The sequence below is a fragment of the Nocardioides kribbensis genome, from assembly GCF_015070375.1.
GTDB lineage: Bacteria > Actinomycetota > Actinomycetes > Propionibacteriales > Nocardioidaceae > Nocardioides > Nocardioides kribbensis.
In genome coordinates this window covers 106,368-162,646 of record NZ_JADCLL010000007.1, presented here as the reverse complement: position 1 = coordinate 162,646, position 56,279 = coordinate 106,368, and the positions used below count along the sequence as shown (strand labels likewise).

The 56,279-nt window shown below is 74.7% G+C and carries 52 protein-coding genes (1 of these 52 only partly in view); 37 read left to right on the top strand and 15 right to left on the bottom strand.

The genetic code is table 11. The features are described 5' to 3' along the window. Positions 1-27 precede the first annotated feature (27 nt). Together IR170_RS15745 and IR170_RS15740 are read left to right on the top strand one after the other, a co-directional pair. Positions 28-1,260 (top strand): hypothetical protein, encoded by a 1,233-nt coding sequence (locus IR170_RS15745; protein WP_193665610.1) that lies wholly within the window; start codon positions 28-30, stop codon positions 1,258-1,260. A gap of 73 nt (positions 1,261-1,333) precedes the next feature. After that, entirely contained in the window at positions 1,334-2,083 is a 750-nt protein-coding gene (locus IR170_RS15740; RefSeq protein WP_193665608.1) for an ABC transporter permease, read from the top strand. A gap of 30 nt (positions 2,084-2,113) precedes the next feature. Here IR170_RS15740 and IR170_RS15735 read toward each other — a convergent pair whose 3' ends face one another. Then, on the bottom strand, positions 2,114-3,283 hold the full coding sequence (locus IR170_RS15735) for a pyridoxal phosphate-dependent aminotransferase (protein WP_193665606.1): 1,170 nt from the start codon (positions 3,281-3,283) through the stop codon (positions 2,114-2,116). Between the two features lie 43 nt (positions 3,284-3,326). Between IR170_RS15735 and pyrE the strand changes: the two genes are divergently transcribed. Together pyrE and IR170_RS15725 are read left to right on the top strand one after the other, a co-directional pair. After that, positions 3,327-3,872 carry an orotate phosphoribosyltransferase gene (pyrE, locus tag IR170_RS15730; RefSeq protein WP_228943131.1) on the top strand — a complete coding sequence of 182 codons (546 nt, stop codon included), beginning with the start codon at positions 3,327-3,329 and terminating at the stop codon, positions 3,870-3,872. 60 nt (positions 3,873-3,932) lie between these two features. Further along, on the top strand, positions 3,933-4,604 hold the full coding sequence (locus tag IR170_RS15725; protein ID WP_193665602.1) for a DedA family protein: 672 nt from the start codon (positions 3,933-3,935) through the stop codon (positions 4,602-4,604). Here IR170_RS15725 and IR170_RS15720 read toward each other — a convergent pair. Further along, positions 4,591-5,355, bottom strand: coding sequence for a DedA family protein (locus IR170_RS15720; RefSeq protein ID WP_251535156.1), 765 nt, complete (start codon positions 5,353-5,355; stop codon positions 4,591-4,593). The genes IR170_RS15725 and IR170_RS15720 overlap by 14 nt on opposite strands. A gap of 170 nt (positions 5,356-5,525) precedes the next feature. On the opposite strand from IR170_RS15720, the gene IR170_RS15715 reads away from it, so the two are divergent. Then, positions 5,526-6,182, top strand: coding sequence for a TrmH family RNA methyltransferase (locus tag IR170_RS15715; protein ID WP_193665738.1), 657 nt, complete (start codon positions 5,526-5,528; stop codon positions 6,180-6,182). On the opposite strand, the gene IR170_RS15710 is transcribed toward IR170_RS15715, so the two are convergent. After that, positions 6,179-6,490, bottom strand: coding sequence for a hypothetical protein (locus IR170_RS15710; RefSeq protein WP_227489398.1), 312 nt, complete (start codon positions 6,488-6,490; stop codon positions 6,179-6,181). The genes IR170_RS15715 and IR170_RS15710 overlap by 4 nt on opposite strands. Positions 6,491-6,526: 36 nt before the next feature. Continuing rightward, positions 6,527-7,042, bottom strand: a complete 516-nt coding sequence (locus IR170_RS15705; RefSeq protein ID WP_193665600.1) for a DUF2867 domain-containing protein — start codon at positions 7,040-7,042, stop codon at positions 6,527-6,529. 77 nt (positions 7,043-7,119) lie between these two features. Between IR170_RS15705 and fbaA the strand changes: the two genes are divergently transcribed. From fbaA to IR170_RS15690, 3 genes are all read left to right on the top strand, one after another. After that, positions 7,120-8,151: a class II fructose-bisphosphate aldolase gene (gene fbaA / locus IR170_RS15700; RefSeq protein ID WP_056863316.1), complete on the top strand. Its 1,032-nt coding sequence runs from the start codon at positions 7,120-7,122 to the stop codon at positions 8,149-8,151. Positions 8,152-8,284: 133 nt separating this feature from the next. After that, positions 8,285-8,713 (top strand): DUF3151 domain-containing protein, encoded by a 429-nt coding sequence (locus IR170_RS15695; protein ID WP_082500095.1) that lies wholly within the window; start codon positions 8,285-8,287, stop codon positions 8,711-8,713. 150 nt (positions 8,714-8,863) lie between these two features. Beyond that, on the top strand, positions 8,864-9,883 hold the full coding sequence (locus IR170_RS15690; RefSeq protein WP_193665598.1) for a type IV toxin-antitoxin system AbiEi family antitoxin domain-containing protein: 1,020 nt from the start codon (positions 8,864-8,866) through the stop codon (positions 9,881-9,883). Between the two features lie 127 nt (positions 9,884-10,010). On the opposite strand, the gene lysS is transcribed toward IR170_RS15690, so the two are convergent. Continuing rightward, entirely contained in the window at positions 10,011-11,768 is a 1,758-nt protein-coding gene (lysS, locus tag IR170_RS15685; RefSeq protein WP_193665596.1) for a lysine--tRNA ligase, read from the bottom strand. Positions 11,769-11,954: 186 nt separating this feature from the next. Between lysS and IR170_RS15680 the strand changes: the two genes are divergently transcribed. After that, positions 11,955-12,950 carry a helix-turn-helix transcriptional regulator gene (locus IR170_RS15680; protein ID WP_193665593.1) on the top strand — a complete coding sequence of 332 codons (996 nt, stop codon included), beginning with the start codon at positions 11,955-11,957 and terminating at the stop codon, positions 12,948-12,950. A gap of 7 nt (positions 12,951-12,957) precedes the next feature. On the opposite strand, the gene IR170_RS15675 is transcribed toward IR170_RS15680, so the two are convergent. Beyond that, a complete protein-coding gene (locus tag IR170_RS15675) occupies positions 12,958-13,875 on the bottom strand; it encodes a diacylglycerol/lipid kinase family protein (RefSeq protein ID WP_193665591.1) in 918 nt (305 codons plus the stop codon). A 155-nt stretch (positions 13,876-14,030) separates the two neighbouring features. Between IR170_RS15675 and IR170_RS15670 the strand changes: the two genes are divergently transcribed. Next, positions 14,031-15,341: an adenylosuccinate synthase gene (locus IR170_RS15670; protein ID WP_251535168.1), complete on the top strand. Its 1,311-nt coding sequence runs from the start codon at positions 14,031-14,033 to the stop codon at positions 15,339-15,341. A 51-nt stretch (positions 15,342-15,392) separates the two neighbouring features. Here the strand turns inward: IR170_RS15670 and IR170_RS15665 are convergent, their stop codons facing one another. Beyond that, positions 15,393-17,492, bottom strand: a complete 2,100-nt coding sequence (locus IR170_RS15665; protein ID WP_193665589.1) for a serine/threonine-protein kinase — start codon at positions 17,490-17,492, stop codon at positions 15,393-15,395. Next, entirely contained in the window at positions 17,489-19,762 is a 2,274-nt protein-coding gene (locus IR170_RS15660) for a serine/threonine-protein kinase (protein ID WP_193665586.1), read from the bottom strand. The genes IR170_RS15665 and IR170_RS15660 overlap by 4 nt, the downstream gene beginning before the upstream one ends. 229 nt (positions 19,763-19,991) lie before the next feature. Here IR170_RS15660 and purD point away from each other — a divergent pair, with 229 nt between their 5' ends. From purD to IR170_RS15640, 4 genes are all read left to right on the top strand, one after another. Beyond that, positions 19,992-21,245: a phosphoribosylamine--glycine ligase gene (gene purD / locus IR170_RS15655; RefSeq protein WP_193665734.1), complete on the top strand. Its 1,254-nt coding sequence runs from the start codon at positions 19,992-19,994 to the stop codon at positions 21,243-21,245. Positions 21,246-21,459: 214 nt separating this feature from the next. Further along, entirely contained in the window at positions 21,460-22,878 is a 1,419-nt protein-coding gene (purB, locus tag IR170_RS15650) for an adenylosuccinate lyase (protein WP_056903328.1), read from the top strand. A gap of 79 nt (positions 22,879-22,957) precedes the next feature. Beyond that, complete coding sequence (locus IR170_RS15645) at positions 22,958-23,608, top strand: RNA polymerase sigma factor (protein ID WP_193665584.1); 651 nt, start codon at positions 22,958-22,960, stop codon at positions 23,606-23,608. Beyond that, positions 23,605-24,642, top strand: coding sequence for a hypothetical protein (locus tag IR170_RS15640; protein ID WP_193665582.1), 1,038 nt, complete (start codon positions 23,605-23,607; stop codon positions 24,640-24,642). Before IR170_RS15645 ends, IR170_RS15640 begins: the two co-directional genes overlap by 4 nt. Before the next feature lie 24 nt (positions 24,643-24,666). On the opposite strand, the gene IR170_RS15635 is transcribed toward IR170_RS15640, so the two are convergent. After that, positions 24,667-26,142, bottom strand: coding sequence for an MFS transporter (locus tag IR170_RS15635; RefSeq protein WP_251535177.1), 1,476 nt, complete (start codon positions 26,140-26,142; stop codon positions 24,667-24,669). A gap of 107 nt (positions 26,143-26,249) precedes the next feature. Between IR170_RS15635 and IR170_RS15630 the strand changes: the two genes are divergently transcribed. From IR170_RS15630 to IR170_RS15600, 7 genes are all read left to right on the top strand, one after another. After that, positions 26,250-26,846 carry an antibiotic biosynthesis monooxygenase gene (locus IR170_RS15630; RefSeq protein WP_193665580.1) on the top strand — a complete coding sequence of 199 codons (597 nt, stop codon included), beginning with the start codon at positions 26,250-26,252 and terminating at the stop codon, positions 26,844-26,846. 107 nt (positions 26,847-26,953) lie between these two features. Next, positions 26,954-28,861, top strand: a complete 1,908-nt coding sequence (gene malQ, locus IR170_RS15625) for a 4-alpha-glucanotransferase (protein ID WP_193665578.1) — start codon at positions 26,954-26,956, stop codon at positions 28,859-28,861. A gap of 58 nt (positions 28,862-28,919) precedes the next feature. Continuing rightward, the gene (locus IR170_RS15620) at positions 28,920-29,444 is read left to right on the top strand and encodes a hypothetical protein (RefSeq protein WP_193665576.1); all 525 of its coding nucleotides are present in this window, start codon (positions 28,920-28,922) and stop codon (positions 29,442-29,444) included. Between the two features lie 42 nt (positions 29,445-29,486). Continuing rightward, positions 29,487-30,389 carry a phosphoribosylaminoimidazolesuccinocarboxamide synthase gene (locus IR170_RS15615; protein WP_319805116.1) on the top strand — a complete coding sequence of 301 codons (903 nt, stop codon included), beginning with the start codon at positions 29,487-29,489 and terminating at the stop codon, positions 30,387-30,389. A gap of 1 nt (position 30,390) precedes the next feature. Further along, the gene (locus tag IR170_RS15610; protein WP_193665574.1) at positions 30,391-30,816 is read left to right on the top strand and encodes an SRPBCC family protein; all 426 of its coding nucleotides are present in this window, start codon (positions 30,391-30,393) and stop codon (positions 30,814-30,816) included. Positions 30,817-30,863: 47 nt separating this feature from the next. After that, positions 30,864-32,420, top strand: a complete 1,557-nt coding sequence (locus tag IR170_RS15605; RefSeq protein WP_193665571.1) for a long-chain-fatty-acid--CoA ligase — start codon at positions 30,864-30,866, stop codon at positions 32,418-32,420. Between the two features lie 38 nt (positions 32,421-32,458). Next, positions 32,459-32,611: a hypothetical protein gene (locus tag IR170_RS15600; RefSeq protein WP_165699030.1), complete on the top strand. Its 153-nt coding sequence runs from the start codon at positions 32,459-32,461 to the stop codon at positions 32,609-32,611. A gap of 32 nt (positions 32,612-32,643) precedes the next feature. Here the strand turns inward: IR170_RS15600 and IR170_RS15595 are convergent, their stop codons facing one another. Continuing rightward, entirely contained in the window at positions 32,644-33,159 is a 516-nt protein-coding gene (locus tag IR170_RS15595) for a general stress protein (RefSeq protein ID WP_200918983.1), read from the bottom strand. 134 nt (positions 33,160-33,293) lie between these two features. Between IR170_RS15595 and IR170_RS15590 the strand changes: the two genes are divergently transcribed. From IR170_RS15590 to IR170_RS15575, 4 genes are read left to right on the top strand one after another with little or no spacing between them, the layout of a single operon-like run. Next, a complete protein-coding gene (locus tag IR170_RS15590) occupies positions 33,294-33,602 on the top strand; it encodes a hypothetical protein (protein ID WP_193665569.1) in 309 nt (102 codons plus the stop codon). A gap of 9 nt (positions 33,603-33,611) precedes the next feature. Further along, a complete protein-coding gene (purS, locus tag IR170_RS15585; RefSeq protein ID WP_056863336.1) occupies positions 33,612-33,866 on the top strand; it encodes a phosphoribosylformylglycinamidine synthase subunit PurS in 255 nt (84 codons plus the stop codon). Then, positions 33,863-34,540, top strand: coding sequence for a phosphoribosylformylglycinamidine synthase subunit PurQ (gene purQ, locus IR170_RS15580; protein WP_056903333.1), 678 nt, complete (start codon positions 33,863-33,865; stop codon positions 34,538-34,540). The genes purS and purQ overlap by 4 nt, the downstream gene beginning before the upstream one ends. Continuing rightward, positions 34,537-34,980 (top strand): DUF3817 domain-containing protein, encoded by a 444-nt coding sequence (locus IR170_RS15575; protein WP_193665567.1) that lies wholly within the window; start codon positions 34,537-34,539, stop codon positions 34,978-34,980. The genes purQ and IR170_RS15575 overlap by 4 nt, the downstream gene beginning before the upstream one ends. Before the next feature lie 181 nt (positions 34,981-35,161). On the opposite strand, the gene IR170_RS15570 is transcribed toward IR170_RS15575, so the two are convergent. Continuing rightward, positions 35,162-36,715, bottom strand: a complete 1,554-nt coding sequence (locus IR170_RS15570) for a glycoside hydrolase domain-containing protein (RefSeq protein ID WP_193665565.1) — start codon at positions 36,713-36,715, stop codon at positions 35,162-35,164. Between the two features lie 228 nt (positions 36,716-36,943). On the opposite strand from IR170_RS15570, the gene purL reads away from it, so the two are divergent. The 4 genes from purL (at position 36,944) to IR170_RS15550 (ending at position 41,357) form a co-directional block, all read left to right on the top strand. Next, positions 36,944-39,253, top strand: a complete 2,310-nt coding sequence (purL, locus tag IR170_RS15565; protein ID WP_193665563.1) for a phosphoribosylformylglycinamidine synthase subunit PurL — start codon at positions 36,944-36,946, stop codon at positions 39,251-39,253. A gap of 131 nt (positions 39,254-39,384) precedes the next feature. After that, a complete protein-coding gene (locus tag IR170_RS15560; protein ID WP_193665561.1) occupies positions 39,385-39,945 on the top strand; it encodes a dihydrofolate reductase family protein in 561 nt (186 codons plus the stop codon). Between the two features lie 30 nt (positions 39,946-39,975). Then, positions 39,976-40,398: an alternative ribosome rescue aminoacyl-tRNA hydrolase ArfB gene (gene arfB / locus IR170_RS15555; RefSeq protein ID WP_193665558.1), complete on the top strand. Its 423-nt coding sequence runs from the start codon at positions 39,976-39,978 to the stop codon at positions 40,396-40,398. Between the two features lie 47 nt (positions 40,399-40,445). Then, positions 40,446-41,357, top strand: coding sequence for an alpha/beta hydrolase family protein (locus IR170_RS15550; protein WP_319805115.1), 912 nt, complete (start codon positions 40,446-40,448; stop codon positions 41,355-41,357). A 96-nt stretch (positions 41,358-41,453) separates the two neighbouring features. On the opposite strand, the gene IR170_RS15545 is transcribed toward IR170_RS15550, so the two are convergent. Next, complete coding sequence (locus IR170_RS15545) at positions 41,454-42,050, bottom strand: TetR/AcrR family transcriptional regulator (RefSeq protein ID WP_056863343.1); 597 nt, start codon at positions 42,048-42,050, stop codon at positions 41,454-41,456. Positions 42,051-42,103: 53 nt separating this feature from the next. Between IR170_RS15545 and IR170_RS15540 the strand changes: the two genes are divergently transcribed. After that, positions 42,104-43,627: an MFS transporter gene (locus tag IR170_RS15540; RefSeq protein WP_193665556.1), complete on the top strand. Its 1,524-nt coding sequence runs from the start codon at positions 42,104-42,106 to the stop codon at positions 43,625-43,627. Between the two features lie 29 nt (positions 43,628-43,656). Here IR170_RS15540 and IR170_RS20430 read toward each other — a convergent pair whose 3' ends face one another. Both IR170_RS20430 and IR170_RS15530 read right to left on the bottom strand, forming a co-directional pair. After that, positions 43,657-44,535, bottom strand: coding sequence for a DNA-formamidopyrimidine glycosylase family protein (locus IR170_RS20430; protein WP_193665554.1), 879 nt, complete (start codon positions 44,533-44,535; stop codon positions 43,657-43,659). Between the two features lie 80 nt (positions 44,536-44,615). Next, the gene (locus IR170_RS15530) at positions 44,616-45,464 is read right to left on the bottom strand and encodes an SCO6745 family protein (RefSeq protein WP_193665552.1); all 849 of its coding nucleotides are present in this window, start codon (positions 45,462-45,464) and stop codon (positions 44,616-44,618) included. Positions 45,465-45,667: 203 nt separating this feature from the next. Between IR170_RS15530 and IR170_RS15525 the strand changes: the two genes are divergently transcribed. From IR170_RS15525 to IR170_RS15505, 5 genes are all read left to right on the top strand, one after another. Further along, entirely contained in the window at positions 45,668-46,042 is a 375-nt protein-coding gene (locus IR170_RS15525; protein WP_193665550.1) for a sterol carrier family protein, read from the top strand. Between the two features lie 76 nt (positions 46,043-46,118). Then, positions 46,119-47,483, top strand: coding sequence for a dipeptidase (locus tag IR170_RS15520; RefSeq protein ID WP_193665548.1), 1,365 nt, complete (start codon positions 46,119-46,121; stop codon positions 47,481-47,483). A gap of 147 nt (positions 47,484-47,630) precedes the next feature. Beyond that, entirely contained in the window at positions 47,631-48,797 is a 1,167-nt protein-coding gene (locus IR170_RS15515; RefSeq protein ID WP_193665536.1) for a PucR family transcriptional regulator, read from the top strand. A gap of 161 nt (positions 48,798-48,958) precedes the next feature. Continuing rightward, positions 48,959-51,325: a molybdopterin cofactor-binding domain-containing protein gene (locus IR170_RS15510; RefSeq protein ID WP_193665534.1), complete on the top strand. Its 2,367-nt coding sequence runs from the start codon at positions 48,959-48,961 to the stop codon at positions 51,323-51,325. A 13-nt stretch (positions 51,326-51,338) separates the two neighbouring features. After that, complete coding sequence (locus tag IR170_RS15505; RefSeq protein ID WP_193665532.1) at positions 51,339-51,809, top strand: (2Fe-2S)-binding protein; 471 nt, start codon at positions 51,339-51,341, stop codon at positions 51,807-51,809. 18 nt (positions 51,810-51,827) lie between these two features. Here the strand turns inward: IR170_RS15505 and IR170_RS20425 are convergent, their stop codons facing one another. Continuing rightward, positions 51,828-53,678, bottom strand: a complete 1,851-nt coding sequence (locus IR170_RS20425) for an ATP-binding protein (protein WP_193665530.1) — start codon at positions 53,676-53,678, stop codon at positions 51,828-51,830. Positions 53,679-53,946: 268 nt separating this feature from the next. On the opposite strand from IR170_RS20425, the gene purF reads away from it, so the two are divergent. Together purF and purM are read left to right on the top strand one after the other, a co-directional pair. Continuing rightward, positions 53,947-55,491, top strand: coding sequence for an amidophosphoribosyltransferase (gene purF, locus IR170_RS15495; protein ID WP_056863352.1), 1,545 nt, complete (start codon positions 53,947-53,949; stop codon positions 55,489-55,491). Between the two features lie 21 nt (positions 55,492-55,512). Then, positions 55,513-56,279: the 5' portion of a phosphoribosylformylglycinamidine cyclo-ligase gene (gene purM, locus IR170_RS15490; RefSeq protein WP_193665528.1), read on the top strand. It continues 313 nt past the right edge of the window; the window shows 767 of its 1,080 coding nt (coding positions 1-767); its start codon is at positions 55,513-55,515; the stop codon falls past the right edge of the window.

Genomic DNA, 56,279 nt, shown 5'->3' with positions numbered 1-56,279 from the left:
CTGGGCGCGGTCTGGGAGGATGACGCCATGAGCGAGGCCACCCCCACCCGCCCCCGGCAGGTGACGATCGCCGGCTGGCTCATCATCGTCGGCTCCGTCGTCGTCGTGCTGGCGGTCTACGACCAGATCACCCGGCTGACGTCGCTGGAGACCCGGGAGACGATCGAGACCTTCCTCGGCGAGCCCCCCGGCGACGGGCTGGGACTGGAGACCACCGACGTCGTCACGCTGCTGCGCGTCATCGGCATGGTCACCGGAGCCTGCGCGGCGGCCGCCGCGGTGCTCGGCTGGTCGGTGCTGCAGCGCTCCAAGCCGGCGCGCCTCGCGCTGGCCGTGCTCGCGGTGCCGCTCTTCCTCGGCGGGCTGGTCAGCGGGGGCTTCACCTCCTCCCTGGTCGCGGTGGCCGCGCTGCTGCTGTGGCTCCAGCCCGCGCGCGACTGGTTCGACGGGGTCACCCCGCGCCAGCGCGACGACGAGCGCGCGGCGGCCGACCGGGCCGCCGACCGGGCCGCGGGTCGCACCACGCCGCCGGGTGGATCCGACGGGCCCGCGCCCGGTGGGTGGCCGCCGGCGTACCCGCCCGTCGGCTCGCCGCAGGACCCGCAGGACCGGTCCTCGGGCCAGACGCCGGGTCCGGGGGCGGAGGCGCCCGCCCCCCGGAGCGGGCCGCAGGTCGACGGGGAGCAGGGCCGGCCGGCGCCGTGGACCGGCTTCGGGTCGGCGGCGGCCTCGCGCCCCGACCAGCAGGCCCGGCCCGACCAGCGGGTCACGCCCTACGTCGGCCACCCCGTGCCCGGGCGCCCGTCGCGGCGGCCCTCGGCGGTGGTGTGGGCGTGCTCGCTGACCTGGGCCTTCAGCGGCCTGGTCGCGCTGGGCATGGTGCTGACCGCCGCGGTCATCACGGCCGCGCCCGACATGCTCTTCGACGAGGTCTACCGGCAGAACCCCGCCCTCGCCGACGCCGACCTCAGCCGCTCCGACCTCACCACGGCGGTCTACGCCATGGCCGGGGTCGTCGTGGTGTGGGCGGTGGTCGCGAGCGTCGTGGCCGTGCTCGCCTTCCGCGGCAGCAACGGCGGACGCCTCGGGCTGGTCGTCTCCTCGGCCCTGGCCGCCGGCCTCTTCCTGGTCACCGCGGTCACCAGCCTGGTGATGGCGCTGCCGCTGGCGGCCTGCGTGGCCACCGTGGTGCTGCTGTCGCGGCCCGAGGTGCGCCGGTGGTACGCCGAGCGGCGCACGGCCGGCCGCGCCCGGCCCTGAGACCGCGGGCGGGTCCGGCGGGGCGCGCTCGCGGGTGAGCCCGGCGGGGCGCGCGGCGTGGGAGCATGCCGCCATGAGCGACCAGTACCCGCCCTCCGGACCCACCCCCTCCGGTCAGGACCCCTTCGGCCAGCAGCAGCCGAACCCCTACGGCCAGCCGCAGCAGGGTCAGAGCCCCTACGGCCAGCCCCAGCCGCCGGAGAACCCGTACGGGCAGCCGCAGCAGGGTCAGAACCCGTACGGGCAGCCGCAGCAGGGCCAGAACCCCTACGGCCAGCCCGGCTACGGCCAGCAGCCCGACGCCTACGGCAGCACGCCCTACGGCACCCAGCCCTACGGGGCCGGCCCCTACGGCTCGGCCACCGACCCCGACAAGCGGCCCGGCCGCGTCACCATCGCCGCGGTGATCGCCCTCGTGCTCTCGGCGCTCGTGGCGCTGGTCTTCGGCTTCGTGACCGTCGCCGTGGCCGCCGCCCGCGACCAGATCGTCGACGAGCTCGAGCGCGAGCTGCGCAACCAGCCCGGCGCGGCCGACCTCTCGCCCGACGCGCTGGCCACGGCGGTGCTCGTCGTGTCGCTGGTCGTGGCCGTGTGGGCGGTGCTCGGCATCGTGTTCGCGGTGATGACGCTGCGCCGCTCCAAGGCCGGCCGGATCCTGCTGGTGATCTCCTCGGTCCTCACCGCGGTCGTCAGCCTGCTCGCGATCGGCTCCCTGGTCTCGGTGGTGACGCTGGCGGCCTCGATCGCCGTCGTGGTCATGGTCTTCACCGGCGGCGCCAACGACTGGTTCGCCCGCCGCGGCGCCACTCCCGCGCAGTACTGAGTCCCGCGCCGGCGCCGGCGACGGCCCGGGTCAGCGGGTCAGGTCGGCGGCGCCGAGGCGGGCGAGGCCCTCGGTGACGACGTCGGTGGTCTTGCAGAAGGCCCACCGCACGAGGTGCCGCCCGGCCTCGGGGTCGTCGTAGAAGCCCTGGAGGGGCACCGCGACGACCCCGGCCCGCTCGGGCAGCGCCAGGCAGAGCTCGAGGCCGTCGCGCCAGCCGAGGTGGGCGGTGTCGGTGAGGGCGAAGTAGGTGCCCTCCGGCACCCGCGGGTCGAGCCCGAGCCCGCGCAGACCCGCGCACAGCAGGTCGCGGCGCTGCTGGAGATCGGCGGCCAGGCGACGCGGGAAGTCGGGCTCGTGGTCGAGGGCGTGGGCCACGGCGGGCTGCAGCGGCGCTCCCGAGGTGAAGGTCAGCCACTGCTTGGCGGCCAGCACGGCGCCGACCAGGTCGGCCGGCCCGGTGGCCCAGCCGACCTTCCACCCGGTGAACGACCACGACTTGCCCGCGCTGGAGAGCGTGAGGGTCCGCCCGGCCATGCCGGGCAGCGTCGCGAGCGGCACGTGCTCGTGGTCGTCGAAGACGAGGTGCTCGTAGACCTCGTCGGTGACCACGACGAGATCGTGCGCGAGCGCCACGTCGGCGACGACCTGGAGCTCGGCGCGGGTCAGCACGGTGCCGGTGGGGTTGTGCGGGGAGTTCAGCAGCAGCAGGCGCGTGCGCGGCGTGACCGCGGCCCGCAGCGCGTCGGCGTCGAGGCGGAAGTCGGGGGCGCGCAGGGTGACGCCCCGGCGCACCCCGCCGGCCATCTGCACCATGGCGTCGTAGGAGTCGTAGGACGGCTCGAGGAGCACCACCTCGTCGCCCGGGTCGAGCAGACCCAGCAGCGCGGCCGCGACGCCCTCGGTGGCGCCCGTGGTGACGACGACCTCGGTGTCGGGGTCGAGCTCGATGCCGTAGTGGCGCGCCTGGTGGCGCGCCACCGCCTGCCGCAGCGCCGGCACGCCGGGGCCCGGGGCGTACTGGTTGGCGCCCGCGCCCAGCGCCTCCACCGCCCGCGCGATCACCTCGGGCGGGCCGTCGACGTCGGGGAAGCCCTGGCCGAGGTTGACCGATCCCGTGCGTGCGGCGAGGGCCGACATCTCGGAGAAGATCGTCGGGGCGATCCCGTGGAGGCGGCGGGCGAGACGGGTGCGGGCCATGGCCGCCACGCTAGCCGCGGCCCCGGCACGGTTGAATGGGCCCGTGAGCCAGACCCCGCACGAGACCGACGCGACCCTCGCCGCCGACATCGACGCCTGCTGCCGCCTCAGCGGCACCTTCACGCTGCGCTCGGGCCAGACGGCCTCGGAGTACTTCGACAAGTACCTCTTCGAGTCCGACCCCGCGCTGCTGGCCCGCGTGGCCCGGCAGATGGTCGGCCTGCTGCCCGACGACACCGAGCTGCTCGGCGGCCTCGAGCTCGGCGGCGTGCCGATCGCGACGACCGTCTCGGGCCTCACCGGCCACCGCGCGCTCTTCGTGCGCAAGCAGGCCAAGGAGTACGGCACCTGCAAGCTCGCCGAGGGCCCCGACGTCGCCGGGCGCCGGGTGACGCTCATCGAGGACGTCATCACCACCGGGGGCGCGGTGCGCGACGCCACGCGGGCGCTGCGCGAGGCCGGCGCGGTCGTCGAGGTCGTCGTGTGCGCCATCGACCGCAGCCCGGCGGGCGAGAACCCGCTCGCCGACGTCGGCCTCGAGGTGCGCCCCGTGCTCACCAAGGCCCAGCTCGACGCCGCCCGGGGCTGACCCGGGGCCGACCCGGCCCTCGCACAGGCGCCGCTCAGGGGCGCCCTCTACCCTGCGAGCATGCCGCTCACCCCGCTGACCGCCGTGCTCTCGGCCTCCGACGCCACCGGCGCCGACCTGACCGGGTTCGCCGGCTGGGCCGTCGACGTGATGGAGAGGCTCGGGGTGGTCGGCGCCGGCGCGCTGATCGCGCTGGAGAACCTCTTCCCGCCGCTGCCGAGCGAGATCGTGCTGCCGCTGGCCGGCTTCACCGCGAGCCGGGGCGACTTCGGCCTGGTCGAGGCGATCGTGTGGACCACCGTCGGCTCGGTGCTCGGGGCGCTGGTGCTCTACGGCCTGGGCGCCGTCTTCGGCCGCGACCGGGTCTTCCGGCTGTGGAAGATGCTGCCGCTGGTCGACGAGAACGACTTCCTGCGCACCGAGGCGTGGTTCGGCCGCCACGGCCGCAAGGCCGTCTTCTTCGGGCGCATGGTGCCGATCTTCCGCAGCCTCATCTCCATCCCCGCCGGCGTCGAGCGGATGCCGCTGTGGCAGTTCCTGGCGCTGACCACGCTCGGGTCGCTGATCTGGAACTCCGTCTTCGTGGTCGCCGGCTTCCAGCTCGGCGAGCAGTGGCAGGAGGTCGAGCCGGTCGTGGCCTACCTGCAGTACGCCGTGATCGCGGCGGTCGCGCTCTTCGTGGCGTGGTTCGTCATCCGCAAGGTGCGCGGGCGCCGGGTCAGCGCGGGCTGAGCCCGCGCCCGGCGCCCGCCCCGGCGTCGTGGGCGGCCTCGGCGCGCGAGTGGCGGCGCGAGCGCCACCACTCCAGGGCGATCGGCACGGCGGTGAAGAGCAGGATGGCGAAGATGGCCAGGTCGATGTTGTCCTCCAGCCACGGCACCCGCTCGCCGAGGACGTAGCCGAGCACGGTGATCGAGAGCACCCACGCGACGCCGCCGACGAGGCTCCACAGGTAGAACGTCGCCCGCGACATCAGCGTGATGCCGGCGACGACCGTGACGTAGGTGCGCACGAAGGCGACGAAGCGCCCCGCGACCAGCGCCTTCTTGCCGTGGCGGTGGAAGAACATCTCGGTGTGGTCGAGGTGCTTCTTCTTGAGGATCCGCCCGTCGTGCTCGCGCAGGGGCGGCCCGAGGCGGCGCCCGATCTCGTAGCCCACGACGTTGCCCAGCCAGGCCGCCGCGGTGAGCAGGGCCAGCGCGATCGCCAGCTCCACGGGCGGGGAGAAGGGGAAGAGGTCGAGCTGCCCGGTGGCGATGAAGATGCCGGTGGCGAAGAGCAGGCTGTCGCCGGGCAGGAACGGGAAGAACAGCCCGCACTCGACGAAGACGATGAGCAGGCTCAGCCAGAACAGCGCGCTCCCGAACTCCGCGAGCAGCCACTGGGGGTCCATGAGGTCGATGCCCAGGAACTGCGCCGACAGCAGCGGCGACGGCGCCGAGGAGAGCATCGACGAGAGCAGCGGCGACACGGCGGTGGTCACCCGACGAGCGTACTCGCCGGACTGCCGGTAGGACCGGCGGGTGAGGAGGGCTCTCAGGCGCGGCGTCGGGGACGGTGGCGGCGGGGCCTAGGCTGCGCCGCGTGGAGCAGCAGCCGGGGGAGCGGGCCGACCGGGCCGACGAGGCCGACCGGCGGGCGCCGTACGACCCGATGCCCCACGGACCGGCCGAGGTCGGGGTCGGCCCCTGGGAGGGGCCCCGGCCCGAGGGGCCGGGGTCGGAGGTCTACGACGCCGAGCTGCTGGCCGCCGGCGACCGGCGCAACGTCGTCGACCGCTACCGGTACTGGTCGGTGGCCGCGATCGTCGCCGACCTCGACACCCGCCGCCACGACTTCCACGTCGCCATCGAGAACTGGCAGCACGACGTCAACATCGGCGCGGTCGTGCGCACCGCCAACGCGTTCCTGGCCGCCGAGGTGCACATCGTGGGCCAGCGGCGGTGGAACCGCCGCGGCGCGATGGTGACCGACCGCTACCAGCACCTGCGCCACCACCCGACCGCGGAGGACCTCGCGGCCCACCTGGCCGGGCTGCCCGGCGGTCCGGTGCCACTGCTGGGCATCGACAACCTGCCCGGATCGCAGCACCTCGAGACGATGGCCGTGCCGCGTCGGGTCTGCTTCCTCTTCGGCCAGGAGGGCCCGGGCCTCTCCGAGGGTGCGCGGGCGGCCTGCGACGGCACGTTCTCGATCGCGCAGTTCGGCTCCACCCGCTCCATCAACGCCTCGGCCGCCGCCGCGATCGCCATGCACGCGTGGGTGCGCACCCACGCCGACCTCGCCGGTGAGGACGCCTGGCGCGGCTAGCGCGTCGAGGACCGCACGGGCCGGCAGCCCGCGTCGTCGCACACGCGCTCGGCGCGTCCGCGCGACAGCGTCTGCGCCAGGCCCAGCGTCCAGCAGGTCGGGCACCCGCGCCACGACACCACGGCCAGCGGCAGGAGCAGCAGCCACCAGGCGCTCTGGCCCGCGAGGCCCAGCCCGGCGACGGCGAGCACCAGCCCCACCACGCCGCGCGCGAGGTGCTCGGCCACCGAGCCGCTGGCGAAGAGCTCGCGCACCGGGTCGTCCTCGGGCGCGCGGGTGTCCTCGGGCGCGCGGGTGGTGGTGGTCACCGGCTCAGCCTAGGCGGCCCGTGGTCGAGGGAGCGCTCAGGCGGTGACGTCGCGGACCACGCGGTGGTGCACCAGCTCGGTGAGCAGCTCGCGGGCCGGGAGGTCGGTCAGCAGGTAGGCCCGGCCGGGGAGCCCGCCGAGGAACGAGCCGGGGGTGAAGGTCACGGAGTTCTCCACCCGGCACACCGACCCGTCGGGGCCCGTCAGCGGGGTGACGGTGGTGCGCCAGGTGACCAGGCCCGGCGCGCGCACCGCGGCGTCGAGCACCAGCCGGTGGCCGGTGGTCCCGCCCGAGCCGTGCGGGCCGGCGGCGACCACGCGCCAGAAGCCGGCCGTGTCGCCCGCGCGCAGCTGCGGGTGCTCCGGCACCGGCCAGCGGCGGCCCCGGCCCAGGGTGAGCCGGTCGATCGCCCCGCGGACGGCGAAGGGGGCGGCGTCGACGTACCACCGCTCGGCGGCGCCGGCCGCGGTGACCGCGCGCCAGGCGTGCTCGGCGCTGACCGGCAGGTCGCTGGCCCGGGTGGTGGTGCGCAGGGTGCTCCGTCGGTGCATGGGACCGAGGCTACGGGTGACCCGCACGGTCTAGGGTGGGCGGCGTCGCAGCCAGACCCCGCCCGAGGAGACCCGCCGTGCCCATCGCCACCCCCGAGATCTACGCCCAGATGCTCGACACCGCCAAGGAGCGGGGCTTCGCCTTCCCGGCGATCAACGTGTCGTCGTCGCAGACGCTCAACGCCGCGCTCAAGGGCTTCGCCGACGCCGGGTCCGACGGCATCATCCAGGTCTCGACCGGCGGTGCGGAGTACCTCTCGGGCCCCTCGGTGAAGAACATGGTGACCGGCTCGGTCGCCTTCGCGGCCTACGCCGCCGAGGTCGCCAAGGCCTACCCCGTCAACATCGCGCTGCACACCGACCACTGCCCGAAGGACAAGCTCGACGGCTTCGTGCGCCCGCTGCTCGACCTCTCCGCCGAGCGCGTCAAGGGCGGCCAGCTGCCGCTGTTCCAGTCGCACATGTGGGACGGCAGCGCCGTGCCGCTGGAGGAGAACCTCGTCATCGCCGAGGAGCTGCTCGCCAAGGCCGCCGCGGCCCACATCATCCTCGAGGTCGAGATCGGTGTCGTCGGCGGCGAGGAGGACGGCGTCGCCAACGAGATCAACGAGCAGCTCTACACCACCCCCGAGGACGCCCTCGCCACGATCGAGGCCCTCGGCGCCGGCGAGAAGGGCCGCTACATGACCGCCCTGACCTTCGGCAACGTCCACGGCGTCTACAAGCCGGGCAACGTCAAGCTGCGCCCCGAGATCCTCAAGGCCGCGCAGGAGGCCGTCGCGCAGAAGCTCGGCCTCGCCGCCGACGCCAAGCCCTTCGACCTGGTCTTCCACGGCGGCTCCGGCTCCTCGGCCGAGGAGATCGGCGCGGCCGTCGACTACGGCGTGGTGAAGATGAACGTCGACACCGACACCCAGTACGCCTTCACCCGCCCCGTCGCCGCCCACATGTTCAGCAACTACGACGGCGTGCTCAAGGTCGACGGCGAGGTCGGCAACAAGAAGGCCTACGACCCCCGTGCCTGGGGCAAGGCCGCCGAGGCCGGCATGGCCGCCCGCATCGTCGAGGCCTGCGAGCACCTGCGCTCCTCCGGCAAGGCCGTCTCCTGACCGCGCGCTGACCTCCATCGGCGCTGAGCGGCGCACTCAGCGCCCGACGACGCCCCGGCCGACCGGCCGGGGCGTCGTCGCGTCGGGACCCCCGCCGGGGACGCGCGTCGCGCCCGGGGGACACAATGCAGCCATGAGCCCCGTGACCCCCGGCATGGACCTGATGGCCGGTCCGCCGCCCACCCACCTGCCCGCCGACCCCGCCACGACCGCGCTCGCCGCGGGCGAGTCGCCGACCGACGTCGTACGCCACCACCCGGCGTCCCCGTCGGCCTGGGCGGCGCTCGCCACCGAGGCCGCCGCGGCCGACGCCGACGCCGTGGTCGTCTACGCCTACTCCCGGGTCGGCTACCACCGCAGCCTCGACCTGCTGCGTCGCAACGGCTGGAAGGGCCACGGGCCCGTGCCGTGGGAGCACGAGCCCAACCGCGGCTTCCTGGTCTGCCTGTCGCTGCTGGCCAAGTCGGCCCGCGCCATCGGCGAGACCGACGAGTGGGAGCGCTGCCGCGACTTCCTGCGCGACTCCAGCCCCACCGGCTACGCCGCGCTCCTCGGCGACTGACGCGGCGGGCGCCACTTACTGACCGTTGAGACCACTGCCTGACTGTTGTGACAGTCAGGTGGTGCGAGCAACGGTCAGTAAGTGCCGGCCGTCGGCGGTCGCTGTGGAGAGCGACCGCTGCGCAGCGGCAGGCTCGGCCATGCTGGTCGCATGACTCCCGAGCTGCGAGCACTCCTCAGTGCCGAGGGCGGTCTCGTGACGCGTCAGGACGCGCTCGACGGCGGCCTGACCCCCTCCGCGATCACAGGTCTCCTGCGCTCCGGGGTCTGGCTGCCCGTGCGTCGCGGGGTGTACGTCGACGCCACGGTGTGGGAGGCCGCCGACGAGGACCGTGGCCGACCGCGTCTGCGCACCCGCGCGGCCGTCAGCACCATGCGCCGTGGGTGGGTGCTCAGCCACGACTCCGCGGCTCACGAGTGGGGCATGGCCCTCCTCCGGTGCGACGAGCCGCTCGTGCACGTCACCCGACCAGGCTACTCGAGCGCGTGGACGCGGTACGGCGTCAAGCACCACTACGCACGCTTCGCCCCGCGGCAGGTCTGCCAGGTGGAGGACATGCGGGTGCTCGACCGGGCTCGGGTGGCGGTCGACATCGGCAGGGAGCACGGCTCCCGGCACGGGCTCGTCGCCTGCGACTCCGCACGCCGCCTCGGCACATCGCTCGACGAGCTGTACTCGGCACTGTCGCCGATGGACCACTGGCCCGGGGTGCGTGCCGCTCGGGAGGCGGTGGACCGCAGCGACGCCGGCGCGCAGAGCCCCGCCGAGACGCTGGCACGGGAGCTCCTCGTCGAGCTCGGCCTGGGGACGGTGGAGACGCAGTTCCCCGTCCGTACGCCGCGGACGACCTTCTGGTGCGACCTGAGGATCGGCAACCACGTGTTCGAGGTCGACGGACGGGTCAAGTACGTGCCCACCGACCTCGGCGGCCTCGCCGACCGGAGTGCCCATGACGTCGTCTGGGAGGAGAAGCAGCGTGAGCGGCTGATCGCCGCCGAGGGCCTGGGCGTCTCCCGCATCTTCTGGTCCGACCTCTGGGGCTCGGCGCGGGCCGAGGCGCACGCCCGTCTGCGTCAGGAGTTCGCGGTCACCTGCGAGCGGTTCGGCCGCACTCTGTCGCCGCGTCTCGCAGCAAGCGCAGCCGCCCTGCGTCAGACGCGTTCCGCCTGACACGCCGCCTCGACGGCTCACCGTGCCGTGTGACATCCCGCGTCTTACTGACCGTTGGGACCACTGACCGACAGTCATGACTGTCAGCCAGTGGTAGCAACGGTCAGTAAGACGCAGCGGCGGCCGCCTACGTCGGCGGGGTGAGCAGCCGCCGGACGGTGTCGGAGCCCAGGGCCAGGAAGAGCGTGGGCAGGCGCGGGCCGCGGTCGGCGTCGACGAGCAGGTTGTAGAGCAGCTTGAAGAACGCCTTCTGGTCGGCCTTGACCTGGTCGGTCGGGGCGTCGTCGAGACCCAGGCCCCGGCCCAGCTTCGGCACGCCGTAGACCAGCGTGGTGGTCTCGTCGAGGTCGAGACGGTCGGGCAGCCGGTCGAGGAGGTGGCGCAGCCACAGCTCCTCGTCGTCGCCGAGGCGGGCCAGCCGGGCGGCGTCGGGCTCGGTGCGCACGGTGGTGCGCTCCGACTCGGGGACGTACTCGCCGGTCCAGGTCATCGCGCGGCCCAGCCGCGGCTCGAGGTCCTCGACGGAGTCGTGGTCGTGGCCGACCTCGCGCACGATGCGGCTGATGAGGTCGGCGCTGCCCGCGGTCACGTCGGCCACCGACGAGAGCAGGCGGAAGGGCACCACGACCGCGGGCACCGGCAGGCGACCGGCCGTCGCGGTCGCGCTGGCGCGCTCGAAGGCCAGCACCTGCGCGTCGCGCTTGGCGGGGTCGGCGGCCTTGCGGCCCAGTGCGTCCCACTCGTCGTAGAGGCGCACCACCTCCGGGCCGAAGTCGACGTTGAAGGCCTGCTTGGGCTGGCGGCGCACGTAGAGCCAGCGCAGCACCGGCGCCTCGAGGATCTGCAGGGCGTCGGCCGCGGTCGGCACGCCACCGCGCGAGGAGGACATCTTGACCTGCCCGCCGGCGCCGACGAAGGAGTAGCCGACGAACGACGGGGCGCGGCCGTCGTAGAGCTTCACCAGCTCCTTACCCACGGTGTAGGACGACCCCGGGCTGGCGTGGTCGACGCCGCCGGGCTCGAAGTCGACGCCCTCGACGGCCCAGCGCATCGGCCAGTCGACCTTCCAGACCAGCTTGCCCTCGTCCTGGGTGCGCAGGTTGGTGACGCCCTCGAAGGGGCACGAGGTGCAGGTGTAGGCCAGGTCGGCGGAGTCGTCGTCGTAGGACGTGATGATCGTGGTGTCGCGCCCGCAGTCGCGGCAGTAGGGCTTGTAGGGGAAGCGCGCGAGGTCGTTGGTGGCGCCGAGGCCCGAGGGGTTGCCGTCGTCGCCGTCGTTGGCGACCGAGTCGGCGAGCGCCGCGGCCTCCTCGGCCGACTCGGCGGCCTCGCTGAGCGGGGCGGCCTTGGTGCGGTAGCGCGCCATCACGGTCTCGATGCGGTCGCGCTGGGCCACGGCGTGCAGGATCTGCTCGCGGTAGGCCCCCGCGCGGTAGCGCTCGGTCTGGGAGACCTCCTCCATCTCCACGCCGAGGGCGCGCAGCGAGGCCACGAGCGGCTCCTTGAAGTGATCGGCCCACGAGTCGTGGCACTCCCACGGGTCGGGCACGCCCGAGAGCGGGCGCCCGATGTGGTCGGCCCACGACGGGTCCACCCCGGCGGGGACCTTGCGGAAGCGGTCGTAGTCGTCCCAGCTGTGCAGGTGGCGCACGGGCAGCCCGCGGCGTGCGAGCTCGTCGGCGACGAAGTGCACGGTGAGGAACTCGCGCAGGTTGCCCAGGTGCACCGGCCCCGACGGGCTCGCCCCCGAGGCGCAGGTGATCGGCCGCCCCGACTCCGGGGTCCAGCCGCCCTGCTCGGCGTGGCGCACGGCGTCGTCGGCCGCGCGGGTGACCCAGTCGACAGGAGCCTGAGGGGCCCCGTCTCGTGCTGTGCCTCGTGCCATCGGGGTGCTGCTCCTGCTCTCGTCCGTGACGCCCGCAGGGGCGCGTCGGACGGCGTGGTGGGACCGGTCGGGACGTCTCGCGGGCCCGCGGTGGGACGCCCCAACGCTACCGGAGCCGCGCCGCTGGCCCGCCCCGGCCACGAGGAACCATGGCGGTGGGGGACGAGCGGCACTAACATGCCACGGATGCCCACCCGGACCCCCGCCACGCTGATGGCCGCCCTCGGCTTCCCCAAGCACGTGGACCGCCTCCACCAGCAGCTGCTGGGCCACTCCGGGCGCGAGCTCGTCTCGGTGGCGGCCGCGCTGCTCCAGACGCCCGAGGAGCTGATGAGCGCCCTCGAGCCGCTGTGCGACGCCGGCGTGGTGCGGGTGGAGGAGTCGCGGGTGTTCGTGGCCAGCGCCCCGGAGGTGGTCGCCCGCATCCTCGCCGCGCAGGCGGCGAGCGCGGCGATCGTGCAGGCCGAGCTGGAGAGCGTCGCGGCGGCCCTGCCGTTCCTCACCGGCAGCGGGGCCCGGCCCGCCGAGGGCGAGGTGCACGACGTGCAGCCTCTCGACGGCGAGATCAGCAGCGGCGGCAACCCGATCCCGCTGCTCACCGCGCTGATGGTGCAGAGCCGCGGCGACCTGCTCTGGCTGCGCCCCGACCAGTGGCGCCACCCCTCGGAGGACGCGATGGGCGACTTCATCGGCGACCTGGTGAGCGGGGGTCGCAGCTCGCGGGCGATCTATCCCGTGCGCGCGCTGACCGAGGCCCGCGCGACGCTCAACCACCGCGTCGAGAAGGGCGAGGTGATCCGGGTGCTGCCGACGGTCCCGACCCGCATGTTCATCATCGGCACGACCCACGCCGTGCTCCCCGAGCCGCTGGGCCAGGTCGACGAGCCGCGCTCCCTGATCCGCCAGCCGGGCCTGGTGAAGGCGCTGACCTACTGGTTCGAGGCGCTGTGGGACCGCGCGGCGCCGGTGAGCGCGCTGACCGGGGAGGCCGAGCCGCGCAGCGACATGCAGCGCTTCCTGGTGCAGCAGCTGGCCAGCGGCTCCCAGGACGAGCAGATCGCCCGCCGGCTCGGGGTCAGCCTGCGCACCGTGCGTCGCCGGGTCGCCGACCTCATGATCGAGCTGGGCGCCGAGTCGCGCTTCCAGGCCGGGGTCGAGGCGGCCCGGCGCGGCTGGCTCTGACGGTGCGTCAGCGGTGCGGCAGCACCATCGAGTAGGCGCCGGGCTCGAGGTGCCAGGTGCGCTGGCGCTCGGGGCCGTAGATCTCGCCGTCGGCGGAGCAGTAGAAGGGCTCCCCGGCGATGGAGACGGTGCGCCCGGTCAGGGAGATCACGTCGTCGCGCTCCTCGTGGCGCCCGAGCAGCAGGCCCGCGGCGTACCCGAAGCGCGCCAGGGGGCCGATCGAGCGCGAGACCATCACGTCGAGGCGCCCGTCGGTGGTCTCGGCCTCGGGGTTGAGCGAGGTGCCGCCGCCGACGTCGGAGCCGTTGCCGACGGCCACCATGAGCACGGGCTGGTCGAGGTCGACCACGCACTCGCCGTCGACCTCGACGCGCAGTCGCACGAAGGGCGGCTTGTACGCCGCGAGCGCCGCACCGATCGGGTAGCCGAGCTTGCCCAGGTTGACCTTGCCGACGCCGATCGAGCCGAGCCGGTCCTTCCACCGCGTGGCGCGGCGGCTGGCCTGCGCGCCGGCGCCGGCGTGGACGTTGTTGACGACGATCTCGCCGACCTCGTCGACGATGAGGTCGACGCGGCGCACCTCGCCGGTGAGCAGGACGCGGGCGGCCTCCTCGATGTCGAGGGGGATGTCGTTGCCGCGGGCGAAGTCGTTGCCGGTGCCCAGCGGCAGCAGGCCGAGCACGGCGTCGGCCAGCTCGTGACGGCGGTGGAGCGCGGCCACGACGGCGTGCATGCTGCCGTCGCCGCCGGCCACGACGATGCGACGCGACCCGGCGCGGTGCAGGACGCCGTTGAGCTCACCGGGGTCGGCGGTGGCGGCCACCTCGACGGAGGTCTCGGCGCGCAGGATGTCGAGGGCCCGCTCGAGGGTCTCCTCGTCCGACGTGCCGGCGCCGCTGTTGGTGATGACGAGAAGGGGCTCCACACGTCGACAGTAGTGGAGCGGGCGGGCGGGCGCCGACCTGCGGTAGCGTGTGGCCGCAAGAGCTCCGGTGCACTTGTGCCCGGGGCTCTCGCGTTTCCGCTCCGAGCGCGTCAGGTGCGCCGGGTCGGAGGAGTCCAGCACGCCTAGAAGCGGAAGTGAGCGAGCAGATGCCCGCGATCGCCATCATCGGTGCCCAGTGGGGTGACGAGGGGAAGGGCAAGGCCACCGACCTGCTCGGCTCCAGCGTCGACTACGTCGTGAAGTTCAACGGCGGCAACAACGCCGGCCACACCGTCGTCATCGGCCAGCCCGACGGCAGCGAGGAGAAGTACGCCCTCCACCTGCTGCCCAGCGGCATCCTGACCCCCGGCTGCACGCCGGTGATCGGCAACGGCGTCGTCGTCGACCTCAAGGTGCTCTTCGAGGAGATCGAGGGCCTCGAGGCCCGCGGCGTCGACACCAGCGGCCTGGTGGTCAGCGCCAGCGCGCACGTCATCGCCGACTACAACCGCACCGTCGACAAGGTCACCGAGCGCTTCCTCGGCTCGCGTCGCCTCGGCACGACCGGGCGCGGCATCGGCCCGACCTACGCCGACAAGATGAACCGCATCGGCATCCGGGTGCAGGACATCTTCGACGAGAAGATCCTGCGCCAGAAGATCGAGGGCGCCCTGGAGCTCAAGGGCCAGGTGCTGACGAAGATCTACAACCGTCGCGCCCCCTCGGTCGACGAGACCCTCGAGGAGCTGCTGCAGTACGCCGACCGGCTGCGCCCGATGGTCCGCGACACCGGCCTGCTGCTCAACCAGGCCCTCGACCGCGGCGAGACCGTGCTGCTCGAGGCCGGCCAGGCCACCCTGCTCGACGTCGACCACGGCACCTACCCCTTCGTCACGTCGTCGTCGGCGACCGCCGGCGGCGCCTGCACCGGCTCGGGCATCCCGCCGATGCGGATGGACCAGGTGATCGGCATCGTGAAGGCCTACACCACGCGCGTCGGCGAGGGCCCCTTCCCGACCGAGCTCTTCGACGACGCCGGTGAGCACCTGCGCAAGGTCGGCGCCGAGTACGGCACCACGACCGGTCGCCCGCGGCGCTGCGGCTGGTACGACGCCGTCATCGCCCGCTACGCCGCCCGCGTCAACGGCGTCACCGACTTCGTGCTCACCAAGCTCGACGTGCTGACCGGTCTGGAGCAGGTGCCGGTCTGCGTGGCCTACGACGTCGGCGGGGTCCGCCACGACGAGATGCCGGTCAACCAGACCGACTTCCACCACGCCGTGCCCATCTACGAGTACCTCCCCGGCTGGTGGGAGGACCTCAGCGCCTGCCGCACCTTCGAGGACCTGCCCGCCAACGCCCAGGCCTACGTTCGCGCGGTGGAGAAGATGTCGGGCGCGCGCATCTCGGTCGTCGGCGTCGGTCCCTCGCGCGAGGCGACCGTCGTGGTGCACCCGCTGGTCTGACCGGTCCGGGCGGGCCCGGCGCCGTCGCCGGGCGCCGACGGCCGGTGCGGCTCAGTACTGCCGCTCGGTCTCGGTGACGCGGTCGGCCACGGCCAGGACGACGTCGGGGTCGACCAGGGGCCACCGCGTGGCGGTGAGCAGCGACTCCTCCGAGGACCCGCTCGAGGACCCGTCGGCGGACCCGTCGAGCACGACGGCGCGCGGGCGCTCGACGCCGACGAGGGCCACCAGCTCGTCGGCGCCGTCGCCGTCGACGTCGGAGACCACGGCGTGCGGGGAGTAGTCGGCGTCGTCGTCGGCCGGTGCGAGCGCGCTCGCCCCGCCGAACCCGTCCTCCCACGACCACGCGCTCACCGCGAGGTCGGTGCCGACGTGCACGAGGGTGTCGGTGCCGTCACCGTCGAGGTCGGCCTGCCGGAAGACGCCGGTGCCGTAGCCGGGCTCGTCGAGCACCAGCGTCTCGCCGACCTGCTCGAAGGAGTCGCCGCGCGACACCAGGCCGCGCAGCACGGTGGTGCGGCCGAGGGTGTCGACCTCCACGAGGTCGTCGCGACCGTCACCGTCGAGGTCGCCGACGGTCCAGGTCGTCCTGGCACCCGGTGACCGCTCGACCTCGGCCCAGGTCGCCTCGCGCTGCCAGTCCTCGTCGGCGGTGCTGAGCATCACCGTGACGGTGGCGGTGTCGTCGAGGGCGGTGCCGACGGCGAGGTCGTCGCGCCCGTCGCCGTCGAAGTCCCCGAGCGCGGCGGTGCCGGTGCCGTAGTCGAACGTGCCGACCTCCTCGGCGGGCGGCACGACCATCAGCGAGCTGCGGCGCGGCGCGGGGTCACCCGCGTCGAGCGGGCCGGGCGCCACCGCCACGCGCAGGCTCGAGCCGTCGCCGTCGACGGTGACCCGGTCGAGGACGCCGTCGCCGTCGACGTCGCCCAGCACCGTGCGGGGGTTGACCTCCGCGACCCGCTCCGTGTCGCCGACGGCCGCGCCGTCGGAGCGCTGCAGCTGCCCGCCGTCGAGGTCGAGCAGCAGCAGGTCGCCGAGGCCGTCGCCGTCGAGGTCACCGCGCACGGCGGGGTCCTCGCGGGCCGGGGCGGGGTCCGCGGGCAGCGGCAGGCCCGCGGCGGCGGGGTCGGTCGCCGGGTCGGACGCGGTGTCGCGCGGCGCGTCGTCGGGCCACAGCAGCACGCCGGCGGCGACCGCACCCGCCGCGAGGGCGAGGCCGAGCCCGGCGGCCAGGCGACCCCGCCGCGGCCGTCCCGCGGGCGGTGGGGGCCGCAGGGCGGCGCCCGACCCGGTCGAGCGCTCGTGCCCGCCGAGGCGCCGCAGCTCCTCGCGCAGCGCGGCGGCCCCCGGGTGGCGGTCGGCGGGGTCCTTGGCCAGGGCCCGGGCGAGCACGGGGTCGAAGGCGGCCTTGGCCGGGTGTCCCTCCGGCAGCTGCGGCACGGGGGCAGAGACGTGCGCCATCGCGACCTGCACGTCGCTGCCGGCGTAGGGCGGGCGTCCGGTCAGCGCCTCCACGAGCAGGCAGCCGACGGCGTAGACGTCGCTGGCGGGGGTGGCGGGGGCGCCCCGGGTCAGCTCGGGGGCGAGGTAGCTCCAGGTGCCGGCGACCGCGCCGGGGGAGGTGAGGCCGCTCGACTCGGTGAGCGCGACACCGAAGTCGCACAGGTAGACGTGGGGCCGGTCGAGCCGGTCGTCGCGCAGCAGCACGTTGGCGGGTTTCACGTCGCGGTGCACCACGCCCACGGCGTGGGCCGCGACGAGGGCGTCGCAGACCTGCGCGACGACGGTGGCGGCCAGCTCGGGGCGCAGCGGGCCGTGCACGGCCAGGAGCCGGCCCAGGTCGCCGCCGGTGGCCAGCCGCGTCACGAGGTACGGCGACCCGGCGTGCTCGCCGTGCTCGTAGATGGCGATGACGTGCGGGGAGTCGAGCCGCGCCAGCACCGCCGCCTCGCGCTGGAAGCGGGCGGCGAAGGCGGGGGAGTCGGCGAGGGCGCCGCGCACGACCTTGATCGCGACGCGTCGCCCCAGGGAGGTGTCGGTGGCGGCGAAGACCTGGCCCATGCCGCCCACGCCGACGACGGCGTCGATGCGGTAGCCGCCCAGGGTGCTGCCGACGCGCAGGGGGCCGGCGGTGCCGGCGGGCCCGGTCACGGGACGGTCTGTCCCATCACGCTCTGCTCGAGGCGGTAGGTGAGGTCGGCGCTCCAGCTGGCCCACTCCTCGGTGTCGCCGAAGCGCTCGCCGTCGGAGCGCACGACGAGCACCTTCGCGGTGCGGTCGTCCTGCGGGCCCACGGCGAGCAGGTCGACGCGACCGTCGCCGTCGACGTCGCTGAGGGTGAAGCGGGCCTGGAGATCGCCGCCGTCGCCGGTGATGGAGTCGATGACGCCGGCGCCGACCGGGTCGCCGAGACCCTCCTCGCCGAGACCCCGCACGGAGACCTCGAAGTAGTCCTCGCCGGTGCCGGACACGCTCACCAGCTCGTCGTCGCCGTCGGCGTCGACGTCCCCCGCGAGCGCGGCGATGTCGAAGCCCTCCTCGCCGGTGCTGCTCGTGCCCTCGTCGAAGCCGTCGCCGGTGCCGAGGTAGAGGGTGGTGACCTGCTCGGGGTCGTCGGCCAGCGGGTCGGGGCTGGTCGAGACCACCACGTCGAGCAGGCCGTCGCCGTCGTAGTCGCCGGCCTCCACGGTGGGGGTCAGGTCCTCGCCGGGTCCGTCGATCTCCAGGAGCGGCTCGGCCTCGCCGAAGCCGTCCTCGCCCTGACCGTGGGCCACGAAGAACTCGTAGGGCCGGTCGCGCTCCCAGGCCAGCAGGAGCAGGTCGTCGAGGCCGTCGCCGTCCACGTCGCCGGCCCAGGGGGTGACGTTGCGGGCGTCGCTGGGGCGGTCGATGTTGAAGCCGAACTCGCCGCCGTCGGTGAGCCCGGCGGCGACGTAGATGCGCCGCTCGCGCCCGGCCGGCACGTAGACCGAGACGACCTCGCTGAGACCGTTGCCGTCGACGTCGGCCAGCGTGATGGTGCGCAGGGTGCGGGCGCCCACGGCGTAGTCGCGCTCCGGCTGGGCCTCGAGCTGCTCGCCGTCGGAGAGCAGGCTGGTGGAGAAGAAGCTGTAGACGTCGCCCTGCTGGACGGGGTAGATCGACACGGCGTCGCCGAGGCCGTCGGCGTCGATGTCGCCGGCGATCGGACCTTCCGGGGGCTCCGGGGCGGCGCTGGCCTGGTCGGTCGCCTCGGCCCCGCTCGCGCCGTCGCCGCCGTCGGCGCCGTCCTCGCCGGTGGCGGAGGAGGTCGACCCGTCGTCGGACCACGGCGTGGTGACCGCGAGCGCGGTGCCGCCGGCGACGAGCAGGGCGAGGGCGGCGACGCCGGCCAGCACGACCGGACGCCGGCCCCGGCCGGCCCCGCCCGACGAGGCGCCCCGCCCCGTCGCGCGGCGCCGGCCCGGGGTGGCGGCGGCAGCGGCCGCGGCGGCCGCGGCTGCGCTGGAGCCCGAGCCGGCGGAGCCGGAGGGGCCCGACGCCCCCGTGGGCGTGGCCGGAGCGGGCACGGGCACCGGGGTGATGCCGCTGCCGGGAGCGAGCGGGGTCGCCGCGGCGGCCAGGAGGTCCTGGCGCATGGCCTCGGCGTCGGGGTAGCGGTCGGCGGGGTCCTTGGCCATGCTGCGCGCCAGGATGGCGTTGGCCCACCGGGTGAAGTCGTCGCTGCCGGTGAGCTGGCGCACCGGGGAGGTCTGGTGGGCGATGGCGATCTCGACGTCGGAGCCGACGTAGGGGGCGGTGCCGGTGAGGGCCGCCCAGAAGAGGCAGCCCAGCGAGTAGAGGTCGGAGGCCGGGGTGGCCTCGCGGCCCTCGCCGCACTCGGGCGAGAGGTAGCTCCAGGTGCCGGCCACCGCGCCGGGGGCCGTCAGGTGGTCGGCCTCGTCGCCGGCGCGGGCGATGCCGAAGTCGCACAGGTAGACGTGGAGGTCGGTGGCGGTGGCGTCGCGCAGCAGCACGTTGCTGGGCTTGATGTCGCGGTGGACCACGCCGGCCCGGTGGGCGTCGGCGAGGGCGTCGGCGACCTGGGCGCACAGGGTCGCGGCCAGCTGCGGGGGCATGGGGCCGCGGGCGCGCAGCTGGCCGCCGAGGTCGCCGCCGGCGACGTACTGCGTCGCGATGTAGGGGCAGCCCTCGTGCTCGCCGTGGTCGTAGATCTCGATGACGTGGGGGGAGTCGAGACGGGCCAGGAGGGTGGCCTCGCGGTCGAAGCGGCGCAGGAACTCCTCGGAGTCGCCCAGCTCGGCCGAGACGACCTTGAGGGCCACCTGGCGGTGCAGCGACAGGTCGGTGGCGCCGAGGACGACGCCCATGCCGCCCCGGCCGATCTCGTGGTCGATGCGGTAGCGGTCGAACTGGTCACCGACGCGGGGGAGTGAGGCCATGGTGGGCGTCCTTCCCCCTCGCAGGCGACCTGAACCCCGCCGGGAGCACCCGGCTCACCGGGGTCGCTGCGGCGCGGGGCGCCGGCGGCGGCCACTACCCTGGTGCACCGTGACCGACCCCTCGCCCCAGGACCCGACCCACGCTCCGCCCCAGGCCGCGTCTCGCGACGGCGCCGACGGCGGGACCGGTCCCGCACCCCACGTGACCGGCACCGTGCCGACCGGTCCGCTGACCTGCCTGGTCGTGGGCCCCGGTGGTCGCGAGCACGCGCTGGCCCGGGCCCTGGCCCACGACGCGGGCGTCGCCGCGGTGCACGCCGCCCCGGGCAACCCCGGCATCGCCGCCGTCGCCACGCTGCACGACGTGGACGCGCTCGACGGCGAGGCCGTCGCCGACCTCGCGGTGTCGCTGGGCGCCGACCTGGTCGTCGTCGGGCCCGAGGCGCCGCTGGTGGCCGGGGTCGCCGACGCCGTCCGCGCCCGCGGCATCGCTGTCTTCGGCCCGACCCGGGCCGCCGCCGAGCTCGAGGGCTCGAAGGCCTTCGCCAAGGACGTCATGGCCGCGGCCGGGGTGCCCACCGCGGCCGCCCGGGTGTGCACCTCCGCGGTCGAGGTGCAGGCCGCCCTCGACGCCTACGGCCCGCCCTACGTCGTCAAGGACGACGGCCTGGCCGCCGGCAAGGGGGTCGTGGTCACCCTCGACCGTGACGAGGCCGTCGAGCACGCCGCACGCTGCGGACGCGTGGTGATCGAGGAGTTCCTCGACGGCCCGGAGGTCTCGCTCTTCGCGATCACCGACGGCACGACGGTCTACCCGCTCCAGCCGGCTCAGGACTTCAAGCGCATCGGTGACGGCGATGTCGGGCCCAACACCGGCGGCATGGGGGCCTACACCCCGCTGCCGTGGGCCCCCGACGACCTCGTCGAGGAGGTGCTGGCCACGGTGCTCCAGCCCACCGTCGACGAGATGGCCCGCCGCGGCACCCCCTTCGCCGGGCTGCTCTACGCCGGGCTCGCCCTCACCTCGCGCGGCACCCGCGTGGTCGAGTTCAACGCCCGCTTCGGCGACCCCGAGACCCAGCCGCTGATGGCGCTGCTCGACTCGCCGCTCTCGCCGCTGCTGGTCGGCGCGGCCACCGGCACGCTGTCCGACGTCGCCCCGCCGGCGTGGCGCCCGGGCGCGGCCGTCGGGGTCGTGATGGCCAGTCGCGGCTACCCGGAGACCTCGTCGTCGGGCGACGTGATCGTCGGGATCGACGCGGCCGAGGCCCTGCCCGACGTGCACGTCGTCCAGGCCGGCACGGCCCTGCGCGACGGCGACCTGGTGACCGCCGGCGGTCGGGTGCTCGCGGTCGTGGCCACCGGCGCCGACCTGGCCGCCGCCCGCCGGGCGGCCTACGACGGGGTCGCCTCCGTCGACTTCCCCGGCGCCCAGCACCGCACCGACATCGCCGCGGGTGCCGCGGCGGGAGGCGGCGCCTGAGGCAGCGCCCGGCTCGAGCCGCCCGGGCGGTGGGCGAGCGACCTGCTCGAGCCCCGCCTCCCCGCGGGCCCCGGCCCCTCCTGGGTCCTCCTCGGCACCGGGTGGTCAGCCGACCGGCTGGTCCGGCCGCCCCGCGCCGGGTGAGGGGCGCGAGGAGGTCCGGCCCCGCCGTCGGGGAGCGGACGGGCGGCGCGACCGTGGGAGGATGAGGTACGTGACCGTGCCCAACGTCCTCGCCACCCGCTACGCCGCCGCCGACCTCGCCGAGATCTGGTCGCCCGAGCACAAGATCGTCCTCGAGCGGCGGCTGTGGATCGCTGTCCTCCGCGCTCAGCGCGACCTCGGGATCGCGGTGCCCGACGGCGTGGTCGAGGACTACGAGGCGGTCGTGGAGCAGGTCGACCTGGCCTCGATCGCCGCCCGCGAGCGGGTCACCCGCCACGACGTGAAGGCGCGCATCGAGGAGTTCTGCGCGCTGGCCGGCCACGAGCAGGTGCACAAGGGCATGACCTCGCGCGACCTGACCGAGAACGTCGAGCAGCTGCAGCTCAAGCAGTCGCTGGAGCTGCTGCGCGACCGGGCCGTGGCCACCGTCGCCCGGCTGGCCCGCCTGGCCGCCGAGCACCAGAGCACCGTGATGGCCGGCCGCTCGCACAACGTCGCCGCCCAGGCCACCACGCTGGGCAAGCGCTTCGCGACCGTCGCCGACGAGATGCTCATCGGCGTCGAGCGCGTCGAGGAGCTGCTCGCGCGCTACCCCCTGCGCGGCATCAAGGGCCCGATGGGCACCGCGCAGGACATGCTCGACCTGCTCGACGGCGATGCCACCAAGCTGGCCGCCCTGGAGCAGCGCGTGGCCGCCCACCTCGGCTTCGACCGGGTGCTGACCAGCGTCGGCCAGGTCTACCCCCGCTCGCTCGACTTCGACGTGCTCTCCGCCGTGGTGCAGCTGGTCGCCGGGCCGTCCAACCTCGCCACGACGATCCGGCTGATGGCCGGCAACGAGATCGTCACCGAGGGCTTCAAGGAGGGCCAGGTCGGCTCCTCGGCCATGCCCCACAAGATGAACACCCGGTCCTGCGAGCGGGTCAACGGCCTCGCGGTGGTCACCCGCGGCTACCTCTCGATGGTCGGCGAGCTCGCCGGCGACCAGTGGAACGAGGGCGACGTCTCCTGCTCGGTGGTGCGCCGGGTGGCCCTGCCCGACGCCTTCTTCGCCGCCGACGGTCTCTTCCAGACCTTCCTCACCGTGCTCGACGAGTTCGGTGCGTTCCCCGCGGTGATCCAGCGCGAGCTCGACCGCTACCTGCCCTTCCTGGCCACCACGAAGGTCCTGATGAGCGCCGTGCGCAACGGCGTGGGCCGCGAGAGCGCCCACGAGGCGATCAAGGAGGCCGCGGTCGGGGTGGCCCTCGACATGCGCCGCGGCCAGGCCGACAACGACGTCTTCGCCCGCCTCGCCGCCGACGAGCGGCTCGGTCTCACCACCGAGCAGCTCGACGCGCTCGTGGCCGACCCGATCACCTTCACCGGCGCCGCGGTCGAGCAGGTCGAGCAGGTCTGCCGGCAGGTGGCCGCGCTGGTCGAGCGGCACCCGGCAGCGGCGGCGTACGCGCCCGGCGCCATCCTCTGACCGACCCCACCACGGCGAGCCGCTGGCGCCGGCGTCGGCGACCGGTCACGATCGGGGGCGTGCCGGACACGGATGGGTCATGACCCCCGAGGAGAGGTTCCGCCGGCTCTACGCCGACCACTTCGACGCGCTGCTCGGGTACGCCCTGCGCCGCACCGACACGTCCGACGACGCCGCCGACGTCGTCGCCGACACCTTCCTGGTGGCCTGGCGGAGGCCGGGCGAGGTGCCCGAGGGCGAGCGGGCGCGGATGTGGCTCTACGGCGTGGCCCGCCGCACGCTGGCCAACCAGCGGCGCGGCCGCGGTCGCCGCGACCGGCTCGGTGAACGGCTGCGCGACGAGCTGGCCCTGGTCGCACCCGACCCCGCCGACGCCGCGGTCGAGCGGCAGCGCGTGGCGACGGCCCTCGCGCGGGTCTCTCCGGCCGACCGGGAGGTGCTCGAGCTGTCGGCCTGGGAGGCCCTGGAGCCCCGGGAGATCGCCGAGGTGCTCGGGGTCAGCGCCGTCGTGGTGCGGGCCCGTCTCTCCCGCGCCCGGGGCCGGCTGCGCCTGCACCTGCTCGAGGCGCCCGAGTCCCCGCCGCCCCCGCCGCCCTCGCCGCCGGGGTCCCGCGCCACCCCCGGTGCGCGAGCGCGAGCAGGCTCGGCAGCGCGGTCCGGTCACGTCCACGACCTGGCCGGACACCTCTCCAGCAGACACCCGATGACCGTCCCGGAGGAGGCACCGTGACCGACGCACCCCGACCCGTGATCAGCGACGACGAGGTGGCCCGGCTGCCCCTCAGCGCGGGGCGGGCCGACCTGATGGAGCAGATCATGAGCACTCCCGTCCTCGACCACCCCGCCACGACGTCGACCGACCGTCCGCGCCGCCGCTGGCCCGCCGTGGCCGCCTCGGCCGCGGCCGTCGCCCTCGTGGCCGCCGCGCCGCTGCTGCTGCGCGACGGCACGCCCGCTCCGGCGGGTCCGGCCGGGTCCACCGGGCAGCCGGCCCCTGCCGGCGCCGACGTCCCGGGCACCCCGGGCGCCACGGGTGCAGCCGTCACGGGCCCGTTCGGCTGGCTCGCGGTCGAGGGCTGGCGGGCGACCTACGTCGCCGAGCGCAACGTGTCCTACACCGGCCCCGCGGGTGACCTCGAGATCACCCGCTACGACGCCGACGCCTACCCCGGCTACGTCGCCGACCGCGCGGAGGTGCCCCTGGTGGGCGAGGTCGACCTGCTCGGCCGCACCTCCGACCTGCGCGCCTACGGCCCCACCGACCACGCCGTGATGCGGTCCCCCCAGGACGGCAGCTTCATCGAGGTGCGCGGCAGCGGCATGGACGAGGCGGCCTTCCGCGACCTGCTGGCCGGGGTGCGGCTGACCGACGAGGCCACCTTCGCCGAGGCGCTGCCCGAGTCCGTGGTCACGCCGGCGGAGGTCAGGTCGACGATGGAGGGCATGCTCGAGGGCGTCGAGACCCCGCCGGGCTTCGACCTCGACGACGTGGAGGTGACGGGCTACAACACCCGCTACCACGTCGGCGCCCCCCTGACCGCGGCCGTGACCTGCGGCTGGGTCGCGGTCTACGCCGAGGCGGCGGCGAGCGACGACGACGCGGCCGACGACGCCGCGGTGTCGGCCATGCGGGCCAGCCGCGACTGGCCGGTGCTGCGCGAGATGGCTCCGCAGGGCGACTGGAGCCCCTGGATCTGGCAGGTCGGCGACGACATGGCGGCCGGACGGGACCCGCAGCGGATCGCGGAGTCCAGCGGCTGCTGACCGTGACGGCTGGAGCGGGCCGCCTCAGGCGCGGGCCCGCTCCAGCCGCAGCGCGCGTACGGCGAGCAGCAGCGCGACGCCCAGCAGCAGCACGCCGGTGAGCAGCGCCGCGCGCAGGCCCGCGCCGGGGGAGACGGACCCCGCGACCACCTGGTAGACCGTCATCAGCAGGGCCGCGCCGATCGAGGCGCCGATGCGCTGCCCGGTCTGCAGCGCCCCGCCGGCCGCGCCACCCATGCGGGGCGGCACGTCGGCGAGGGTGAGGGTGATGTTGGGGGAGACGACCGCACCGCCGCCGAGTCCGGCCAGCAGCAGGGCCGGAGCCGCGAGCAGCACCAGCGTCGTGCCCTCCCGGCCCGGCGCCACGAGGGCCACGGCGACGACGCCGACCATCGTGGTGACGAGAGCGGCCACGGTGATCCGTCGGCCGACCGTCGAGATCCAGCGGCCCACCAGCGGGGCGCTGGTGGCCGAGCCGAGCGCGAAGGGCACCAGCAGCAGACCGGCCATCAGCGGGGTCCAGCCCAGGCCCTCCTGGAGGTAGACCGAGAGCACGAGCAGGAGCCCGGTGAAGCCGGTGAAGTACAGCGTGCCGACGCTGAGGCCGCTGGCGTAGCCCGGCAGCCGGCGCAGCAGCGCGACGTCGAGCAGCGGCGGGTGCCCGCGGCCCACGGTGTGGTGCTCCCAGCGCACGAAGCCCCAGGCGAAGAGGGGCACGCCGAGCAGGAGCAGCAGCGGCAGGCGCGCGCCGCTCTCGACGCTCACGACGGGGTAGAGCAGGCACAGCACCGTGGCGCCGAGCAGCAGGGCTCCGGGCACGTCGATGCGGGGGTCGTCGTCGTCCTCGCGGCGGACCCGCTTGGGCACCATGCGCACCACCGCGATCGCCGCGACGACGCCGATCGGCACGTTGATGAGGAAGAGCCAGCGCCAGCCGTCCTCCTCGCCGGCCAGCGCGATGATCGCGCCGCCGATGACCGGCCCGGCCGCGGAGGCCGAGGAGACCGTGAAGCCGAAGAGCCCGAAGGCACGGCCGCGCTCGGGGCCGCGGAAGAGCTGCTGGATCAGCCCGGAGTTCTGCGGGGTGAGCAGGCCGGCGGTGGCGCCCTGGAGGAGCCGGGCCGCCACCACCGTCTCCGCCGTCGGCGCGAGCCCCACCGCGGCGCTGGAGAGCACGAAGCCGGTGAGGCCGATCAGCATCAGCCGGCGACGGCCGTAGGCGTCGCCGAGGCGGCCGCCGGCCACGAGCACGAGGCCGAAGGTGAGCGCGTAGCCGGACACGACCCACTGGATGGTGCCGGCCGAGGTGTCGAGGCCGGCCTGCATCGAGGGCACGGCGACGTTGACGATCGAGACGTCGAGCAGCGACATGAAGCCGACCACCAGTGACACCCCGAGGATCCGCCAGCGGCGCGGGTCGGGCTCCCACTGCTCCTCGTCGTCGTGGTGGGAGGGGTGGTCCTCGCCGGTCGACGACCTCGGGACCACGCGCTCGCTCACACCCGCCAGCCTCCCCGACCGCCCAAGACCCGGAGGGGTGGGCCGCCGCTGCCGCCGGAGTCGCCCTCAGATTTGCGGTGCGGCCCGGGCGGCTCGACGCTGGTGCCATGGGCTCACCGGTGACCGTCTCCATCACCCGCCACGTCGACCCCGGGCGCGAGGCCGAGATGGCCAGCTGGCTGCAGGCGGGCACCGCGCTGGCCCAGCGCTTCCCGGGCTTCCTGGGCGCCGGGTGGGTGCGCCCCGAGCGCGACTCGGAGACCTGGCACATGCTCTACCGCTTCGCCGACACCGAGGCGCTGTCGCGCTGGGAGACCTCCCACGAGCGGCAGTGGTGGCGCGACTCCTCGGCCGGGCTGGGCGTGACCGAGTCGCGCGTCGAGCGGCGTACGGGCATCGAGGGGTGGTTCGACGACCCCACCAGCCGCGACGTGCGCGACCTGCGGGTGACCCCGCCGGCGCCGCCGCGGTGGAAGCAGGCCTCGGTGATCTTCATGGTGTTCTACCCGCTCAGCGTGCTGGCCAACTGGGTCGCGGGCCACGTCGTGGCCGACCTCGTGCTCCCGCTGCGCGTGCTGGCCACCGTGTTGGTGATGACGCCGATCATGACCTACCTCGCCCTGCCCTGGATGACCCGGCGGATGGAGTGGTGGCTGCACGGCCGCCCCGCTCCCTGGCGCAGCACGACGCTCCAGCGCCGGTGAGCGGCCCCGGGCTCGCCGTCACGTCCGGCAGGTGCTGACCGCCTGCCCGGGACGGCACCCCGCGAGGGGTGGTCCGCGGCGCCCGCGCGGCTCCTAGGGTCGGGGGCGTGCCCGACGCGACCCCCTTCGAGCCGCGCGTCGACGACCGCGGCCTCCAGCTGACCTGGCTCGACGCCGACGACGAGCCCCAGGAGGCGCCGGAGGCCACGGTCGCCGCGCTGCGCGAGGTCATCGGCACCCCGCCCGACGACCTGGCCGCCCGCGGGCCGCTGGTCTCCCGGCCTGGGCGCGACCTCGGCCTGGGTGCCGTGCGGGTCGTCTGCGAGGACGGGAGCCGGCACGACGTCGACGGCCCGCTGCCCGCCGACTTCCCGCTGGGCTACCACCGCCTCACCACCACCGAGGGCGTCGAGCGCCGGCTGGTGGTCTCGCCCGGTCGCTGCTGGACCCCCGAGCAGCCCACCTGGGGCTGGGCGGTGCAGCTCTACGCCGCGCGCTCGCGCGCCGGCTGGGGCATCGGCGACCTGGGCGACCTCGCCGCGCTGCGCCGCTGGACCGAGCGCACGGGCGGCGGGCTGCTCGTGGTCAACCCGCTGCACGCCGTGGGCCCGTCGCTGCCGCAGGAGGCCAGCCCCTACCTGCCGGCCACCCGCCGCTTCCGCAACCCGCTCTACCTGCGCGTCGAGGACGTGCCGGGCTGGGACGACGCGCTGCTGGCCGAGCTCGACCTGGCCGAGGACCTCGCCGCGGCCCGCGCCACCGACCTGGTCGACCGGGACCGCCTGTGGCCGCTCAAGGCCCGCGCCCTGCGCGCCGTGCTCGACCGCAGCGGCCCGGGCGAGCGACCCGAGGGGGCCGCGGACGACTTCGCCGCGTGGCGCCGCGCGGAGGGCGAGGGGCTCGAGCGCTTCGCGCTGTGGAGCGTGGTCGCCGGTGACCACGGCGCCGACTGGCACGCCTGGCCCGAGGCCCTGCGCGACCCCGACGGCCCGGCCGTCGCCGACCTGGCGCGCGAGCGCGCCGACGACGTCACCTTCCACGCCTGGCTGCAGTGGCTGCTCGACGCCCAGCTGCGCGCCGCCTCCGGCGACCTCACCGTGGTGCAGGACCTGCCGATCGGCGTCTCCGGCGGCGGCTCCGACGCCTGGTCGTGGCAGGGCGTGCTCGCCGACGGCGTCACCGTCGGCGCCCCGCCCGACGCGCTCAACTCCAGCGGCCAGGACTGGGGCTCCCCGCCGCTTGTGCCCTGGCGCCTGCAGGAGGCCGACTACGAGCCCTTCGTCGAGGCCGTGCGCGCCACCCTCGCCGGCGCCGGCGGGCTGCGCGTCGACCACGTGATGGGTCTCTTCCGGCTGTGGTGGATCCCCGAGGGCGCCGAGCCCACGCAGGGCGCCTACGTGCGCTACCCCAGCGACGACCTGCTCGACATCGTGGCGCTGGAGTCCCACCGCGCCCGCGCCGTCGTCGTCGGCGAGGACCTCGGCACGGTCGAGCCGGGGGTCCGCGAGGCGCTGGCCGAGCGCGACGTGCTCACCTACCGCGTGCTGTGGTTCGAGGACGAGGAGCCGGCGACCTGGCCCACCGGCGCCCTCGCCACCGTCACCACCCACGACCTGCCCACCGTGGCCGGGCTGTGGACCGGCAGCGACGTCGAGGACCAGCTGGCCAGCAGCGACATGGACCCCGCCGCCGTGCGCGCGGGTCGCGAGGAGCTGCGCGAGCGGCTGCTGCGCCACGACGCGCTCGCGCCCGACGACGGGCCCGACCGGGCCGTCGCCGCGGCGTACGAGCGGCTCGCCCAGGCGCCCTGCCTGATGCTGTCGCTCTCGCTGGAGGACGCCCTGGGCGAGGAGCGCCGGCCCAACGTGCCGGGCACCACCGAGCGGCCCAACTGGTGCCTCCCGCTGCCCCTGGCCGTCGAGGACCTCGTGGCCGGCCCCGCCGACCACCTCGCCCACCGAGTGGCCGGCCGGGTGGCCGAGCGTGCGGCCGACGGGGGAACCGGTCGGGGATAACCCTTGACCTGCGCCGGGGGCGTTGTCCCCGCGGCACGACCTCGCGCAGGCTCGGGGCATGACCTCCTCGACCACCGCCCTCCCCGCACGCCCCCGTCGTACGCCGCGCCGCGCCGCGACCGCCGCGGCGGCCGCGCTGGCCGGCCTCGTCGGGTCGCTCGCCCTGGCTGCGCCCGCCTCGGCGGTGACCCAGGCGAGCGCGGAGACGCAGCTCCGCGCCGCCGGCATCACGTGGACCTCCTCGGGCGGCTGCACCGACCGCACCGTGTCGACCTGCACCTCCTTCGACGGCCTACGTCAGACCAGCGTCGACGGTGCGATCACCCTGAAGCGAGCCAGCGGCTGCGCGCTGACCATCACCGGTGGCACCGAGACCGGGCACGCCGGCGGCACCTACAGCCACAGCGCGGGCTACAAGCTCGACTTCTCCCGCACCTCCTGCCTCACCTCGTGGGTGCAGCGCACCTACACCTACGTCGGCCAGCGCAGCGACGGCGCCGCGCTCTACCGCGCCGCCTCGGGCAACGAGTACGCCGACGAGGGCAACCACTGGGACGTCACCTACTACACCTGCGGCTGCTGAGCGCCCACCGCCGGGCGGGGCGCCGCCCTCTAGGCTGAGCCCGTGAGCGCCGCCGACCTCAACATCCCCACCGCACCCCCGATCGCGGGTGCGCGCCCGCTGCACTCGGGCAAGGTGCGCGACCTCTACGAGATCGAGGAGGGCGAGCACGTCGGGCAGCTGCTCATGGTGGCCAGCGACCGGATCTCGATCTTCGACTTCGTGCTCGACTCGACCATCCCCGACAAGGGCGAGATCCTCACCCGGATGTCGCTGTGGTGGTTCGACCAGCTTGCCGACCTCGTGCCCCACCACGTGCTGTCCACCGACGTGCCGGCGGCCGTCGCGGGGCGCGCGGTGGTCTGCGAGCGGCTGGCGATGTGGCCGGTCGAGTGCGTCGCGCGGGGCTACCTCACCGGCTCCGGCCTGGTCGACTACACCGCCACCGGCGAGGTCTGCGGGGTCGCGCTCCCGGCCGGCCTGGTCGACGGCAGCCGGCTCCCGGAGCCGGTCTTCACCCCGGCCACCAAGGCCGAGCTGGGCGAGCACGACGAGAACGTCTCCTACGCCGCCGTCGCGGCCACCATCGGCGACACGGCCGCCGAGGAGCTGCGCGACCTCACTCTGGCCGTCTACTCCCGCGCCGAGGCGCTGGCCCGTGAGCGGGGCATCGTGCTGGCCGACACCAAGCTGGAGTTCGGCGCCCGCGCCGACGGCACCACCGTGCTGGGCGACGAGGTGCTCACCCCCGACTCCTCCCGCTTCTGGCCCGCCGACGCCTGGCGGCCCGGCCGCACCCAGCCGTCGTACGACAAGCAGATCGTGCGCAACTGGGCCCTCTCGCCGGAGTCGGGCTGGGACCGCGCCTCCGGCGAGGCGCCGCCGCCGCTGCCCGCCGAGGTCGTCGAGCGCACGCGGGCGCGCTACGTCGAGGCCTACGAGCTGCTCACGGGCGAGAGGTTCTGAGATGACCGCGAGGACCTTCGGCGGCACCGTCGACGTCGCCGCCCCCCGCGAGGTCGTCTTCGACTACCTCGTCGACCCCCACCACCGCGCGGAGTGGCAGTCGAGCCTGCGCCGCGTGGACGACGTCGACGGCGAGCCCCGCGTGGGCCAGACCTGGACCGACGTCACGGTGCCGGGCCTGCGGCCCGCGATGCGCACCACCGAGCTGGTGCGCCCCGAGCGGTGGAGCGAGTCGGGCACGTGGCGCTTCGTGCGCGCCGACCTCACCCTCGAGCTCACCGCCCCCACGCCGCAGACCTGCGTGGTGGCGTACCGCTTCCGCATCCACGCCCTCGGCCCCCTCGGGCTGGCCGCCACGCTGGCCTCCGTGCCCGCCGTCGGGGCCGACCTGCGCCGAGCCGCGGACATCCTGTCGCGGCGTTCGTGACCCACCAGTAGGTTGGCCCCCACCACACGACGTGACGGAGGCCATACGTGTTCAACCTGTCCAGCCTGCTCGAGACCAGCGCCGAGAAGTACGGCGATCGCGACGCGATCATCTTCGGCGACACCCGGCTCACCTACGCCCAGGTCGACGGCGCGGCCAACCAGGTCGCGAACCTGCTGGTCTCCCGCGGCATCCAGCCCGGCGACAAGGTCGCCCTGAGCTGCCCGAACCTGCCCTACTTCACGATCGTCTACTACGGCATCCTCAAGGCCGGCGGCACCGTCGTGCCGCTCAACGTGCTGCTCAAGGCGCGCGAGGTGGCCTACCACCTCGGCGACTCCGAGGCCAAGGCCTACTTCTGCTTCCAGGGCACCCCCGAGCTGGCCATCGGCCAGGAGGGCCACGCGGGCTTCGAGCAGGCCGAGGGCTGTGAGCAGTTCTTCATGATCACCGCCGACCCGGCGGCGGAGTCGCCGATCGAGGGCACCGAGACCATGGGCCGCGCGATGTCGCAGCAGCCGCCGACCTTCGAGTCGGTGGCCACCGACGAGGACGACACCGCTGTCATCCTCTACACCTCGGGCACCACCGGTCAGCCCAAGGGCGCGGAGCTGCGTCACCGCAACATGCGCGACAACGCCCTCGCCGGCGTCGACCTCTTCGGCGCCGACGCCGAGAAGCCCGACACCTACCTGTGCGTGCTGCCGCTCTTCCACTCCTTCGGCCAGACCGTGATCCAGAACGGCGCCTTCGCCTTCGGCGGCACGGTCGTGATGCTCCCGCGCTTCGAGGCCAAGGCCGCGCTCGACCTGATGCTCAAGGAGGAGGTCACCTTCTTCGCCGGCGTGCCGACGATGTACTGGGGCCTGCTCGGGGCCGTCGAGGAGGGCGTCGACATCTCCTCGATCGCCCGGAACCTCCGCGTCGCCGCGGCCGGCGGCTCCGCGCTGCCGGTGGAGGTGCACAAGAAGTTCGAGAAGAAGTTCGGCGTCACGATCCTCGAGGGCTACGGCCTCTCCGAGACCTCGCCGGTCGCGTCCTTCAGCAAGTACGGCGAGCCGGTGCGCGTCGGCTCCATCGGACTGCCCATCCCCGGTGTGGAGATGAAGCTGCTCAAGCCCGAGAGCTGGGAGGAGATCGACGACGACCCCGAGGCCGTCGGCGAGATCGCCATCAAGGGCCACAACATCATGAAGGGCTACTACAACCGCCCCGACGCCACCGACGAGGTGCTCCAGGACGACTGGTTCCGCTCCGGCGACCTGGGCCGACGCGACGAGGACGGCTGGTACTACATCGTCGACCGCTCCAAGGACATGATCATCCGCGGTGGCTTCAACGTGTACCCCCGCGAGATCGAGGAGGTGCTGATGACCCACGAGGACGTCTCGCTGGCCGCGGTCATCGGCGTGCCCCACGAGAGCCACGGCGAGGAGATCAAGGCCTACGTCATCCTCAACGACGGCGCCACCACCACCTCCGAGGAGCTGGTGGCCTGGGGCAAGGAGCAGATGGCGGGCTACAAGTACCCCCGCCAGGTCGAGATCGTCGGCGACCTGCCGATGACCGCGACCGGCAAGATCCTCAAGCGGGAGCTGTCCTGACCGCTCGCAAGGCCCTCGGGCTCGCGCTCGCGGTGCTCATGGTCGCCGCCGGGGCGGTCTGGACCCTCCAGGGTCTGGGCCACCTCGGCGGCAGCGCCATGTCGGGGGAGGACACGTGGGCGATCGTGGGCCCGATCCTCGCCGGCTTCGGGGTCGCCCTGGCCATCGTGGTGCTCCAGAAGCGCCACTGACCCCGGGCGAGCGACCCCGGGAGGGTCGGGCCTCAGGCGAACGGGTCGGGCAGGCTCCCGGGCAGCCCGGCCAGCAGCTCGCGGGCCTGGGCGGCCACCCGGTGCTCCACCAGCACCTCGTAGCGGGTGGCGACCACCTGGGTGACCGAGGAGAAGTCGCGGCGACCCCGGGTGGCGGCGTAGCCGACCAGGGCCCAGATCACGCCGAAGAGCGCCCCCACCAGCGCGGTGGAGAGCAGGGTGGTCAGCAGCGGCTCCTCGGAGAAGATGCTGAAGAGCAGCCCGACGAAGACGCCGAGCCACAGCCCCGACAGCACGCCGCCCGCCGCGACCCGGCCGGTGGTGAGACGCCCGGTGACCCGCTCGATGCGCTTGAGGTCGGTGCCGACGATGAGCACCTGCTCGACCGGGAACTTCTGGTCCGACAGGTAGTCGACGGTGCGCTGCGCGGCGGCGTAGTCGTCGTAGACGGCCAGCGACTGCGGGAACTCCAGGCGGAGCGGGGACGTGGGGTCGACGCGGCGGCCGGCGGGGGAGTTCATGCTCATGGGTCGATCATGTGCCCCCGGGGCCGCCGAGCACAGGGCCGGAGGGGTGAGAGTCGCCTCCTGGGGCCAGTTCTCAGCCGATCCACAGCCCGGTGTCAGGCCCCGGCCGGGACCGGCCGGGATCCTCGGAGGACATGGAGCCACCTCACCCCGCCGACGACCCGCCCGACGACCGGCCCCACGACCGGCCCCACGACCGGCCCCGGCGCCCAGCCCACGACCCCGGGGCCGTCGAGCCGCGGCCCCCGGTGCGGCCGCGGCGGCGTCGTACGGTGCTCGCGACGGCGTCGCTGACCGCCTCGGCCACCGTCATCGCGGTCAACCTGGCGCTCTCCGCCCCCGCCTCCGCCGACGGGACGCAGGTGGTCGGCAGCCCCTGGGGCGATGCCCGGGTCGTGGACGTCACGCCCACCGACGAGCCGGACGCCGACCCGCGCCCGTAGGATCGACCCATGCCTCGAGTCGTCGTCGACGTCATGCCCAAGCCCGAGATCCTCGACCCGCAGGGCAAGGCCGTCCAGGGCGCGCTGCCCCGGCTCGGCTTCAGCGGCGTCCTCGACGTCCGCCAGGGCAAGCGCTTCGAGCTGGAGGTGGCCGAGGTGAGCGACGCCGTGCTCGCCGACGTGCACCGCATGGCCGAGACGCTGCTGTCCAACCCGGTGATCGAGAGCTTCACCGTGCGCGTCGAGGACGGCCAGCCCGCATGAGGGTCGGCGTCGTCACCTTCCCGGGCTCCCTCGACGACGTCGACGCGCAGCGCGCGGTGCGCATCGGCGGCCACGAGGCCGTCGCGCTGTGGCACGGCGACCACGACCTGCGCGGCGTGGACGCCGTCGTGCTCCCCGGCGGCTTCTCCTACGGCGACTACCTGCGCTGCGGCGCGATCTCGCGCTTCTCGCCGGTGATGACCGAGGTGATCGCGGCCGCCGAGCGCGGCATGCCGGTGCTCGGCATCTGCAACGGCTTCCAGATCCTCTGCGAGTCGCACCTGCTGCCCGGCGCGCTCATCCGCAACGACCACCGCACGTTCGTGTGCCGCGACCAGCGGCTTCGCGTCGAGAACGCCTCCACCGCCTGGACGTCGGCCTACGACGAGGGCGCCGAGATCACCATCGCGCTGAAGAACGGCGAGGGCGGCTACGTCGCCGACGCCGCCACGCTCGACCGCCTCGAGGGCGAGGGCCTCGTGGTCGCGCGCTACCTCGAGCACAACCCCAACGGCTCGATGCGCGACATCGCCGGGGTCACCAACGAGCGCGGCAACGTCGTCGGCCTCATGCCCCACCCCGAGCACTCGGTGGAGGCCCTCACCGGCACCGGCACCGACGGCCTGGGCTTCTTCACCTCGCTGGCCGCGCTCGCGGGGGCGACCTTCGCGTGAGCCCGCTGCGCCTCTTCCGCACCGTCGCCGTCGCCGAGGCGATCACCTGGGCGCTGCTGCTCAGCGGCATGTTCCTCAAGTACGTCACCGAGACCACCGAGCTCGGCGTGCGCATCGGCGGCATGCTCCACGGCGTCGTGTTCATCGCCTACTGCCTGACCGCGGTGGTCGTCGGCGTCGACCAGCGCTGGACGACCAAGCGGCTGCTGCTGGGCCTGCTGGCCTCGATCCCGCCGTTCTTCACGGTGTGGTTCGACCGCTCCGCCGAGCGCCGCGGCGAGCTCGGCGCCTCCTGGCGCCTGGTCTCCGCGACCCCGGCCGGCCACGAGCGTCCCGTCGCGTGGCTGCTGCGCAACCCGCTGCGCGGGCTCGTCGCCGGTCTCGCGGCCGTCGTCGTGCTGACCGGCGTCGCCCTCGTCGCCGGCCCCCCGGTCGGCTGACCGCGCGGGTTTCGCCGGTCGGCTGGCGAAACCCGCCGTCGGCGTACCCCGCCCGGAGCCCGGGACCTGTGGGCCCCACCTGCCCCAGCCGTCACACCTGTCGGCCCGGACCCGCACCTGTCGGCCGACGCGTGGGCCGACAGGTGCGGGTTTCGCCAGCCGGCCGGTGAAACCCGCAGCCTCAGCCGCGCGCCCCCGCAGCCAGCTTGCGCCAGGTGGCGACGTTGACGACGCCGGAGGCCTGCTGGCCGGTGCGCTGCTGCCAGGCCTTGACGGCCCGCTCGGTGGGAGCGGCGAAGACGCCGGTGACGACGACGCGGGTGTCGGGGCTGGCGGCGTTGAGGGCGCGCTGCACCCGGCGTACGGCGGGGCCGGCGGAGCCGGTCTTGAGCACCGGGCGCGAGCCGGCGGCGTGGAGCGTCATCCAGCTGTCGCGGTACCAGCTGCCGGTGACCTTGGCGCCGGTGCGGCCCTGCCAGGTGCGCACCGCGGCGGTGAGCTTGTCGTTGTAGACGCCGTTGAGCCTGCCGGAGTAGACGCCGGCCTCCTTGAGCAGGCACTGCAGGGCGGTGACCTGGGTGGCGGGGGAGGTGGTGGTCCTGCCGTTCTTGGTGACCGGGGCCTGGAGCGGCACGTAGTCGGGCCAGTTCACCCGCACGCCGCCGCAGTGCTCCTCGGGCGCGGCGGTCGAGCCCTTGCCGAGGTCGAGCCAGTTGCTGTCGATGTTGATGCGGGCGCCGCCCCAGACCTCGTCGTGACCGCCGCGGTACTGCTTGACCCGCCCGCCGGGGCGCCAGCCGTCCTCGCGGATGTAGCTGGTGGAGGTGTCGGCCACCCCGTCCCAGCGGGCGATCCAGATCCGGTCGGGCAGCGTGAAGCGGTCGGGGCGGTTGATCCGGGCCTTGTCGAGGTCGGCGATGCCGGAGCCGGCCGAGGAGTAGACGCCCGAGACGTAGCCTAGGGCGTGCAGGCGCTGGGTCCACCCCGAGAGGAAGGACAGCGCCGACTCGCGGCAGTGGGTGTCGGCGGAGTTGTAGCCCTCGAGGTCGTACCAGAGCGTGGAGCCGGCGCCGATGCCGAGCGCGGCGGCGTCGGCGACGCTGGAGGTGGCCTCCTGCCGGCCCATCTTCAGCGCGGGCACGTAGGTGCCCTGGGTGCCGGGGGAGGGGTTGATCGTCCGGTCGTCGGAGTAGCGAGGGAAGCGCGGCTGGCACGAGGCCTGCGGCCCGAGCGTGATCGGCAGCAGTCGCCAGCCCTTGCGCACCTGGGTGGAGATCCAGGCCGGGGTCAGGTTCGGCTGGCTGCGGCAGGCGCGGGAGTCGCCGGAGATGTAGATGCCGACCGCCGAGAACGGCGAGGTGCGCCACCAGGTGTTCATGGTCTCCTGCGTCGGCGCCAGGCACTGGTCGAAGCCGTAGCCGGTGAAGTCGCCGGGCACGACGACCTCGCCCTCGCGACGGGCCGCGGCGGCCGTCGTCGAGGAGGCGAGGCTGGCGGCGTCGGCGCGCTCGGCGCCCTGGCCGGGGCCGCCGGCGACCCCCGTGACGGCGGCCAGGGCACCCAGGGCGAGCACGCCGGTGAGGGCGCTCGAGACCAGGGTGCGGCGGCGTCGCGAGGGTCGACCGTGGGGGGTGGTCGAGGCGGGTGACAGCGGGGCGGGGCGGGTCATGGCGGTGCTCCAGGGCTGGGGGAAGGACAGCTCGTCGGACGACCCAGCGGGCTGGATCCGGGTCACCTTAACCACACGAGTCACACCCGTAACAGCGGTTCCCGTGAACTACAGCGCTGTAGTTCAGATCGGCGTTTCCGCAGGTCACAGCCCTGTACGCCGCCCCGCGCGCACCACCCGCGGGGTGCGACCCGGCCCCCGGTCCCGGCCCCGCCGCGGCCCCGCGCGGGACTCCGGGTCTCGGCCCCGCCCTCGGCGACCCGGGCCCGTCCGGGCGCCGGTAGATTGACGCCCGTGCCAGAGACCCACAGCAGCCTCGACACCGTCGCCGTCGCCAGCGGGGACCCCTCCCGCGAGCAACCGTGGTCCGACCTCGGCCTCAAGGCCGACGAGTACGCCCGGATCCGCGAGATCCTCGGGCGCCGGCCCACCTCCAGCGAGCTGGCGATGTACAGCGTGATGTGGAGTGAGCACTGCTCCTACAAGTCCTCCAAGGTGCACCTCAAGCAGTTCTCCGAGATCCCGCAGGAGACCCCGGTCGGCGCGATGCTCGCCGGGATCGGCGAGAACGCCGGCGTCATCGACATCGGCCAGGGCTACGCCGTGACCTTCAAGGTCGAGTCGCACAACCACCCGTCCTACGTCGAGCCCTACCAGGGCGCGGCCACCGGCGTCGGCGGCATCGTGCGCGACATCCTCGCCATGGGCGCCCGCCCGGTCGCGGTGATGGACCCGCTGCGCTTCGGCCCCCTCGACGCCCCTGACACCCAGCGCGTGCTGCCCGGGATCGTGGCCGGCGTCGGCGGCTACGGCAACTGCCTGGGCCTGCCCAACATCGGCGGCGAGGTGGTCTTCGACGAGAGCTACCTCGGCAACCCGCTCGTCAACGCCCTCTCCGTCGGCGTGCTGCGCCACGAGGACCTCCACCTGGCCAAGGCCAGCGGCGTGGGCAACCAGGTGATCCTCTACGGCGCGCGCACCGGCGGCGACGGGATCGGCGGCGTCTCGGTGCTCGCCAGCGAGACCTTCGACGCCGACGGGCCCGCCAAGCGGCCCAGCGTGCAGGTCGGCGACCCCTTCATGGAGAAGCTGCTCATCGAGTGCACCCTGGAGATCTTCGCCGCCGGCCTGGTCGCCGGCATCCAGGACCTCGGCGGCGCCGGGCTCTCCTGCGCGACCTCCGAGCTGGCCTCGGCCGGCGACGGCGGCATGCACGTCGAGCTCGACCGGGTGCCGCTGCGCGACTCGACGCTGGCTCCCGAGGAGATCCTCATGAGCGAGAGCCAGGAGCGGATGATGGCCGTCGTCGAGCCCGACGACGTCGCCGCCTTCCTGGCCGTGTGCGCCAAGTGGGACGTCGAGGCCGTCGTGGTCGGCGAGGTCACCGACACCGGCCGGCTCCAGATCGACTGGCACGGCCAGCGCGTGGTCGACGTGCCGCCGCGCTCGGTGGCCCACGACGGTCCGACCTACCAGCGCCCCTACGCCCGCCCGGCGTGGCAGGACGCCCTCCAGGCCGACGGCGCCGAGTCCCTCCCGCGCCCCTCGGGCGGTGCGGAGCTGCACGACACGCTGCTGCGGCTCGTGGCCAGCCCCAACCTCTGCGACAAGTCCTGGGTCACCGACCAGTACGACCGCTACGTCCGCGGCAACACCGTGCTCGCCCAGCCGTCGGACTCCGGGATGATCCGCGTCGACGAGTCGACCAACCTCGGTGTCGCGGTCTCCACCGACTGCAACGGCCGCTTCGCCAAGCTCGACCCCTACACCGGCGCCCGCCTCGCGCTGGCGGAGTCCTACCGCAACGTCGCCACGGGTGGCGCCGTGCCGCTGGCCATCTCCGACTGCCTCAACTTCGGCTCGCCCGAGGACCCCGACGTGATGTGGCAGTTCGCGGAGGCCTGTCGCGGGCTCAAGGACGGCTGCCTCGAGCTGGGCATCCCCGTCACCGGCGGCAACGTCAGCCTCTACAACCAGACCGGCGAGACCGCGATCCTCCCCACGCCCGTCGTCGCCGTGCTCGGCGTGGTCGAGGACGTCACCGCCCGCACCCCCAGCGGCTTCGCCGGCGCGGGTGAGCGGATCGTGCTCCTCGGCGAGACCCGCGAGGAGCTCTCGGGCTCGGAGTGGGCCCACGTCGTGCACGGACACCTCGGCGGGCTGCCGCCGCGGGTCGACCTCGCCGCCGAGAAGGCGCTGGCCGAGCTGCTCCACGAGGCCTCCGGCCAGCGCGCCGGGCTGCTCACCTCCGCCCACGACCTCTCCGACGGCGGTCTCGCCCAGGCCCTCGTCGAGGCCGGGCTGCGCCACATGGTCGGCGCCCGCGTCGACCTCGCCGGCGTGGCGGGCGGCGACGCCTTCGTCGCCCTCTTCGCCGAGTCCGCCGGCCGCGCGCTGGTCACGGTCGCCGAGGGCGACCTGGAGCGGCTGGGCGCCCTGGCCGAGCGCCACGGCGTGACGCTGACCGACCTCGGCACGACCGGCGGCGACACCCTCGTCGTCGAGGGCCACCTCGAGGCGCCGCTGCTCGAGCTGCGCAGCGCCTGGATGGCCACCCTGCCCGCCGCCATGGCCGGCCCGGTCACCGAGGCCTCGCTCGCCTAGGCGCCAGCGACCCTGCACGTCAGCCCGTCCAGCACCGACGTCGAGCAGACCCGCCCGCGGCCGATGAGTCCGAGCCGCCGGGCGGGTCTGCCCGTCCGTCCGCACCCCCCAGCCAGACCCAGGAGGCCCCCGTGGCCCGCATCGTCTCCACCTTCTTCATCTCCCTCGACGGCGTCGTCGAGCGCCCCGACCAGTGGCACTTCCCGTACTTCACCGAGCAGATGGGCGCGGTGATCGGCGCCGGGATGCAGACGCGCGGGGCCTACCTCATGGGCCGGCGGCTCTACGACGAGTGGGCCGCGCACTGGACCGCCCACCCCGACGACGACGAGTTCGGGCCCTTCATCACCCCGCTCCGCAAGTACGTCCTGTCCTCCCACCCGCTCGACACCGACTGGGAGAACAGCCACCTCGTCACCGGCGACGACGCCGAGGTCGCGGCCCAGGTCGCCCGGATCAAGGAGGAGACCGAGGGCGACATCGGCATGTCGGGCTGCGCCACCACCGTGCGCTGGCTGCTGGCCCACGACCTGCTCGACGAGCTCGAGCTCCTCGTGCACCCCCTCGCCGTCGGCACCGGGCAGCGGCTCTTCGAGGACACCGGCCAGGTGCCGCTGGAGCTGCTCGGCTCCACCGTGCTCGACTCCGGCGTGCTGCACCTGCGCTACGCCCCCGCCCCTGCCGGGAGCTGAGCCCGCGCCCGGGTCGGCGATGATGGGGTCGTGCCCGACGACCTGCCGCTGACGAGGACCCTGGTGATCCCGGGCTCCGAGCTGGCCGAGCGGTTCTCGCGCTCCTCGGGGCCCGGCGGCCAGGGCGTCAACACCGCCGACAGCCGCGTCGAGCTCAGCTACGACGTCGCCGCCTCCTCGCTGCCCGCCGCCACCCGGGCCCGCGTGCTGGAGGCGCTGGCCGGCCGGCTGGTCGACGGCGTGCTCACCGTGGCCGCCAGCGAGCACCGCACCCAGCTGGCCAACCGGCGTGCGGCGCGCGAGCGGCTCGCCGACCTGGTGCGGCGGGCCGCCGCGCCACCCCCGCCGCCGCGCCGTGCCACCCGTCCCACCCGCGGGTCGAAGGAGCGCCGGCTCTCGGCCAAGAAGCGCCGCGGCGACGTCAAGCGGGGGCGCGGCGGCGGCTGGGACTGACCAGCCCTCCGCCCGAGCCGCCCGCGGCGCGGCTCCGAACACCCCCCGTGCCCTCCCGCTCCCCGCGCCACCCCTCCGCACCCACCCCGGCCGGCCGGGGCGCCCCGCTGCGGCGGCGTACGCTCCTGTCGCTGCCCGCGCTCGGCGCGCTCGGGCTGGCCGCGACCGCGTGCGCCGACCAGGAGGAGGGCTTGGACCCCGTGGACCCGCAGGCGAGCAGGCCGGCCCAGGGCCGGACGGCGTACGGCGAGGGGCCGAGCCAGTTCGGCGACCTCTACCTGCCCGAGGGCGAGCCCCGCGGGGTCGTCGTGGTGCTCCACGGCGGCTTCTGGCGCGCGGAGTACGGCCTCGACCTCGGCCAGCCGCTCGCGGAGAGCCTGGCCGAGCAGGGCTGGGCGGCCTGGAACCTGGAATACCGCCGGGTCGGCACCGGGGCGGCCGGGGGCGGGGGCGTGCCGGAGACCCTCGACGACGTCGCCGCCGGCATCGACGCGCTGCGCGACCTGGGCCTCGACCTCACCACGGTGGTCACGCTGGGCCACTCCGCCGGCGGCCACCTCGCGACCTGGGCGGCCTCCCGCGGCCGCTTCGAGCCGTGGGCCGGCGGCGTCGAGGTCACCCACGTCGTCTCGCAGGCCGGCGTCGTCGACCTCGGCGGCGCTGCACGGCAGGACCTCGGCGGGGGTGCGGTGCAGGCCTTCCTCGGTCACGACTACGGTCCCGACGACGCCCCCGTCGACCCGCTCGCGCAGGTGCCGCTCGACGTGCCGGTGTGGTGCGTGCACGGCTCCGAGGACACCATCGTGCCGGTCAGCCAGTCCGAGACCTACGTCGACGCCGCCGTCGCGGCCGGGGCCCGCGCCGAGCTGGTGCGCGTCGAGGGCGACCACTTCGTCGTCATCGACCCCGACTCCGAGGCCTGGACCGCCACCCTCGCCGTGCTCGACTCGATCGCCTGACCCGCCCGGCCGCCTGACCCGCCCGGCCGCCGCCCGGCCGCCGTCCGGCCGTGCCCCGGGAATGCCCCGGGAACGCCCCGGGAGGGTCGTCGCCCCTCAGTCGTCGATCATCCGCAGCAGCGCGCGGACGAGGTCCTCCTGCTCGGCGGGCGAGGGCAGGGCGGGGTGCGCCTCGGCCTCCCCGGGCTCCCCGGTCTCGTCGGGGTCGACCGTGGCGGGCTCGGTGACGGCGAGGGCGGCGTTGTAGTAGATGCCGTCGCCCACGAGCTGGGCCATGCGGGCCACGACCCGGTCGCCGGTGGCGCGCAGGAGCACGTCGTACCACTCCTGCTCGAGGGCGTGCATCGTGCGCACGGCGCCGACGTGGCCGCTGCGGGCCAGCGTCTGCACGGCCTGGGCGGTCAGGCCGAAGGGCGACTGGGCGTGGGCGGCGCTGCGGATGAAGTGGCCCACGGCGCTCTCGGCGGTGGAGCCCATGGCCTCGACGTCGTCGCGGCCCAGCCGCTCGAGGCGCTCGACCAGCCCGGCGGCCAGGGCCTCCTTGGAGGCGAAGTGGTAGATCAGCCCGCCCTTGGAGACCCCGGCGGCGGCGGCGACGGCGTCGAGGGTGGCCGCGCGCTCGCCCAGGTCGTTGAGGCAGGCCTGGTAGGCGTCGAGGATCCGCTCGCGGGCGGAGGACCGGGGAGAGGTCATGGGGAGGAGCCTACGACTGGCCACTGTACCGACCAGTCGGTACAGTAGGCGTTATGACGACCCTCCACCCCGTGACCGCGGCGCCCCGGCGGGCCGGGCGCCGGGAGTGGGCCGGCCTGGCCGTGCTGATGCTCCCCGTGCTGCTGGTCTCCATCGACAACACCGTGCTGAGCTTCGCCCTGCCCGCGATCGCGCTCGACCTGCGCCCCAGCGCCGCCGTGCAGCTGTGGATCGTCGACGTCTACCCCCTCGTCCTGGCCGGGCTGCTGGTCACCATGGGCAGCCTCGGCGACCGGGTGGGCCGCCGGCGGCTGCTGCTCGTCGGTGCCACCGGCTTCGCGGCCACCTCGGTGCTCGCGGCCTTCGCGACCTCGGCCGAGGCCCTCTTGCTGGCCCGGCTCCTGCTCGGCGTCTTCGGCGCGGCGCTCATGCCGTGCACGCTCTCGCTGCTGCGCGGCATGTTCGAGGACCGCGCCCAGCGCCGCCTGGCCATCGCGGTCTGGGCCACCGGCTTCGCGGCCGGGGCGGCGATCGGGCCGATCGTCGGCGGCGTCCTGCTCGAGGTGGCCGACTGGGGTGCGGTGTTCCTGATCGCGGTGCCGATGCTGCTGCCGCTGCTCGTGCTGGCGCCCGTGCTGGTCACCGAGTCGCGCGACCCCGCGCCCGGGCCGCTCGACCCCGTCGGCATGGTGCTCTCGATGGCCACGCTCGCGCCCGTCGTCTTCGCGATCAAGCACGTCGCCGTCGCCGGGCCCGACCTGCTCGCCCTGGGCTGCGTGGCGCTCGGCGTCGCCGCCGGGGTCGCCCTGGTGCGACGGATGCTGGCGCGGCCCCGGCCGATGCTCGACGTGCGGCTCTTCACCGTGCCGGCCTTCGCCGGGTCGGTGCTGGTCAACCTGCTCAGCGTGATGGCGCTGGTCGGGCTGCTCTACTTCCTCTCCCAGCACCTCCAGCTCGTCGTGGGTCTCAGCCCGCTCGACGCCGCCCTCGTGCTCGTGCCCGGCACGGTGGCGATGGTGCTGGCCAGCCTCCTCGTCGTGCGCCTCGTACGCCGCTGGCGCCCCGCCACCCTCATGACGGCGGGGCTGGGCCTGGCCGCCGCGGCCTACGCGGGCGTCGCGGTGGCCGGCGGCTCCGGCGGGGTCGCCCTGCTCGTCGTGGCCTTCGCCGCCCTGGCCGCCGGCGTGGGCATCGCGGAGACGCTGTCCAACGACCTGATCATCGCCGCGGTGCCGCCCGCCGAGGCCGGCGCGGCCTCGGCGGTCTCCGAGACCGCCTACGAGGTCGGTGCCGTGCTCGGCACGAGCGTGCTCGGCGGGCTGCTCGCCGCGACCTACCGCTCCCACCTCGAGGTGCCGGCCGGCCTCGACGGGGCCCAGGCCGACGCCGCCCGCGAGACCCTCGCCGGCGCGCTCGCCCTCGCCCCCACCCTGCCGGCCGACACCGGCGCCGCGCTGACGGCCTCGGCCCAGGCCGCCTTCGTCGACGGCAGCAGCCTCACCGCCGCCGGCGGCGTCGTGCTGATGGCGCTGGCCATCGTGGTGACCCGCCGCGCCCTGCGCGACGCCAGCGCCTGACGCCGGCGCGGTCGGGGTCCCGCGCCGCGTCAGGCGCTGGCGCCCCCGCCGTACCGGACCGAGCGCGGGGTCGGCACCCGCGCCTCGGGTCCGGGGCCGGGCTGGCAGTGGGGGCACCACCAGGTGCGGCGGTTGGCCGGGTCGTCGGGCAGGTCGGCGACCACGAGGACGGTCGTGCCGCAGCGCAGGCAGGGCTTGCGGGCGCGCCCCGAGACCCAGTGGTCCTCGCCGCGGCGGCTGCTGCCGGTGGTGACCTGGTAGGCCCCGGGCACGAGGGCGGAGTGGCGCAGCGCGCGGCGCGCGTTGGTGACCAGCCGGTCGACGTCGAGGTCGCCGACCGGTGTCCAGGGGCTGGTGCCGGTGATGAAGGCCAGCTCGTTGGCCCAGAGGTTGCCCAGGCCCGCGACCTTGGTCTGGTCGAGCAGTGCGCTCACCAGCGGCACCGCCGGCTCCGCGCGCAGCCGGCGCACGGCCTCGTCGTGGTCGAAGTCCGCGCGCAGCGGGTCGGGGCCGAGGTGGCCGATGAGGCGGTGCTCGTCGCGGGTGGCGACGAGGTCGAGCTGGTGCAGGCGCAGGCCCCAGGCCGTGGTGCCGCGGTCGGTCTCGAGCACCACCCTGACCTCGGGCATCATCCGCCGCGGCAGCTGCTTGCCGGGCCCGGTGGTGGCCCACTCGCCGTCCATCAGCAGGTGGGAGTGGAGCGTGACGCCGTCGTCGGAGCCGTCACGGCCGGGCCCCAGCCGGGTCAGCAGGTGCTTGCCGTGGGTGGCCAGCTCCCGCACCTCGCGCCCGGCGAGGTCACGGGTCGCCAGCCGTGGCACCCGCAGGTCGCTGCGCGCGATCGTGCGGCCCAGCAGCGTCGGCTCCAGCCGACGTGCGAGCTTGTGGACGCTGTCACCCTCCGGCACGGGTCAGAGTCAACGCGCTGCGCGCGCGTGCGACCACACCCGTCCGGCGGGGACCCGCGACGCCCCGGGCCCCGGGCCGCTCAGGCGAAGACCCCGTCGGGGAAGGCGCCGTGGTCGAGGGCGCGTTGCACCAGCGGCTGGCCCAGCTCGGCCAGGCGGAGGGCGCCGGTCTCGCCGAGGTGGTCCCAGGGCGCGGCGGCCATCTCGGCGGTGGCGGCCTCGACGCGCGAGCGCAGCGCCGCGCCCTCCTCGGTGAGACCGCCATCGGGGCCCGTCAGCCCGCGGGCCGCCAGCGCCTCGACGGTCTCCTGCCACTGCTCCGGGGTCCAGCCGCGGGTGGCCTGGGCGGCCGGCACGGTGAAGCCGCGGCCGGTCGCGGTATGGCTGACCAGCGCCTCGACGCCGGTCAGGCCCGCGGCGAGCAGGGCGGCCACGTGTCCGTCGCCGCGGTGCTCGCGCAGCAGCGTGAGGGCGTGGAAGAGCACGAGGTGGGGCTCGGAGGGCCAGGCCAGGTCGGCGTGGGCGGCGTGCAGGGGGCGCCCGGCCACCGAGCAGCCGGCGGCCGCGGTGCGGGCCAGCTCGGCGGCCTCGGCCACCTCGGCGGAGGCCAGGACCTCCTCGCCCAGCAGGCGGCGGTAGGCCGCATCGACACCGCGGTAGCGAGCGGCGGTGACGTCCTCGGGGGCGGCTGTCTCCCAGCAGGCCGGCACGAAGTGGGCCACGAGGTCGGGGTTGAAGACGTAGAACGTCGCCGCCACCGGCCCCGCTCCCACACGCCCCATCGGCGCCGAGCGCCCGGCGAAGTAGGCGGCGCGGCCCGGGCGCACGCCGAGCGCGGTGATCTCGTCGGACACCTCCGGGGCGAAGTAGCAGAGGGCGTGCAGGGTCTCGAGGGAGCGGGCGACGCGCCCGGAGGTCTTCGGGTCCATGGGGTCTGTCTACACGGCGGAGGGGCGAGCCGCTGGGCTCCCCCCGGGGGTCCCTGGTGCTCCCCGGGGCTCGCATGGGCTCCCTGGGACTCCCCGGTGGTGCTCGCCGGTGGTCAGCGCCCGGACCGCGCCGGTTCCGGGGCCGCCTAGGCTGACCCGGTGATCCACCGACCGTGCCCCGGCCGTCCCCGCGAGCGCCGCTGATGCCCGCCCGGCTCCGGGTCGCGCCCGCCGCCGACGTGGCCGCCGCCCTCGCCCGGGTCGAGGCCGCGGGGGCCGCCGGGTCGGCGCCCGACCGCGCCGACCTCCGGCTGCTGGTCAAGCACTTCCTCGCCGTGCTGGAGCAGCGCGCGCCGGGCCACTCGGTCGAGGTGCGGGTCCCGCCCTACGCCGCCGTGCAGGTCATCCCGGGGGTGCGCCACACCCGCGGCACCCCGCCCGCCGTCGTGGAGACCGACGCCCTGACGTGGATCGCCCTGGCCTCCGGCTCGCTCACCTGGGGCGAGGCCGACGCCGCGGGCCGGGTGAGCGCCAGCGGGCAGCGCGCCGACCTCGCGCCCCACCTGCCCCTGACCTGATCCTGACCTGCCTGCCGCGCGGCCGCAGCCACCCGCGCGCGACCCGGCGCCGGGCGACGGCGATAGGTTGGCCGGCATGAGCCAGCCCGACCTCCTGACCGACTCCGCCGCCATCCGTGCCCGCGTCGACGAGCTCCTGCCGGGCATCCGTCGCGACCTCGAGGACCTCGTGCGCATCGAGTCGGTCAGCGCCGACCCGGCGCGCGCCGGCGAGGTGCGCCGCAGCGCCGAGGCCGTCGCGGAGCTCTTCCGCGCCGAGCGCTTCGACTCCGTCGACGTGGTGAGCGCCGAGGGCGGGGCGCCCGCGGTGATCGCCCACAAGGCGGGCCCCGAGGGTGCGCCCACGGTGCTGCTCTACGCCCACCACGACGTCCAGCCGGAGAACGACCACGCCGACTGGGACTCCCCGCCCTTCGAGCCCACCGAGCGCGACGGCCGGCTCTACGCCCGCGGCGCGGCAGACGACAAGGCCGGCATCGCCGCCCACCTCGGCGCGCTGCGCGTCTTCGGCGACGACCTCCCGGTGAGCGTCACGATGTTCATCGAGGGCGAGGAGGAGGTCGGCTCCGACACCCTCCCCGCACTGCTGGCCGAGCACGCCGAGGCGCTGCGCGCCGACGTCATCGTCATCGCCGACTCCGGCAACTGGGACATCGGCGAGCCCGCGCTCACCACCAGCCTGCGCGGCCTCGTGCGCGCCGACGTGGAGGTGCGCACCCTGACCCACGCCGTGCACTCGGGCATGTGGGGCGGGCTCGTGCCCGACGCGCTCATCGCCCTGAGCCGCGTCATCGCCAGCCTCCACGACGACGCCGGCGACGTCGCGATCGCCGGGCTGGTGTCGTCGCCCGCCGCCGACGTCACCTACCCCGAGGAGCGCCTGCGCGCGGAGTCCGGCGCCGTGCCCGGCATCACCTGGATGGGCACCGGCTCCGCCGTCGAGCGGCTGTGGACCAAGCCGTCGCTGAGCATCACCGGCCTCGACGCGCCCAAGGTCGACGGCGCGAGCAACACCCTGGTGCCCGCGGCCCGCGCCAAGATCAGCCTGCGGGTGGCCCCCGGCGACACCGCCGACAACGCCCTGGCCTGCCTGCGCGCCCACCTCGAGGCCCACACCCCGTGGGGCGCCGAGCTGACCCTCACCGTCGTCGACACCGGCGAGCCCACCCGCATCGACGCGACGGGCCCGGCCTACGACGCCGCCCGCGCAGCCTTCGCCGAGGCCTGGGACGGCACCGAGCCGATCGACATGGGCGTGGGCGGGTCGATCCCCTTCATCGCCGAGTTCCTGGAGGCCTTCCCCGAGGCCAGCGTGCTGGTGACCGGCGTGGAGGACCCCGACACCCGCGCCCACGGCGCCAACGAGGGCCTCCACCTCGCGGAGTTCGAGCGCGTCGTGCTGGCCGAGGCGCTGCTGCTGGCGCGTCTCGCCCGGCGGTGACCCAGCGATGAGCCGGGCCTGACGCAGGGCCCGGCGCAGGGCCCGGCGCAGGGTCCGGCGCAGGGCCGGGACGGGGCCGCCCTGGCCTGACGCGGGGGCACGTGCCGACGGCCCGCCCCCTGGGGAGGGCCGGGCTACGGTGGGCGGATGGACGCGGAGACCCTCGCCTTCCTCGGCGACCACCGCGCGCAGCGACTGGCCCCCCTGACCGACCGGCTCGTCGCGACGATCGAGGCCAGCAACCCGGGCTACCAGCTGCGGCGGGTCGTGCCGAGCGAGGACCTGCGCCGCTCCTGCCACGACAACATCGACCGCGTGCTCGAGCTGCTCGGCCAGGAGCCGACCGGCAGCCCCGCCCACGACCCGGCGTACGACGCGGCGCGTGAGACCGGCCGCCGACGCGCCGAGCAGGGGCTGCCCCTCGACGACGTGCTGCGCTCCTTCCGCATGGGGGGTCGGCTGATCTGGGACGACCTGGTCGACCACGCCGAGTCGGCGCTCACCTCGGTGGAGCTGCGCGAGGTCGGCGGCCGGCTGTGGGAGGTCGTCGACGAGACCTCCGCCCAGGTCGCGGCGGCCTACCACGCCCACGAGCGCGCGGTCGTGCGCGCCGACGAGCAGCAGCGCGCGGAGCTGTGGGAGGGCCTGCTGAGCGGGCGGGCCCAGGAGGCGTCCTTCGCCTTCGAGGCGGCGCGCATCCTCGACCTGCCGGTCTCCGGCGACGTGCTGGTCGTGATCGGCGGCCGCGTCGACCCGCTCCAGGCCGGGTCGGTCGTGGCGCCCCACGCCTCGGCCTGGGTGCGCCGCACGGGCGGCGTCGTCGGGCTGGTCGCGCTGCGTGAGGACTCGCCGCGCGAGGCCCTGGAGCGCCTCGCCCGGGTCGCGGCCGCGGCCGGCGGGCTCGGCGTCTCCGCCGTGGTCCACGGCCTCGCCGGGGTCGACGCCGGCTTCCGGCAGGCCTCGCTGGCGCTGCGCACCCTGGGCCGCGACGGCGGGCTCGCCACCTTCGACAGCCGGCTGCCCGAGGCGCTGCTGATGAGCGCCCCCGACGTCGCGGCCCGTCTGGTGTCGGTGTGGCTGGGCCCGCTCCTCGCGCTGCCCCGGGCCGAGCTCGTGCCGCTGGTGGACACCCTCGAGGCCTGGGTGGCGACCGGCGGCTCGGCCACCTCCACCGCGGAGCGCGTGCACTGCCACCGCAACACCGTGCTCAACCGGCTGCGCCGCGTCGCCGAGCTCACCGGGCGCGACGTGCTCGCCGGCGCACCCCCGGTCGAGCTGGACCTCGCGCTGCGCGCGCTGCGCACGGGCGGCTGAGCCGGCGCGGTCCCCGACCGCCGCGCGATGTGCAGGGTGCACAGTGGCAGTGGTCACATCGTGGGCGCCGTGGGCATGGTGACTGACAGCACTCCCTGTCAGTCTTGTCATTCTCGGGACGCTTCATGGGGGAGCGCCCGGCACCCACCTGGAGGCCACGCATGACCGAGCTCCACGACCACCAGTCGGCCGCTCCGCCGGCTGCCCTGGGCCGCCGCAGCTTCATCGGCTACGTCCTCGCCGGCACGACCCTCGTCGTCGGCGCCGACCTCGCCACGGGCAGCAACCGCGCCTCGGCCGCGATCCCGTCGGGCCCGCAGCTGCCCGAGCTCTACGACCTCGAGGACCTGCAGACCGACTCGGCGCTGCCGACCTCGCAGCTGATCACCGTCACCATCAACGAGGACGGCACCGCGTCGTTCGAGCTGCCCCGCACCGAGGTCGGTCAGGGCATCCTCACCTCGACCACGATGATCCTCGCCGAGGAGCTCGACCTGCCGATGAGCAAGGTCAAGGTGACGCTGGCACCGGCGCGTCCGGAGCTGGTCTTCAACCAGCTCACCGGTGGCTCCAACACCACCTTCTCGACCTACACGCCCGTGCGCGTCGCCGGCGCGCTGGCCCGGCAGAAGCTGCTCGAGGCCGCGGCCATCCTGTTCGGCACCACCGCCGACCGTCTCACGACCACCGGCGGCGTGATCAGCGACCTGGCGGGCAACAACGTCACCTACGGCGACATCGCCGGCGACGCCGCGAGCCAGGTCGTGGAGGCCGTCGAGGTCGTGCTGCGGCCCCCGTCCGACTTCCGGGTCATCGGCACCCCGAAGAACCGCCTGGACGCCCGCGCCGCGGTGACCGGCAAGAAGGACTTCACCACCGACCTCGACGTGCCCGGTGCGCTGCCGACCATGGTGTGCCGCGCCCCCGAGCACCAGGGCACCCCGAAGGAGAACGGCCTCAAGAACCTCGCCGCCATCAAGAAGATGCCCGGGGTGACCCACGTCGCGCAGATCAGCAGCGGCATCGCCGTGCGGGCCAAGACCTTCGGCCACTGCATCGACGCCATCCGCGAGATGCAGGTCGACTGGAACCCCGGCACCGCGAGCGGCGAGTCCGACGAGACCGTCCTGGCCGGCATCAAGCGCGCCGAGCTGCCCCTCGTCGTGCCCGACGTGCCGGTGCTGGCGGAGTCGGTGGAGACCGAGTTCGAGTTCATGTTCCGCAGCAGCGCGGCCCTCGAGCCCTACGCCGCCATCGCCGACGTGCGCGAGGACGGCGCCGAGATCTGGGCCGGTCTCAAGGTCCCGATCCTGGCCCAGGAGAACATCGCGATCATGCTCGGCCTGCCCGTCAACGCGGTCAAGGTCAACGTGATCACCGGCGGCGGCTCCTTCGGCCACAAGCTCTTCGGCGACCACGCCCTGGAGGCGGCCGAGATCAGCAAGGCGATGGGCGTGCCCGTCAAGCTGATGTGGCACCGCGCCGACGAGCCGCGCCAGGGTCGCCTGCACCCGATGGCCACCTCGCGGGTGCGCGCCACGGTGCTCAAGGGTGGCCTGACCGGTGAGGACCAGGTGCTGAGCTTCGAGCAGCGCCACACCAGCGTCGTGACCGACTTCAGCCACGGTCTCGGCGAGATCCTGACCGCCACCGCCGACGAGCTGCCCACCGAGGTCGGGCGCTACCTCGGCGGCCTGACCTTCTCGCAGTCGATCTTCACCCTGACCCAGGAGCTGCCCTACGACTTCGGTGTCGTGACGCAGCTGCTCAACGAGACCGACCAGCGCTTCCGCACCGGCTCCATGCGCAACATCTACTCTCCCGACGTCGCCGTGGCCGCCGAGCTGACCATCGACCAGCTGGCGAAGAAGGTGGGGACGGACCCGCTGGAGTTCCGCCTGAAGTTCCTCAAGAACGACCGGGTCAAGGCCGTGCTCGAGAAGGTGAGGAAGGAGGGCAACTGGGGTCGCTCGCTGCCCGCCGGCGTGGCCCAGGGCGTGGCCATCCACAAGGAGTACAAGGGCGCCACGGCCATCCTGGTCGAGATCGACACCCGCCCCTCCACGGTCAACCGCGACCTCGGCCCCGAGACCGTGACCGGCCCGCGCGTGACCAAGGTCGTCGTGGCCGTCGACTGCGGTCTGGTGATCAACCCCCGCGGCGTCGAGGCCCAGATGCAGGGCGGGGTGATGGACGGCATCGCGCTGACCCTCACCAGCTCCTGCCACCTCAAGAACGGGCGCTTCCTGGAGGCCAGCTGGGACAACTACTTCTACACGCGCCAGTGGAACGTGCCGCCCGAGGTCGAGGTGCACATCGTCGAGACCGACTCCGACACCCCGGGAGGGGTCGGCGAGGCCGCGGTGGGCTCGACGGCGGCCGCGGTGGCCTGCGCCTACGCGCGCGCCACCGGCACGCTGCCCAAGCGGTTCCCGATCAACCACGACGACCCGATCGCCTTCAAGCCGAAGTCGTTCGTGCCGCCCGTGCCCCCCTCGCCCACCAACGGGCTCAAGCTCACCTACTGACCAGGAGCCCGACATGGCGAAGCAGACCTTCATCCTCAACGGCAAGCCGGTCACGGTGAACGTGAACGACGACGTGCGCGTGCTCTGGGTGCTGCGCGACCTGCTCGGGGTCACCGGCCCCAAGTACGGCTGCGGCATCAACGTGTGCAAGGCGTGCACGTCGCACATCAACGGCCGGGCCTTCAACCCCTGCTCGGTGCGGGTGGGCGACCTCAAGCCCAAGGACCGCGTCACGACGATCGAGGGGCTGGCCGACGGCCGCAAGCTCCACCCGATGCAGCAGGCCTGGATCGACCGTGACGTCGCGCAGTGCGGCTACTGCCAGCCCGGCCAGATCATGGCCGCGGTGGCACTGGTGCGCAAGGTGCGTCGCGAGGGGCGCAGCATCACCGAGCGCGACCTCGACACGATCCGCAACATCTGCCGGTGCGGCACCTACACCCGCATCCGCGAGGCGATCCTGCAGGGCGCCCGCGACATGTGAGCAGCAGTCGGGGTCGCCTCAGGGCGTGGCCGCGGGCAGGCACAGCGAGAACGTGCTCCCGCGGCCCAGCTCGGAGGCGACCTCGACGTGGCCGCCGTGCCCGGCGGCGATGCGGGCCACGATGGCCAGCCCCAGCCCCGTGCCCGGGCGGCTGAGCGCCTCGGGGTTGGTGGAGCGGAAGAACTCCTCGAAGAGCCGGCCGCGGTCCTCGGCCGAGATGCCGATGCCCTGGTCGACGACGTCGACCACGACCTCCGCCGCCCCCGCCGTACGTCGCGGGCGCACGACCACCTGCACCTCGCTGCCCGGGGGGCTGTACTTGACCGCGTTGCCCAGCAGGTTGGTGACCGCCCGCTCGAGCTCGTCGGCGTCGCCCTCGACCACCAGCCGCGCGGGTGCGCCGTCGGCCCGGGGCGGGGCGAGGGCGACCTCGCGGCGCTGGGCCTCCACCCGCACCAGGTCGTGGGCCTCGGCGACCACGCCGAGCAGGTCCACGCGCTCGGCCTCGACGAGGCGCTCGGGGTCGCCGACGCGCGAGAGCAGCAACAGGTCGTCGACCACGCGGGCCAGCTTGGTCGTGCCGCGACCGATCGCGGCGAGCGAGGCGGTGGCCCGGGCAGGCAGCTCGTCGAGCACCGTGAGCAGCTCGAGGTGGCCGACCACGGAGGTGAGGGGGTTCTTCAGCTCGTGGGAGACGGTGGCGATGAGGCGGGTCTTGTAGACGTCGAGGGCCTGGAGCTCCTTGACCAGCCGGTGCTCGCGCTCGAAGCCGCGGGCGTTGAGCACGACCCGGCCCAGGTCGTGACCGATGTCGAGCACGGCCTCGACCTGCACGTCGGTCCACTCCGGGCAGGTGGCGGCGCGGGTGAGCACGAGGTTGCCCAGGCACTCCGGGCCGGCGCCGATGGGCACGAACATGATGGAGCCGACCCCGATCGAGTCGAGGAAGGCCACGACGGCGGCGTGGTCGCCGGGCGGCAGCTCGGCATGACGCTCTCGACCGGTGTCGATGACCTCGACCCGCTGGCGCGACCAGCACTCGCGGGCGGCGGCCTCGGCGACGCGCACCAGGCGCGCGGGCAGCACCACCTCGCTGCCGTCGACGGCGAGCAGCACGCTGGCGCCGCGGTCGTCGGCGTCGAAGACCTGGATCCACATGCCGGCGGCGCCGAAGCCCTCGACCAGCGCCGAGCCGGTCTCCTCGAGGATCTGGGCGAGCCCGTGGTGGCTGCTGGCGTTGCGGACGATCTCGCGAGCGGTGCCGGCGAGGCGCACCTGCTCGGCCAGCTCCTCGCGCTGGAGCGTGAGCAGCGCCGCGTGGGCGGCCTGACGGGCGTACTCCTCCAGCACCCGGCGCGCCGCGGGCCCGGGGCGGCGGCCGTCGCGGGGGAGGTCCATCGAGAGCAGCCCGATGAGCCGGCCGTCGGGGGCGAGCAGCGGCGCGCACAGCAGGTCGAGGGGGTGCCAGGCGTCGGGGCCCTCGAGCGGCACGAGCTCGGGCACCCAGCCGTCGACGGTCAGGTCGGGGTCGAGGTGGTCGAGGCGCTCCTGGGGCACGAAGCGCAGCGCCCCCCACGCGTCGGCGATCTCCATCTCCGCCTCGAGGGAGGCGACCGTGGTGCGGGTGCCGAGGAGGGCGCCGGCGGCGTCCTCGTCGCCGGCCACCGCGACCACCTCGAGCTGGTCGACGTCACGCACCAGCGACAGGGCGGCCACGCCGAAGCCGGCGATGCGGGTGACGCCCTCGGCGACGACCTGGAGACCGTCGCCGGCCGGGCTGGGCAAGGGGCGGGGTGCGTCGGCGGGGCGGGTCGCGAGCGTGCGGGCAGCGTGCGTCGGCTCGTCGAGCGCTGCGCGCCACGTCGTCACCCTGCACCCCTTCCGAGCGCCCGCCGGCGGTGGGGCGCTCCTCCCGAGAGTAGGGGTGAGGGGGCTGCGCTGACCCGGGATCGGCCCAGGCCAGGCCCGGTTCCTGTCCGTTCGGTCCGGGGCCGGGTGGGTCGATCGGCCTAGTCCGGGCGGCACTCGACCTGGGGAGGGGTCACGGCGCGAGCCGCGCCGGGTGTCGTGCGCCGCCGGCCGCCGCGGGCTGGGCGATGGTCGGCGGCCGCCCCGGGAGGGCCCTAGACTGGGGGCCGTGCCCTTCATCAGCAGCGCGCGCAGGGGTGGGGACGGCCGGCTCACGACGGCCCTCGACCCGCAGGACCAAGGACCGCAGGACGCGTGTGGCGTCTTCGGCGTCTGGGCCCCGGGGGAGGACGTCGCCAAGCTGACCTACTTCGGTCTCTACGCCCTCCAGCACCGCGGGCAGGAGTCGGCCGGCATCGCGGTCTCCAACGGGCGTCAGATCCTGGTCTACAAGGACATGGGCCTGGTCTCCCAGGTCTTCGACGAGACCACCCTCGACTCGCTCAAGGGCCACCTCGCGATCGGCCACTCCCGCTACTCCACCACCGGGGCCAGCACGTGGCAGAACGCGCAGCCCACCTTCCGGCCCACCGTCGACGGGTCCATCGCCCTGGGCCACAACGGCAACCTCATCAACTCCCACGAGCTGCGCGAGATGGTCGAGGCGCTGCCCGGCCCCGACGACGAGCTCGACCTGCACCAGCGCCCGGTGGAGCACTCCACCAACGACACCGGCCTGGTGACGGCGCTGCTGGCCCACCACCCCGACTCCACCCTGGAGCAGCGCGCCCTCGAGGTGCTCCCGCTGCTGCGCGGCGCCTTCTGCTTCGTGTGGATGAACGAGAACACCCTCTACGCCGCCCGTGACCCCCAGGGCATCCGCCCGCTGGTGCTGGGCCGCCTCGACCGCGGCTGGGTCGTGGCCTCCGAGGACGCCGCCCTGGCCACGATCGGCGCCTCCGTCGTGCGCGAGGTCGAGCCGGGCGAGATGATCGTCATCGACGAGAACGGCCTGCGCTCGCACCGCTTCGCCGAGCCCGACCGCAAGGGCTGCGTCTTCGAGTACGTCTACCTCGCCCGCCCTGACGCCACCATCTCCGGGCGCAGCGTGCACGAGTCGCGCGTGGAGATGGGCCGTCAGCTGGCGCGCGAGTACCCCGTCGAGGCCGATCTGGTCATCCCGGTGCCCGAGTCGGGCACCCCGGCCGCTGCCGGCTACGCCGAGGAGAGCGGCATCCCCTTCGGTCAGGGCTTCGTCAAGAACGCCTACGTCGGGCGCACCTTCATCCAGCCCAGCCAGACGCTGCGCCAGCTCGGCATCCGGCTCAAGCTCAACGCGCTGGAGCACATGATCCGCGGCAAGCGGATCGTCGTGGTCGACGACTCGATCGTGCGCGGCAACACCCAGCGCGCCCAGGTCAGGATGCTGCGCGAGGCCGGCGCCCGCGAGGTGCACGTGCGGATCTCCTCACCGCCGGTGAAGTGGCCCTGCTTCTACGGCATCGACTTCGCCACCCGCGCCGAGCTGATCGCCAACGGCCTCAGCCCCGAGGAGATCGCCGCCAGCGTCGGCGCCGACACCCTGGGCTACATCTCCCTCGACGGGATGATCCAGTCCACCAAGCAGCCCGCCGAGCGGCTCTGCCAGGCCTGCTTCACCGGGGAGTACCCCGTGCCGCTGCCCGACGAGAACCTGCTGGGCAAGCACCTGCTGGAGACCACCCTCTCCTCGCCGACCCTGGGCAAGGCGCTGCCCGTGCTCAACAACCCCTGACACCACCCCGGAAGGTCACCCGTGAGCGAGTCCAACGCGTACGCCGAGGCGGGCGTCAACATCGAGGCGGCCGACAAGGCCATCGAGCTGATGAAGGTGTGGGTCGACAAGGCCCGGCGCCCGGAGATGATCGGCGGGCTGGGCGGCTTCGCCGGCCTCTTCGACGCCTCCGCCCTCACCCGCTACGAGCGGCCCCTGCTGGCCACCTCCACCGACGGCGTCGGCACCAAGGTGGCGATCGCCCAGGCGATGGACGTCCACGACACCATCGGCTTCGACCTGGTCGGCATGGTCGTCGACGACCTCGTGGTCTGCGGCGCCGAGCCGCTCTTCATGACCGACTACATCGCCACCGGCCGGGTCGTGCCCGAGCGCATCGCCGCGATCGTCAAGGGCATCGCCGAGGCCTGCCTGGAGGCCGGCTGCGCCCTCATCGGCGGCGAGACCGCGGAGCACCCCGGCCTGCTGGCCCCCGACGAGTACGACGTGGCCGGTGCGACCACCGGCGTGGTCGAGGCCGACCGCCTCCTCGGCCCGGGCCGCGTGCGCCCCGGCGACGTGGTGCTGGCCATGGAGGCCAGCGGCCTGCACTCCAACGGCTACTCCCTGGTGCGCCACGTGCTCCTCGGCGCCCCCGCCGACGGCGGCGCCGGCTGGGCGCTGGACCGCGACGTGCCCGAGCTCGGCCGCACCCTGGGCGAGGAGCTGCTCACCCCCACCCGGATCTACGCCAAGGCCTGCCTCGACCTCGCCGACAGTGTCGAGGTGCACGCGATGTCGCACGTCAC

What these genes read in the sequence shown, in the direction of transcription:
- IR170_RS15745 (WP_193665610.1), top strand. Translation starts at nt 28, where the DNA reads ATGAGCGAGGCCACCCCCACCCGCCCCCGGCAGGTGACGATCGCCGGC.
- IR170_RS15740 (WP_193665608.1), top strand. Translation starts at nt 1,334, where the DNA reads ATGAGCGACCAGTACCCGCCCTCCGGACCCACCCCCTCCGGTCAGGAC.
- IR170_RS15735 (WP_193665606.1), bottom strand. Translation starts at nt 3,283, where the DNA reads ATGGCCCGCACCCGTCTCGCCCGCCGCCTCCACGGGATCGCCCCGACG.
- IR170_RS15725 (WP_193665602.1), top strand. Translation starts at nt 3,933, where the DNA reads ATGCCGCTCACCCCGCTGACCGCCGTGCTCTCGGCCTCCGACGCCACC.
- IR170_RS15715 (WP_193665738.1), top strand. Translation starts at nt 5,526, where the DNA reads ATGCCCCACGGACCGGCCGAGGTCGGGGTCGGCCCCTGGGAGGGGCCC.
- IR170_RS15705 (WP_193665600.1), bottom strand. Translation starts at nt 7,042, where the DNA reads ATGCACCGACGGAGCACCCTGCGCACCACCACCCGGGCCAGCGACCTG.
- IR170_RS15695 (WP_082500095.1), top strand. Translation starts at nt 8,285, where the DNA reads ATGAGCCCCGTGACCCCCGGCATGGACCTGATGGCCGGTCCGCCGCCC.
- IR170_RS15690 (WP_193665598.1), top strand. Translation starts at nt 8,864, where the DNA reads ATGACTCCCGAGCTGCGAGCACTCCTCAGTGCCGAGGGCGGTCTCGTG.
- lysS (WP_193665596.1), bottom strand. Translation starts at nt 11,768, where the DNA reads ATGGCACGAGGCACAGCACGAGACGGGGCCCCTCAGGCTCCTGTCGAC.
- IR170_RS15680 (WP_193665593.1), top strand. Translation starts at nt 11,955, where the DNA reads ATGCCCACCCGGACCCCCGCCACGCTGATGGCCGCCCTCGGCTTCCCC.
- IR170_RS15660 (WP_193665586.1), bottom strand. Translation starts at nt 19,762, where the DNA reads ATGGCCTCACTCCCCCGCGTCGGTGACCAGTTCGACCGCTACCGCATC.
- IR170_RS15645 (WP_193665584.1), top strand. Translation starts at nt 22,958, where the DNA reads ATGACCCCCGAGGAGAGGTTCCGCCGGCTCTACGCCGACCACTTCGAC.
- IR170_RS15630 (WP_193665580.1), top strand. Translation starts at nt 26,250, where the DNA reads ATGGGCTCACCGGTGACCGTCTCCATCACCCGCCACGTCGACCCCGGG.
- IR170_RS15620 (WP_193665576.1), top strand. Translation starts at nt 28,920, where the DNA reads ATGACCTCCTCGACCACCGCCCTCCCCGCACGCCCCCGTCGTACGCCG.
- IR170_RS15610 (WP_193665574.1), top strand. Translation starts at nt 30,391, where the DNA reads ATGACCGCGAGGACCTTCGGCGGCACCGTCGACGTCGCCGCCCCCCGC.
- IR170_RS15600 (WP_165699030.1), top strand. Translation starts at nt 32,459, where the DNA reads ATGGTCGCCGCCGGGGCGGTCTGGACCCTCCAGGGTCTGGGCCACCTC.
- IR170_RS15595 (WP_200918983.1), bottom strand. Translation starts at nt 33,159, where the DNA reads ATGAGCATGAACTCCCCCGCCGGCCGCCGCGTCGACCCCACGTCCCCG.
- IR170_RS15590 (WP_193665569.1), top strand. Translation starts at nt 33,294, where the DNA reads ATGGAGCCACCTCACCCCGCCGACGACCCGCCCGACGACCGGCCCCAC.
- purS (WP_056863336.1), top strand. Translation starts at nt 33,612, where the DNA reads ATGCCTCGAGTCGTCGTCGACGTCATGCCCAAGCCCGAGATCCTCGAC.
- purQ (WP_056903333.1), top strand. Translation starts at nt 33,863, where the DNA reads ATGAGGGTCGGCGTCGTCACCTTCCCGGGCTCCCTCGACGACGTCGAC.
- IR170_RS15545 (WP_056863343.1), bottom strand. Translation starts at nt 42,050, where the DNA reads ATGACCTCTCCCCGGTCCTCCGCCCGCGAGCGGATCCTCGACGCCTAC.
- IR170_RS15540 (WP_193665556.1), top strand. Translation starts at nt 42,104, where the DNA reads ATGACGACCCTCCACCCCGTGACCGCGGCGCCCCGGCGGGCCGGGCGC.
- IR170_RS15530 (WP_193665552.1), bottom strand. Translation starts at nt 45,464, where the DNA reads ATGGACCCGAAGACCTCCGGGCGCGTCGCCCGCTCCCTCGAGACCCTG.
- IR170_RS15525 (WP_193665550.1), top strand. Translation starts at nt 45,668, where the DNA reads ATGCCCGCCCGGCTCCGGGTCGCGCCCGCCGCCGACGTGGCCGCCGCC.
- IR170_RS15520 (WP_193665548.1), top strand. Translation starts at nt 46,119, where the DNA reads ATGAGCCAGCCCGACCTCCTGACCGACTCCGCCGCCATCCGTGCCCGC.
- IR170_RS15515 (WP_193665536.1), top strand. Translation starts at nt 47,631, where the DNA reads ATGGACGCGGAGACCCTCGCCTTCCTCGGCGACCACCGCGCGCAGCGA.
- IR170_RS15510 (WP_193665534.1), top strand. Translation starts at nt 48,959, where the DNA reads ATGACCGAGCTCCACGACCACCAGTCGGCCGCTCCGCCGGCTGCCCTG.
- IR170_RS15505 (WP_193665532.1), top strand. Translation starts at nt 51,339, where the DNA reads ATGGCGAAGCAGACCTTCATCCTCAACGGCAAGCCGGTCACGGTGAAC.